The sequence below is a fragment of the Caballeronia sp. LZ034LL genome, assembly GCF_031451215.1.
Lineage (GTDB): Bacteria > Pseudomonadota > Gammaproteobacteria > Burkholderiales > Burkholderiaceae > Caballeronia.
On record NZ_JARUXR010000001.1, the window covers coordinates 1,517,481 to 1,574,006 of the forward strand.

At 66.6% G+C, this 56,526-nt stretch carries 52 protein-coding genes (2 of these 52 running past the window's edge); 28 read left to right on the forward strand and 24 right to left on the reverse strand.

What is annotated here, in order from left to right; genetic code table 11:
* From QCE83_RS06995 to QCE83_RS07005, 3 genes are all read right to left on the reverse strand, one after another.
* On the reverse strand, positions 1–1,297 hold the 5' portion of the coding sequence (locus QCE83_RS06995) for an MFS transporter (RefSeq protein ID WP_309808341.1). 11 nt of this gene lie to the left of the window's left edge; 1,297 of the gene's 1,308 nt are visible here — the first part of the coding sequence; the start codon lies at positions 1,295–1,297; its stop codon lies off the left edge, out of view.
* A 62-nt stretch (positions 1,298–1,359) separates the two neighbouring features.
* Entirely contained in the window at positions 1,360–2,589 is a 1,230-nt protein-coding gene (locus QCE83_RS07000) for a CaiB/BaiF CoA-transferase family protein (protein WP_309808342.1), read from the reverse strand.
* Positions 2,586–3,569 (reverse strand): hydroxymethylglutaryl-CoA lyase, encoded by a 984-nt coding sequence (locus QCE83_RS07005; protein WP_404984245.1) that lies wholly within the window; start codon positions 3,567–3,569, stop codon positions 2,586–2,588. The genes QCE83_RS07000 and QCE83_RS07005 overlap by 4 nt, the downstream gene beginning before the upstream one ends.
* A gap of 189 nt (positions 3,570–3,758) precedes the next feature.
* Here QCE83_RS07005 and QCE83_RS07010 point away from each other — a divergent pair, with 189 nt between their 5' ends.
* The 4 genes from QCE83_RS07010 to QCE83_RS07025 all read left to right on the forward strand — a co-directional run bounded on the left by QCE83_RS07010 (position 3,759) and on the right by QCE83_RS07025 (position 8,111).
* Positions 3,759–4,535, forward strand: a complete 777-nt coding sequence (locus QCE83_RS07010) for an IclR family transcriptional regulator (RefSeq protein ID WP_309808343.1) — start codon at positions 3,759–3,761, stop codon at positions 4,533–4,535.
* Positions 4,536–4,702: 167 nt separating this feature from the next.
* Positions 4,703–6,136, forward strand: a complete 1,434-nt coding sequence (locus QCE83_RS07015; protein WP_404984743.1) for an MFS transporter — start codon at positions 4,703–4,705, stop codon at positions 6,134–6,136.
* A 163-nt stretch (positions 6,137–6,299) separates the two neighbouring features.
* Positions 6,300–6,497, forward strand: a complete 198-nt coding sequence (locus tag QCE83_RS07020; protein WP_309808345.1) for a hypothetical protein — start codon at positions 6,300–6,302, stop codon at positions 6,495–6,497.
* Between the two features lie 129 nt (positions 6,498–6,626).
* Positions 6,627–8,111 carry an esterase-like activity of phytase family protein gene (locus QCE83_RS07025; protein ID WP_309808346.1) on the forward strand — a complete coding sequence of 495 codons (1,485 nt, stop codon included), beginning with the start codon at positions 6,627–6,629 and terminating at the stop codon, positions 8,109–8,111.
* A 51-nt stretch (positions 8,112–8,162) separates the two neighbouring features.
* Here the strand turns inward: QCE83_RS07025 and QCE83_RS07030 are convergent, their stop codons facing one another.
* The 3 genes from QCE83_RS07030 to QCE83_RS07040 form a co-directional block, all read right to left on the reverse strand.
* Positions 8,163–8,825 carry a response regulator transcription factor gene (locus QCE83_RS07030; RefSeq protein ID WP_309808347.1) on the reverse strand — a complete coding sequence of 221 codons (663 nt, stop codon included), beginning with the start codon at positions 8,823–8,825 and terminating at the stop codon, positions 8,163–8,165.
* Positions 8,826–8,991: 166 nt separating this feature from the next.
* Complete coding sequence (locus QCE83_RS07035) at positions 8,992–10,377, reverse strand: ATP-binding protein (protein ID WP_309808348.1); 1,386 nt, start codon at positions 10,375–10,377, stop codon at positions 8,992–8,994.
* Positions 10,374–11,036, reverse strand: coding sequence for a response regulator (locus QCE83_RS07040; RefSeq protein ID WP_309808349.1), 663 nt, complete (start codon positions 11,034–11,036; stop codon positions 10,374–10,376). Before QCE83_RS07040 ends, QCE83_RS07035 begins: the two co-directional genes overlap by 4 nt.
* Before the next feature lie 240 nt (positions 11,037–11,276).
* Here QCE83_RS07040 and QCE83_RS07045 point away from each other — a divergent pair, with 240 nt between their 5' ends.
* A complete protein-coding gene (locus tag QCE83_RS07045; RefSeq protein WP_309808350.1) occupies positions 11,277–11,936 on the forward strand; it encodes a hypothetical protein in 660 nt (219 codons plus the stop codon).
* Positions 11,937–11,979: 43 nt separating this feature from the next.
* On the opposite strand, the gene QCE83_RS07050 is transcribed toward QCE83_RS07045, so the two are convergent.
* A complete protein-coding gene (locus QCE83_RS07050) occupies positions 11,980–12,102 on the reverse strand; it encodes a hypothetical protein (RefSeq protein WP_404984249.1) in 123 nt (40 codons plus the stop codon).
* A 136-nt stretch (positions 12,103–12,238) separates the two neighbouring features.
* Positions 12,239–12,601: a hypothetical protein gene (locus QCE83_RS07055; RefSeq protein WP_309808351.1), complete on the reverse strand. Its 363-nt coding sequence runs from the start codon at positions 12,599–12,601 to the stop codon at positions 12,239–12,241.
* Between the two features lie 299 nt (positions 12,602–12,900).
* On the opposite strand from QCE83_RS07055, the gene QCE83_RS07060 reads away from it, so the two are divergent.
* The 3 genes from QCE83_RS07060 (at position 12,901) to bfr (ending at position 16,961) form a co-directional block, all read left to right on the forward strand.
* Entirely contained in the window at positions 12,901–13,656 is a 756-nt protein-coding gene (locus QCE83_RS07060; protein WP_309808352.1) for a hypothetical protein, read from the forward strand.
* A gap of 320 nt (positions 13,657–13,976) precedes the next feature.
* Complete coding sequence (locus QCE83_RS07065; protein ID WP_309808353.1) at positions 13,977–16,364, forward strand: phosphocholine-specific phospholipase C; 2,388 nt, start codon at positions 13,977–13,979, stop codon at positions 16,362–16,364.
* 120 nt (positions 16,365–16,484) lie between these two features.
* On the forward strand, positions 16,485–16,961 hold the full coding sequence (bfr, locus tag QCE83_RS07070; protein ID WP_309808354.1) for a bacterioferritin: 477 nt from the start codon (positions 16,485–16,487) through the stop codon (positions 16,959–16,961).
* Positions 16,962–16,980: 19 nt separating this feature from the next.
* Here the strand turns inward: bfr and QCE83_RS07075 are convergent, their stop codons facing one another.
* Both QCE83_RS07075 and QCE83_RS07080 read right to left on the reverse strand, forming a co-directional pair.
* Entirely contained in the window at positions 16,981–17,451 is a 471-nt protein-coding gene (locus tag QCE83_RS07075) for a ribonuclease (RefSeq protein WP_309808355.1), read from the reverse strand.
* 146 nt (positions 17,452–17,597) lie between these two features.
* Positions 17,598–18,428 carry a sulfite exporter TauE/SafE family protein gene (locus tag QCE83_RS07080; protein WP_309808356.1) on the reverse strand — a complete coding sequence of 277 codons (831 nt, stop codon included), beginning with the start codon at positions 18,426–18,428 and terminating at the stop codon, positions 17,598–17,600.
* A gap of 587 nt (positions 18,429–19,015) precedes the next feature.
* On the opposite strand from QCE83_RS07080, the gene QCE83_RS07085 reads away from it, so the two are divergent.
* Entirely contained in the window at positions 19,016–20,842 is a 1,827-nt protein-coding gene (locus tag QCE83_RS07085) for an alkaline phosphatase family protein (protein WP_309808357.1), read from the forward strand.
* A gap of 145 nt (positions 20,843–20,987) precedes the next feature.
* The gene (locus QCE83_RS07090) at positions 20,988–22,412 is read left to right on the forward strand and encodes a cytochrome c peroxidase (RefSeq protein WP_309808358.1); all 1,425 of its coding nucleotides are present in this window, start codon (positions 20,988–20,990) and stop codon (positions 22,410–22,412) included.
* A 135-nt stretch (positions 22,413–22,547) separates the two neighbouring features.
* Here QCE83_RS07090 and QCE83_RS07095 read toward each other — a convergent pair whose 3' ends face one another.
* The 3 genes from QCE83_RS07095 to QCE83_RS07105 all read right to left on the reverse strand — a co-directional run bounded on the left by QCE83_RS07095 (position 22,548) and on the right by QCE83_RS07105 (position 27,805).
* The gene (locus QCE83_RS07095) at positions 22,548–24,893 is read right to left on the reverse strand and encodes a polysaccharide biosynthesis tyrosine autokinase (RefSeq protein ID WP_309808359.1); all 2,346 of its coding nucleotides are present in this window, start codon (positions 24,891–24,893) and stop codon (positions 22,548–22,550) included.
* Between the two features lie 246 nt (positions 24,894–25,139).
* Entirely contained in the window at positions 25,140–26,459 is a 1,320-nt protein-coding gene (locus tag QCE83_RS07100; protein ID WP_309808360.1) for a cellulase family glycosylhydrolase, read from the reverse strand.
* Positions 26,456–27,805: a hypothetical protein gene (locus QCE83_RS07105; protein WP_309808361.1), complete on the reverse strand. Its 1,350-nt coding sequence runs from the start codon at positions 27,803–27,805 to the stop codon at positions 26,456–26,458. Before QCE83_RS07105 ends, QCE83_RS07100 begins: the two co-directional genes overlap by 4 nt.
* A 751-nt stretch (positions 27,806–28,556) precedes the next feature.
* On the opposite strand from QCE83_RS07105, the gene QCE83_RS07110 reads away from it, so the two are divergent.
* Positions 28,557–29,330: a hypothetical protein gene (locus tag QCE83_RS07110; RefSeq protein ID WP_309808362.1), complete on the forward strand. Its 774-nt coding sequence runs from the start codon at positions 28,557–28,559 to the stop codon at positions 29,328–29,330.
* Positions 29,331–29,351: 21 nt separating this feature from the next.
* Here QCE83_RS07110 and QCE83_RS07115 read toward each other — a convergent pair whose 3' ends face one another.
* Both QCE83_RS07115 and QCE83_RS07120 read right to left on the reverse strand, forming a co-directional pair.
* Positions 29,352–29,858 carry a CBS domain-containing protein gene (locus QCE83_RS07115; protein ID WP_309808363.1) on the reverse strand — a complete coding sequence of 169 codons (507 nt, stop codon included), beginning with the start codon at positions 29,856–29,858 and terminating at the stop codon, positions 29,352–29,354.
* A gap of 55 nt (positions 29,859–29,913) precedes the next feature.
* A complete protein-coding gene (locus tag QCE83_RS07120; RefSeq protein ID WP_309808364.1) occupies positions 29,914–30,240 on the reverse strand; it encodes a zf-TFIIB domain-containing protein in 327 nt (108 codons plus the stop codon).
* Between the two features lie 254 nt (positions 30,241–30,494).
* On the opposite strand from QCE83_RS07120, the gene QCE83_RS07125 reads away from it, so the two are divergent.
* Positions 30,495–31,196 (forward strand): carbonic anhydrase, encoded by a 702-nt coding sequence (locus QCE83_RS07125; RefSeq protein WP_309808365.1) that lies wholly within the window; start codon positions 30,495–30,497, stop codon positions 31,194–31,196.
* Positions 31,197–31,241: 45 nt separating this feature from the next.
* Here the strand turns inward: QCE83_RS07125 and QCE83_RS07130 are convergent, their stop codons facing one another.
* Positions 31,242–31,790 carry a DUF4142 domain-containing protein gene (locus QCE83_RS07130; RefSeq protein WP_309808366.1) on the reverse strand — a complete coding sequence of 183 codons (549 nt, stop codon included), beginning with the start codon at positions 31,788–31,790 and terminating at the stop codon, positions 31,242–31,244.
* Positions 31,791–31,943: 153 nt separating this feature from the next.
* Between QCE83_RS07130 and QCE83_RS07135 the strand changes: the two genes are divergently transcribed.
* Together QCE83_RS07135 and QCE83_RS07140 are read left to right on the forward strand one after the other, a co-directional pair.
* Positions 31,944–32,165, forward strand: coding sequence for a zinc ribbon domain-containing protein (locus QCE83_RS07135; protein WP_309808367.1), 222 nt, complete (start codon positions 31,944–31,946; stop codon positions 32,163–32,165).
* 193 nt (positions 32,166–32,358) lie between these two features.
* Positions 32,359–32,634, forward strand: a complete 276-nt coding sequence (locus tag QCE83_RS07140) for a DUF1488 domain-containing protein (RefSeq protein ID WP_309808368.1) — start codon at positions 32,359–32,361, stop codon at positions 32,632–32,634.
* A gap of 111 nt (positions 32,635–32,745) precedes the next feature.
* Here QCE83_RS07140 and QCE83_RS07145 read toward each other — a convergent pair whose 3' ends face one another.
* Together QCE83_RS07145 and QCE83_RS07150 are read right to left on the reverse strand one after the other, a co-directional pair.
* On the reverse strand, positions 32,746–33,378 hold the full coding sequence (locus QCE83_RS07145; protein WP_309808369.1) for a response regulator: 633 nt from the start codon (positions 33,376–33,378) through the stop codon (positions 32,746–32,748).
* Positions 33,315–33,770 carry a glycine zipper domain-containing protein gene (locus tag QCE83_RS07150; protein ID WP_309808370.1) on the reverse strand — a complete coding sequence of 152 codons (456 nt, stop codon included), beginning with the start codon at positions 33,768–33,770 and terminating at the stop codon, positions 33,315–33,317. Before QCE83_RS07150 ends, QCE83_RS07145 begins: the two co-directional genes overlap by 64 nt.
* Positions 33,771–34,092: 322 nt before the next feature.
* Between QCE83_RS07150 and QCE83_RS07155 the strand changes: the two genes are divergently transcribed.
* A complete protein-coding gene (locus tag QCE83_RS07155; RefSeq protein ID WP_309808371.1) occupies positions 34,093–35,043 on the forward strand; it encodes a DMT family transporter in 951 nt (316 codons plus the stop codon).
* Between the two features lie 13 nt (positions 35,044–35,056).
* On the opposite strand, the gene QCE83_RS07160 is transcribed toward QCE83_RS07155, so the two are convergent.
* The 3 genes from QCE83_RS07160 to QCE83_RS07170 form a co-directional block, all read right to left on the reverse strand.
* Positions 35,057–35,590 (reverse strand): cupin, encoded by a 534-nt coding sequence (locus tag QCE83_RS07160; RefSeq protein ID WP_309808372.1) that lies wholly within the window; start codon positions 35,588–35,590, stop codon positions 35,057–35,059.
* A gap of 91 nt (positions 35,591–35,681) precedes the next feature.
* Positions 35,682–35,882, reverse strand: coding sequence for a hypothetical protein (locus tag QCE83_RS07165; protein ID WP_404984745.1), 201 nt, complete (start codon positions 35,880–35,882; stop codon positions 35,682–35,684).
* Between the two features lie 81 nt (positions 35,883–35,963).
* Positions 35,964–36,311: a hypothetical protein gene (locus QCE83_RS07170; protein WP_309808374.1), complete on the reverse strand. Its 348-nt coding sequence runs from the start codon at positions 36,309–36,311 to the stop codon at positions 35,964–35,966.
* A gap of 208 nt (positions 36,312–36,519) precedes the next feature.
* Between QCE83_RS07170 and QCE83_RS07175 the strand changes: the two genes are divergently transcribed.
* From QCE83_RS07175 to QCE83_RS07205, 7 genes are all read left to right on the forward strand, one after another.
* On the forward strand, positions 36,520–37,437 hold the full coding sequence (locus QCE83_RS07175) for a LysR family transcriptional regulator (RefSeq protein ID WP_309808375.1): 918 nt from the start codon (positions 36,520–36,522) through the stop codon (positions 37,435–37,437).
* Between the two features lie 189 nt (positions 37,438–37,626).
* Positions 37,627–39,948, forward strand: coding sequence for a filamentous hemagglutinin N-terminal domain-containing protein (locus QCE83_RS07180; protein ID WP_309808376.1), 2,322 nt, complete (start codon positions 37,627–37,629; stop codon positions 39,946–39,948).
* On the forward strand, positions 39,921–41,687 hold the full coding sequence (locus QCE83_RS07185; RefSeq protein ID WP_309808377.1) for a ShlB/FhaC/HecB family hemolysin secretion/activation protein: 1,767 nt from the start codon (positions 39,921–39,923) through the stop codon (positions 41,685–41,687). The genes QCE83_RS07180 and QCE83_RS07185 overlap by 28 nt, the downstream gene beginning before the upstream one ends.
* Positions 41,688–41,695: 8 nt before the next feature.
* The gene (locus tag QCE83_RS07190; RefSeq protein ID WP_309808378.1) at positions 41,696–42,343 is read left to right on the forward strand and encodes a FecR family protein; all 648 of its coding nucleotides are present in this window, start codon (positions 41,696–41,698) and stop codon (positions 42,341–42,343) included.
* A gap of 11 nt (positions 42,344–42,354) precedes the next feature.
* Positions 42,355–44,631: a SulP family inorganic anion transporter gene (locus QCE83_RS07195; RefSeq protein WP_309808379.1), complete on the forward strand. Its 2,277-nt coding sequence runs from the start codon at positions 42,355–42,357 to the stop codon at positions 44,629–44,631.
* Positions 44,628–46,871, forward strand: coding sequence for an adenylate/guanylate cyclase domain-containing protein (locus QCE83_RS07200; protein WP_309808380.1), 2,244 nt, complete (start codon positions 44,628–44,630; stop codon positions 46,869–46,871). The genes QCE83_RS07195 and QCE83_RS07200 overlap by 4 nt, the downstream gene beginning before the upstream one ends.
* Before the next feature lie 29 nt (positions 46,872–46,900).
* Positions 46,901–47,704 carry a 3',5'-cyclic-nucleotide phosphodiesterase gene (locus QCE83_RS07205; RefSeq protein WP_309808381.1) on the forward strand — a complete coding sequence of 268 codons (804 nt, stop codon included), beginning with the start codon at positions 46,901–46,903 and terminating at the stop codon, positions 47,702–47,704.
* A gap of 15 nt (positions 47,705–47,719) precedes the next feature.
* On the opposite strand, the gene tehA is transcribed toward QCE83_RS07205, so the two are convergent.
* Together tehA and QCE83_RS07215 are read right to left on the reverse strand one after the other, a co-directional pair.
* Positions 47,720–48,757, reverse strand: coding sequence for a dicarboxylate transporter/tellurite-resistance protein TehA (gene tehA, locus QCE83_RS07210; RefSeq protein WP_309808382.1), 1,038 nt, complete (start codon positions 48,755–48,757; stop codon positions 47,720–47,722).
* 116 nt (positions 48,758–48,873) lie between these two features.
* Complete coding sequence (locus tag QCE83_RS07215; RefSeq protein ID WP_309808383.1) at positions 48,874–49,851, reverse strand: alpha/beta hydrolase; 978 nt, start codon at positions 49,849–49,851, stop codon at positions 48,874–48,876.
* Positions 49,852–49,995: 144 nt separating this feature from the next.
* On the opposite strand from QCE83_RS07215, the gene QCE83_RS07220 reads away from it, so the two are divergent.
* The gene (locus QCE83_RS07220) at positions 49,996–50,322 is read left to right on the forward strand and encodes a hypothetical protein (RefSeq protein ID WP_309808384.1); all 327 of its coding nucleotides are present in this window, start codon (positions 49,996–49,998) and stop codon (positions 50,320–50,322) included.
* Between the two features lie 16 nt (positions 50,323–50,338).
* Here the strand turns inward: QCE83_RS07220 and QCE83_RS07225 are convergent, their stop codons facing one another.
* Positions 50,339–51,817 carry an NCS1 family nucleobase:cation symporter-1 gene (locus QCE83_RS07225; RefSeq protein ID WP_309808385.1) on the reverse strand — a complete coding sequence of 493 codons (1,479 nt, stop codon included), beginning with the start codon at positions 51,815–51,817 and terminating at the stop codon, positions 50,339–50,341.
* Between the two features lie 218 nt (positions 51,818–52,035).
* Here QCE83_RS07225 and QCE83_RS07230 point away from each other — a divergent pair, with 218 nt between their 5' ends.
* The 5 genes from QCE83_RS07230 to QCE83_RS07250 all read left to right on the forward strand — a co-directional run.
* Positions 52,036–52,206, forward strand: a complete 171-nt coding sequence (locus QCE83_RS07230; protein ID WP_309808387.1) for a hypothetical protein — start codon at positions 52,036–52,038, stop codon at positions 52,204–52,206.
* A 78-nt stretch (positions 52,207–52,284) separates the two neighbouring features.
* Entirely contained in the window at positions 52,285–53,196 is a 912-nt protein-coding gene (locus QCE83_RS07235; RefSeq protein WP_309808388.1) for a YihY/virulence factor BrkB family protein, read from the forward strand.
* Between the two features lie 53 nt (positions 53,197–53,249).
* Positions 53,250–54,173: a DMT family transporter gene (locus tag QCE83_RS07240; protein ID WP_309808389.1), complete on the forward strand. Its 924-nt coding sequence runs from the start codon at positions 53,250–53,252 to the stop codon at positions 54,171–54,173.
* Between the two features lie 578 nt (positions 54,174–54,751).
* Positions 54,752–55,528: a hypothetical protein gene (locus QCE83_RS07245; RefSeq protein ID WP_309808390.1), complete on the forward strand. Its 777-nt coding sequence runs from the start codon at positions 54,752–54,754 to the stop codon at positions 55,526–55,528.
* 13 nt (positions 55,529–55,541) lie between these two features.
* Positions 55,542–56,526: the 5' portion of a GGDEF domain-containing protein gene (locus QCE83_RS07250; protein WP_309808391.1), read on the forward strand. 122 nt of this gene lie beyond the right edge of the window; 985 of the gene's 1,107 nt are visible here — the first part of the coding sequence; it begins with the start codon at positions 55,542–55,544; its stop codon lies off the right edge, out of view.

Genomic DNA, 56,526 nt, shown 5'->3' on the forward strand with positions numbered 1-56,526 from the left:
ATTTGAAGGCGTAGAGCGAGAGCGTCAGCAAGGTCGTGACGAGCAGCACCGCCGACAAGCCGATCATGCCCGCTGTAAACGTGCCGAAGCTGTCCTTGAGATAGCCGACGAGATAAGGTCCGGCAAAGCCGCCGAGTGCGCCGATCGAATTGATCAGCGCCAGGCCGCCGGCCGCCGCCTGGCCAGAGAGAAAGCGATTCGGCAGCGTATAGAAGATCGTGCGGCCCGCGATGGTGCCGATCAGCGCCAGCGTGATCCCGGTCATCGCGGGCAGCAGTTGATGAAAGTGCGTCGATACGCCGAGCGTCACGGCGCCGATCAACAAACCCGCCGCCAGATTCGCGACGGGCGCGCCGCGCCGGTCGACCCGCCTCGCCCACCAGAGCAGCGCGATGGTGGCAAAGAAATACGGCACGGCTGACAGCAGCCCCGTCTCCGTCATGCTCATGCCATGGGCCTTGAGCATCTGCGGCAGCCAGATGCCGATACCATACGAACCCATCGTGAAACCGAACGAGATCAGCGCGAGGATGTACGTGCGCGCGTCCTTCAGCGCCGCACCGAAGTCCTTCTTTTTGGTACTGGCCGCGCCTTCTCGATCGAACGCGTTCTGCAACGCCTGGCGCTCCTGCGGAGAGAGCCACTTCGCATCGGCGGGCCGGTCCACGAGCATCCGGAGCACGAGAAAGCCGAGCACGCATGCGGGCAAGCCTTCCGCGATGAACATCCACTTCCAGCCCGCCAGTCCCATTACGCCGTCCATCGAGAGCAGCCACGTCGACAGCGGCGCCCCGACCAGCGACGAAAGCGGCGTGGACACCGTGAACCAGGCGAGCACGCGCGTGCGATAGCTGGCCGGAAACCACACGGCGAGGAAGAAGATCACGCCCGGAAAGAAGCCTGCCTCGCCGATGCCGAGCAGCAGCCGGATCGCATAAAAGCTGGCGGGACCGGTGGCGAGCGCGGTGGCGGCCGCGAAGAAGCCCCACGTGATCATGATGCGCGCAAGCCAGCGGCGGGCACCGAAGCGGTACAGCGCAAGATTGCTCGGCACCTCGCAGACGCAATAGCCCGCGAACATGATGCCGGCGCCCCAGCCGAACTGCGTGGCCGTCAGGCCGAGGTCATGATTCATCGTCAGCGCGGCAAAGCCCACGCTGGTGCGGTCCAGATAGTTGAAGAAGTAGGCAAGCGCGAGCAGCGGGATGAAGCGCCACGCGGCTTTTTTCACGGCCTGTTGTTCGAGCGTGGCATCGACGGGACGGTCGGCGACCACGTTGGAGGAAAGGGATGGCATGGGTCGTCTCCTGTCGGTCGCGCTGTTCGTGCAGCGCAATGAGATGTCGTGCTTCGGCCCGTTCAGGCCGATTCCTGGCACTTGACGACGCCCGCTTCGGTCAACTGCCTAAGCGCCTCGGACGTATAGCCGAGCTGCGTGAGCAGTGCGCGCGTGTCCTGGCCCAGCGACGGCGGCGCCGCACGCAAGCTCAGCCGTTCACCATCGAGCGTCAGGGGCAGCAGCGCGGTCCGCGTGGACACGGCCTGGCCGGCACCGCTGGCGTCGGCGGGCAAGGTCACGTCGGCGAGTCCGCCGGTCGCGAGCAGATGCGGATCGTCGAACAGGTCCTGGGGCTTCGTGATCGGCGCATAGGGCAAGCCGCAGCGCTCGAACACCGCGCTGATCTCCGCCGCCGTGAACGCCGCCATATGCTCGCGAAGTTGCGGCAACAGCCAGTCGCGCGCCTGCACGCGCTGATTGTTCGTCGCGATGCGCTCGTCCGACTTGAGCGCCGACAGCCCGAACGCGTCGCAGAAGATCGCCCATTGCGTATCGGACACGACCGCCAGGAAAATCTGTTCGCCATCCCTGACCGAGAACACGTCATACACGGCCCACGCGGAGATGCGGCTGGGCATCGGCGAGGCGGCGTGACCGGTCACCGCGTACTGCATCATGTGCTGCGCGACCAGGAACACGTTGTTCTCGAACAGCGCGCTCTGCACTTCCTGTCCGCGCCCCGTGCGTTCGCGTTGCGCCAGCGCCGCCATCGCGCCGATCGCACCGAACATGCCGCCCATGATGTCGTTGACGCTCGTGCCCGCGCGCAGCGGACGCCCTTCCGGTCCTGTCATGTACGCGAGGCCGCCCATCATCTGCACGACCTCGTCGAGCGCGGTGCGATGATCGTACGGTCCCGGCAGGAAGCCCTTGTGCGACACATAGACGAGACGCGGATTCAGCTTGCCCAGCGCCGCATATCCGAGACCCAGCTTGTCCATCGTGCCGCTCTTGAAGTTCTCGCTGAACACGTCCGCGCTGCCGACCAGCTTGTGCATGATCTCGATGCCGCGCGCGTCCTTCACATCGACCGCAATGCTCTTCTTGTTGCGATTGAAGGTGCCGAAGAAGCCCGCGCCCGAGCCGCGCAGCGCACGCGTGCTGTCGCCCGCGATCGGTTCGACCTTGATGACTTCCGCGCCCAGATCGGCGAGCACCATGCCGCAGGTCGGTCCCATCACCATGTGCGTCATTTCGACGACGCGCACGCCGCTGTACGGCAGGGCTTGATTCGCTTGCACGTCGTTCATTGCGCGGCTCCCAGCAGACAGCCTTCGGGTTGCGGCGCGCTCGGCGCGCGTCCGTCCGCATAGGCGAAGCCCTTCGGCAGTCCGGCATCCTGAACGTGTCCGTAGAGCGCTTCTCCGGGCAATGCTTCGGCGAGGATCGCGCGCGCGGCGATCAGCTTGTCGATGTCCACGCCGGTGCGGTAGCCCATCGCCTCCAGCAGAAAAGCGAGGTCTTCCGTGACGATGTTGCCGGTCGCGCCCGGCGCATACGGACAGCCGCCGAGACCGGCCTGACTCGAATCGATCGTGGTGACGCCGGCGTCGAGCGCGGCGACCACGTTGGCGAGTCCCTGGCCGCGCGTGTTATGAAAGTGCGCGCCGCCCGCCTTCGCGCCCAGTTCGGACTGCAGCCGGCGGAACAGGCGGCGTACCTGGACCGGGTTCGCGTAGCCGCTGGTATCGGAGAGACCGATCTCGTCCACGCCGCACTCGGCCATCGCGACGCACATGCGCATGGTCTGGTCGTCCGTCACCGTGCCGGCAAGCGTGCAGCCGAAGGCCACCGATACGCCCGCCTCGATCTCCACGCCCGGATACTGCGCGTCGCGCAACGCGACGATCTGGCGCACCTCTTCGATCATCTGCGCCGGCGTCTTGCGGATGTTCGCCATCGAGTGTTCCTCGGTCACCGAGACCGGCAGCGTCAGCTTGTGAACGCCCGCTTCGAAGGCGCCCTGCGCGCCGCGCAGGTTCGGGACGAGCACGGCCACATGCAGCCCCGGCAGCGACAGCGCATGCGCGACCACCTCGCGAATGTCGGCCATCTGCGGGAGCAGCCTGGCGGGAACAAACGAACCCACTTCGATTTCCTGCAAGCCGGCTTCCGCCAGCGCGGAGATCCAGCGCAGCTTGGCTGAGGTCGGCATGACGCTCTTGATGCTTTGCAGACCGTCGCGCGGGCCCACTTCGCTGATCAGGATTTTTGGGGTGGAAGGTTCCAAGATTCGCTCCAAAGTTCTATCTGATAGATCATGGTTCTGTTAGAAAGAACTATAGGAGTGATTTTGATCAGGTTGAAGATGGGTAAACCCGATTAAATCGAGATAAACAGAATTTGAGTTCTGCACGACAGAACTGTAAAGTGGCGGGACAGCCAGGGAGGAACAGAAATGACGACACCCGCGCCCTCAATGGGAGCGCCATCGGAAGACGCGCCGGAAACATCCAGTGGTGTCGCGGTCCTGGATCGCGCGTTCGCGATCCTCAATGCCTACGGGCCGACCGACGAACGGCTGACGCTCACGGAACTCTCGCGCCGTACCGGCTTGTACAAGAGCACGGTGCTGCGTCTGCTCGCCGCACTCGAACACGGCGGCTTCATACGCAAGCTGAGTGACGGGCAGTACGCGATCGGACATCAACCGCTGCGGCTCGCCACGCTTTACCAGCGCTCTTTCCAGGTGGGGCCGGTGGTCGAGCCCATCCTTCAGCAGCTCAGCCGCGATCTCGGCGAGACCGCCTCGCTGTATGTGCGCCAGGGCGACAAGCGCCTGGTCCTGTACCGCGTCGAGCCGACGCGAAGCGTCCGCGTCGCGATCCGGGTGGGCGAAGAATTCGCCATCGACAAAGGCGCGTCCGGCAAGGTGCTGCTGGCGTTCACCGAAGCGTCGGACCCGCGCTGGAATGAGGTGCGCGCGCAACTGTTCGCCGTGTCGTACGGCGAACGCGATCCGGAGACCACGTCGGCATCGGTGCCGGTATTCGATGCCACCGGCCTGATCGCAGGCGCGCTGACGGTGTCCGGACCAAAAGGTCGATTCGGCGACGCCGCCACCATCGACACCGCGCTCAAGGCGCTCCTGCTCAGCGCGAAGCAGGCGACCACCGCGCTGGGCGGCATGGCCGCGCGCTACGACGCGAGCATCGCCAACTTCGACCGCGACGACACGACCGATCGCGGCGGCTAGCCGAATCTCCGCGACGAGGCGTCGCCGCCTCGCTCCTCACGCAAGCTTGCTGGTGTTATCCCTAGTCGCTCGCTGACGAGGCGCACGACTACCATACGCATGCTGCTGTACAGAACACGGTTCTGTCTAACAGAACTAACATCAAAGTTGCAAAGGAGAACATGCAGATGGCCAGCCTGCCCGTCGATGGGGTCAACCCGCCGCACAACCCACCGGAGGCCGGCGGATCGCAGCGCATCAACGCGCGTATCGACCGCCTGCCCGCGACACGCTCGGTATGGGCGCTGGTCTTCATGCTGTCGATCGGCGGCTGGTTCGAGTTCTACGATCTGTTCTTCACCGCGTACGTCGGGCCGGGCCTGGTCAAGAGCGGCCTCTACTCGACGACCACCGCCTCGTTCTTCGGCTTCTCAGGACTGGGCGCCTTCGTCGCGGCCTCGTTCGCGGGCCTGTTCATCGGCACCCTCTGTTTCACGCGCCTCGCCGATCGCTTCGGCCGCAAGACCACCTTCACCGTGTCGCTGCTCTGGTATTCGATCGCCACGTTCGCGATGGCCTGGCAGGACAGCGCAGCCGCCATCAACCTGTGGCGGCTGATCGCGGGCATCGGCGTGGGCGTGGAACTGGTGACGATCGATACCTATGTCAGCGAACTCGTGCCGAAACATCTGCGCGGCCGCGCGTTCGCCTTCGTGCATCTCGTGCAGTACACGGCGGTGCCCGCCGTCGCGCTGTTCTCGTGGTGGCTCGTGCCGCGCGCGCCCTTTGGCATCGACGGATGGCGCTGGGTCGTGATCATCGGCGCACTGGGCGCGCTGATCGTGTGGGCGATTCGCCGCCGCGTGCCGGAAAGCCCGCGCTGGCTTGCGCAACAGGGCCGTCTCGACGAAGCCGACAGCGTCTTGAGTACGCTCGAAGCCAGGGTCGCCCGGCAATACGGCCAGGCACTGCCCGCCCCCGATGACAGCAGCGAACCGGCCGCCGCCTCCGACAAGGCGCGTTTCGGCGAGATCTGGCAACGCCCGTACCGCCGCCGCGCCATCACTTTGCTGGTATTCAACCTGTTCCAGGCGATCGGCTTCTACGGCTTCGCGTCGTGGGTGCCCACGCTGCTGGTGTCGAAGGGCGTGACCATCACCCACAGCCTGATGTATTCGTTCGTCATCGCGGCGTCGAATCCGTTCGGGCCGTTGCTCGCCATGGCCTTCGCGGATCGCATCGAACGCAAGACGCTGATCGTGCTCTCGGCGCTCGGCATTGCGGTCTTCGGCAGCCTGTTCGCGACGCAGTCGTCGCCTGCCATGCTGATGCTGCTCGGTGTGCTCATCACGCTGTCGGGCACCCTGCTCTCGGTCGGCTATCACGCGTACCAGACCGAGCTGTTTCCGACGCGCATCCGCGCCACGGCCGTCGGCTTCGTCTACTCGATGTCGCGCCTCTCCGCGATGTTCTCGGGCTTCATGATCGCCTTCGCGCTGCGGCATGTGGGCGTGGAAGGCGTGTTCGGCCTGATCGGCGGCTCGATGGTGATGGTGATGGGCGCCATCGGCTTCTTCGGCCCGCGCACGAACAATCGCACGCTCGACGAGATTTCCCACTGACGCACTGACGCACCGACAGCAAGCGCACGCCGGACCGACGGGGACCGGAACTTGCTAATCTGCCCGTTTCGCCGCGATCCGCATCACGCTGACTGCGACCCAACTGGCATGAGCCGCGCCCGGGCAATTCAAATTGCATCCGGGCGCCCGGAGGACATCGACTGTGCGCTGGCTGCGGTACTTTCTTCTTTCCGCGGGCATTCTGTTGCCCGCTTACGCGCTGAGCACCGGCGCGTCCGGACGCTTCGGATTCGCGCCCTACGGCGCGGCGGGGGCGTTGCTTTGCGCGCTGGCCTGGCTCGCGAACCGGGCGGCGATGAAGGCCGCGAGCAAGCATCCTCATGAGTTGTTCGACGAATGATGCTCGTCTGAAGAAAGCCGCGCATCCTGCTTCCGATGCCTGACAACGTGACCCGGTCACGAAGCTGCCACTGTGCGTCGCTACCCTGTGCCTTTTCATAAGAACGACACCAGAAAAGGAGCGCAAGGGATGGTCAACAACAAGACGTGCGTGGCGCTGGCAGTGACTTTGGCGCTGGCCGCATGCGGCGGCGACGATTCATCGGCGGACAACAGCCCGGCCGCCCAGGCTAAACAGGCAACTCAGCTCTACACGCAGAACATCGCGCCCTACACGAACTGGGGCAACGTGCCGATCGTCGGCACCGGCTACGGCTCCGCGCTGACGTCCGCGCCCAATCAGCCGGGCTTCTTCTACGGCATGACCGATCGCGGTCCCAACGTCACCGCGCCCGACGGCAGCAACAAGATCGAGCCTGACACAGCGTTTCAGCCAGCTATCGCGCTGTTCCAGCTGGCGGGCGGCAAGGCGAGCGTGGCGAAGGTCATCGGCCTGTCGCTGGCCGACGGCACGCCGATGAACGGCCGCGTGAATCCGGAAGCGAGCACCGCCGAGACCATCTACGACGTGAACGGCAACGTGTTGCCGACGAGCAGCGCCGGCCTCGATCCGGAAGGGCTCGTTGCGATGGCCGACGGCACCTTCTGGGTATCGGACGAATATGGGCCGTACATCGTTCACTTCGATGCCAGCGGCAAGGAACTCCTCCGCCTCAATCCCTATTCCAAGGCCAGCACCGGCAACAATCTGGCGCTGCCCGGCGAGCTCAAGAAGCGCAAGCCCAACAAGGGCATGGAAGGACTGACGCTCAGCGCGGACGGCAAGTATCTGGTCGGCATCATGCAGTCGCCGCTGGACAAGAACGGCGTGTCGGCGGTGGCCTCGGGCAAGGCCGCGATCACGCGGGTCGTGAAGGTGTCGCTCGCGGACCCGGTCAACGACGTGCACGAGTACCTGTATGCCCTGCACACGAATGGCGCGGGCAACCCCGAAGGCCAGGCCGTCAGCGAGATCACGGCGCTGCCGGACGGCACCTTCATCGTGGACGAACGCGACGGCAACTTCGAAGGCACCGTCGACGGCACGGCAAGCGGCAAGGCGCGCGCCGACAAGAACCTGTGGAAGCTCGATCTGAGCCGGGCGACGGACGTCGGTCCGAAATCGCCGCTGATCGGCACGACGATCGCGGGCGGTGCGGTGAGCTACGATCCGGCCAGCGGGCTCGAAGTGGGCGGCAAGACCATCGAGGACCTGGCCGGCACCGTCGACGCCCCCGCCGCCGTGCAGGCGCTGGGCGCCGCGGGGATCACGGTCGGCACGGAGTCGCTGTTCCTCAACTATGCGGCGCTCTTTACCACCATCGATCCGAAGGGCATGTACTTCGGTCACGACAAGGTCGAGGGTATCGCGGTCGATCCTGCCGATCCGACGAAGATCTATATCTCGAACGATTCGGACTTCGGCATCACGGACGAACCCGCCTCAGTGCCGATGGCCACAGCCGCGAATCCGTTCCCGCCGAGCGAGAAGTTCCTGCCGGACGGCAAGACGCAGGACTTCGGCGAGATCGTCATGATCGACCTGAGCAAGGTGCCGGCGAAGTTCAAGCAGTAAGCCGCGAGGGTAGAAGAGGAAGAAGGCGGCGCGCGAGTTGCGCCGCCCGCATCACGCCGGCCGCGACACCATCCAGCCCACGCCGCGCACATTCCGGATGACCTCGGCGCCCAGCTTCTTGCGGACCGTGTGAATCAGGAATTCGACGGCATTGCTCTCGACCTCGTCGGTCCAGCCGTAGATATGGTCTTCCAGATCGGCGCGCGACAGGACGGCGCCGGGCCGCGTCATCAGCGCCTGCAGCAAGGCGAATTCACGGCCGGACAGGCGCATCGCAGCGGCGTCCGAACGCGCTTCCCGCGTCGCCGGATTCAAGGTCAGCACGCCGTTCGTCAACAGCGCGGCAGAGTGCGCGCCAAGGCGCCGCATGAGCGCATGCAGGCGCGCGTCGAGTTCCAGCATGTCGAACGGCTTGCTGACACAGTCATCGGCGCCTTCGTTCAGCGCGCGTATCCGCTCGGCGACCGCTCCTCGCGCCGTCACCACGATGACGGGCACATGGCCGCCCGCGCGTCGCACCATGCGCAGCACGTCCAGCGCGCCCGAGCCGGGACTTCCCGCATCGAGCAGAACGGCGTCGTAGACGTGCGTCGACAGGGACAGCAAGGCCGACTTGTCATCATGGACGAGATCCACGACATAGCCGTAATCCTTCAGCGCCTGGTGGATGGGCTCGGCGACGCTGCGCCCGTCTTCGACCAGCAGGACTCTCATGCCGCGCTCCCGGGCAGCCCTGTCGAATGCAGGCCGCGGGGAGAGCGGGAAGGTGCGCGCTTCATCTGAACACTCGTCGACCGGACAAGGTCACGAGCCTAGTGCGCGCTTGCTTATGAAATGCTTATCAACCAGATGCGCCCAGGGATGGCGACGAAAGCAGTCGTCATTCGGCCGTGTGCGCGGCGGCCCTTGTGGCGAGGTCGGGCGGCGCATCGGCGATCTCGCGCAGCCCCTGCACCGACACCGACAGACCCGTCACGTCGCTGCGATTCGCGACGACCAGCGTCGCATGATGGCGCCGCGCCACGCGTGACGCGATGGCAAGCCCAAGCCCGCTGCCATGCCCTGCCGTCCCTGAAATTCGGTAGAAGCGGTCGCACACGCGGGCGATCTCGTCGGCCGGGATGCCGCTGCCGGTATCGAGCACGGTCAGCGCGAGTCCCCGGGGTTCGCGCCGCAGGATCACGTCGACACGCCCGCCCGCCGGCGTATGGCGCACCGCGTTGTCCAGCAGGTTGTTCAGCAGGACGCCCAGCGCGTGGACATCGCCGTGAATCATGAACTCGTCCCGCTCGCCGCGCGCCTGATCGACTTCGAGCCCGAGATCCAGCGACTTCGCCTCCGCCAGCAGCGAATAGTCGCCCACGCGCTCCTCGCACAGGTTGCGCAGGCTCATCGGGGCCATGGCGGCTTCGCGGGCCGCATCCTCGCGCGCCATGCTGAGCAGTTGCTGGGCGAGATGGATGACCCGGTTCAGGCGCCCTTCGATCTTCTGCCGGGTCACGGGGTCGACCTGCATCGATCCGTCGCTGGTCGCGCCCTGGATCTGGAGCTTGAGCGCGGTCATCGGCGTGCGCAGTTCGTGCGCCGCGTCGGCGATGAACGCGCGCTGCGCTTCCGACGCCTCGTCCACGCGCCCGAGCAGGTCGTTCAATGCCTGCACGAGCGGATGCAGTTCGACGGGCATCGGCTTGTCGAAGCGGATCGGGTCGAGCGATTCGGGCGAGCGCGCCGCCAGCGCCCGCGACACCGCGCCGACCGGCGACAGCCCGCGCGCCACGACGAACAGCACGATGCCGATCAGCACCGGGATCAGCACGGCCAGCGGCATCAGCGTGCGGGACGCGAGCCGGGCGGCGAGTTCCTCGCGTACGCTCGCTGGCTGCGCCACCTGGATGAAGCGGGTGTGCTCGGCGTGACCGAAGGCGCGCCAGCGAATGCCCTCGCGCTGGGTCGAACGAAACCCTTCGCCCATGAACGGCAGCTCGGGTTCGTTCGGCGAGTGATAGACGAGCCTGCCCGAGCCGTCCCAGATGTCGATCACGAGCCGGTCGTCCGCGATGCCGCGCAACTCCGGCGCGCGTCCATGCGCACCGGGCGTGTCATCGACGTTGCTGGGCATCGACAGCGCGATGGTGCGCAATTCGTAGTCGAAGAGTTCGCCCGCCTCCAGCTGCGCCAGGCTGAAAATGCCATAGCCCGCAATGGCGCAGGCCGCGCCGAGACCGCAGATCAGCCAGCCGAGCAGCCAGCGCCGGATCGATGTCATCCGAGCCCCTTAAGACGATAGCCCACGCCGCGCACCGTCACGATCTCGTCCGCGCCGATCTTGCGCCGCAGGCTGTGCACGTGAACCTCGATGGCATTGCTGCCGACCTCCTCGCCCCAGCCGTACAGCTTTTCTTCGAGTTCGCGGCGCTTGAAGACGCGCTTCGGTTCCTCGATCAACGCCTGCAGCAGCGCGAACTCGCGCGGCACCAGGTTGAGCGGCACGCCGCCTTTCGCGGCTTCGTGCGCGGCCGGATCGAGCGACAGTTCGCCGTGCGAGAAAACCGGATGCTTCTGCCCGGTGCGCCGCCGCAACAGCGCGCGGATACGCGCGGCGAGTTCGGCGAGATCGAAGGGCTTGAGCAGATAGTCGTCCGCGCCGGCGTCGAGGCCGCGGATCCGTTCGTCCACGGCTTCGCGCGCCGTGATGATCAGCACCGGCGCGTTGCCGCCCCGGCTCCGATACGCATTGAGGACATCGATGCCGTCGCGGCGCGGCAGCGACAGGTCGAGCAGCACGAGATCGTAGACGTCGTTGGCGAGCGACAGCTCGGCTTCCCGGCCGTCCTGCGCCCAGTCCACCGTGTAGTTGTCGCGGCGCAGCGCGGCCGCCACGGACTCTCCGATCATTTCGTCGTCTTCCACCAGAAGCAAGCGCACGTTGCCCTCCCCAGCCCATTCGTCATGCCGGCCCTGGCACGACCCGGAAGCTTAGCTGCCCGATATCCGCGATGGTAAGTGGGTAAGTGCTCTTTCTTCGGCGCAGTGGCGCCTTAAGCGTCCCATAAGCACCGCGTCCGCACAATGCGCCATTTTGGGTCCGAGGGCCGACATGACGGGCGCGCATCGCTCGCAGCACCAATCAACGCTTGTGGCCGATGTCGCCACGGGAGCGCCGGCATGAAGGCCGCGCGCGTGAAAACGCTCGATATCGGCGCGGACGGCATCGCGTGGCGGCACTACGATTCCACGCAGGCCGACACCCTGGCGCAAGTGCCGCCCGCCCCCGGCGAGCTCTATGTGTGGCTCGTCTCCACCGACTTTCCGTTTGCGTCCGCGTTGAACATCGGCCAGTGGCTGACGATCGCGGAACGCAGGCGCGCGCGCATGCATCCCCGCGCGTCGATCGGACGCCGCTTCAGCATCGCCCGCGCGACACTGCGCCTGTCCCTGTCGCACATGCTTGCGTGTACGCCTGAGGAAGTCGGGCTGACCGAAGGCCCGTTCGAGCGCGTCGCGGTCGCGAGCCCCGACGTGCAGCTGGGCGTGGATGTGGCCTACGCCGGCATCTGGATCGCCATCGTGATCGCGGCGTGCGAAGTGGGCGTGGGCCTGACGGTCGCGCCCGTGGCGGACGATGCATCGCGTGGCGGCCGGGCCTGGGCCGAGGCCGCCGGAATCGCACGCACGCGGCTCGGGCCGGCAAGCGCGTCAATGTCCCACGATCACGCCCTCACCCTGCCGATGCCCGGCGGCTTCCGGGGCGTCGCCTTGACGCGTGAACCCATCACGCGCGTCAGCACGTTCGGATTCAGCCGGACGGTCATGCTGGAAGGGTGATCGCCTGCGCGGCGATCATCCCTTCCCTGTCGCTTACTGAAGCTTACTGAAAGAAGTTGAGCGTGACCACGGCCGAGCGGCCCGGCGCCCACGTCGCGCAGATCGGATACGCGGTCGAGAAGTACTTGCGGTCGAAGATGTTGTTCACGTTCAACTGCAGGTCCACCGAGCTCGCCTCGCTTCTCGCGTCGCGCCGACATCGACGAGGCGAACGGCGAAAAAAGCCCGGCATGCGCCGGGTTGAAAAGACAGTCCGGGAAGGACTGTCCGCGTGGACATGAAGCATGAGGCTGTCACAGGCCTCAGGAATGAATGACGACGTTGTCCGCCCTCTCCTCGGTTCCGCTCGCTTCCCTGTGCAGTTGCACAAGCCAGCCTGTAGGGCACGCTTCGCTGATGCAAAAGCGGCCATGGACGCCGTCGCGCTCCCAGACGACATGACCGCTGTCCCGCGCGTCGTCGAACGCCGTGCGCGCGCGGTGCCTCACGAAGCGCCAGAGCATGCCCGACAGGCACAGGATGACGCTCCGGGTGGCGATGGCCGCCATCCATCCAGGATGACCGATGCACGCCAGCACGATGAGGGCGGCGCTCTCCATGACCATCGCCGAGATCGCGAAGAGGACGAGGTTCGCTCGAATGGCGCCGAACTGAGGCAGGCTCATCTGAAGCTTCCGGTATGACGCAACCTTGGTTGCATGAATGCATGAATGCCTGAACACCGAGTCATCGACAAGCTTGAGGTTGCCGTGCTTAAGAGAAGCTTAGCCATGCGCATCGAAGCGAAAAAACGAACGCATGAAACCGACCTGAAATGCGCCGTGAAGGAAGCTGTCAAGCAACGGCATCGATCAGACCCGCACGCCGCCTAAGCCTTTCATAAGCGATCGCTCACTAAGCTCTCCGCTCCTCCATGCACGATGCGGCCTGCATCGTCACGTCCACGTCCCTGAGCGGAGCCCTCATGCAAAAACACCCTGCGGTCACGGCCAAGGTCCCCGAAGTCACCTTCGGCTTCTGGCTCATCAAGATAGCCGCGACGACGCTCGGCGAAACCGCCGGCGATGCCGTCTCCATGTCCATGAAACTCGGCTATCTGCTGGGCACGTGCATCTTCGCCGCGGTGTTCATCGTCGCCGTCAGCGCGCAGATCAGGGCGCGCCGCTTTCAACCCGCGCTCTACTGGTTCACGATCGTCGCGACGACGACCGTCGGCACGACACTCGCTGATTTCGCCGACCGCTCGCTCGGCATCGGCTACGCCGGCGGCAGCGCGTTGCTGCTGACGCTGCTCGTGATCTCGCTTGCGGTCTGGTATCGCGCGACGGGATCGGTATCGATCGCGACCGTGTCATCGCCGCGTACCGAGATGTTCTACTGGGTGACCATCATGTTCTCGCAGACGCTCGGCACCGCGCTCGGCGACTGGACCGCCGATGACGCCGGCCTCGGCTACACCGGCGCCGCGCTGATCTTCGGCGGACTGCTCGTGGTCATTGCCATTGCCTTCTACGCGACCCGCGTGTCGCGCACCTTCCTGTTCTGGAGCGCGTTCATCCTGACGCGGCCGCTGGGCGCGGTGCTCGGCGACTTCCTCGACAAGCCCGTGGCGCAGGGCGGACTCGAACTGAGCCGCTATGGCGCGTCGCTCGCGCTGATGGGCTTCATGCTCGTCTGTGCGTTCACCTTCAGGCAGCGCCCCGCGCGCGCCATGCATTGAACGGGACGGCCCCGAATTCCGTTATCGACACCATTCCGTCATCCTTGCCCCCTATATTCCTCAGTCACCCGGACCTGACAGTCACCGTACTGACGGTTACGGGCATGCTTTACGTGCATTACGACGTCCTTGGGCTTCCACGAGCGGGGTCTCGGCAGGCAGTCTCCTTCCCGGGCGACATCGAGCATGGAGCGCGGCCGGCTCACGCAGCCTGGCCGTGACAAGCCATGCCGGTGCGTTGGGCGGACAGGCTGCGGTGAACGCTATCGAAGGTTTCGACGCTCATTGCCTCCAGCCAAACGAGAAGGAGCACTTCCCCCGTGAACTCCCGCCGCAAGTTTCTCCAGAGCACGGCCACGGCCGGCCTGTCAGCCGCCGCGCTCAGCGTGTTTCCCCCCAGCATCCGCCGCGCGCTCGCGATTCCCGCGCATCACGAGAGCGGCACGATCAAGGACGTCAAGCACGTCGTGATCCTGATGATGGAAAACCGCGCGTTCGATCATTACTTCGGCACCTATAAAGGCGTGCGCGGCTATGGCGATCGCTTCACGATCCCGCTGCCGGACGGCCGCAACGTATGGCAGCAGATCGACGCGAGCGGCAACGTCGACCTGCCCTACCATCTCGACGAAACGCGCGGCAATGCCCAACGCGTCACCGGCACGCCGCACAGCTGGGTCGACACCCAGGCTGCGTGGGACGGCGGCCGCATGGCGGCGTGGCCGGTGTCGAAGAAGAACCAGACGATGGGTTATTTCGACACCGCTGAAATTCCCTTCCAGCGCGCGCTCGCCGAAGCCTTCACGATCTGCGACGATTACCACTGCGCGTTCCTCGGCGGCACGCATCCGAACCGGATGTTCCACTCCACCGGCACGAATGGCCCGGCCTACGGCAAGACCTTCGTGAACAACTTCACCGGCGACTACACGGTGGCGTCGTCGGCCTCGGCGTACTTCGACTGGAAGACCACCGCCGAGCGCCTCGAAGAAGCCGGCGTGAGCTGGAAGGTGTACCAGAACATCATCAACACCTACGGCTGCAACCCGCTGCTGGGCTTCAAGAAGTTTCGCCAGGCCAACGAAGCGCTGCCGGCGGCACGCCAGGCCAACGCCTCGCTCACCCAGGCCGCCGAGCCGGTCTACAACCCGGCCGATGCCGCGGCCCAGCCCCTCATCAAGGGCTATGCGAACACGCTGCCGACCACGGCCGCCGATCCGAACACCAACGGCACCTTCGTCGAAGCCTTCGCCGACGACGTGAAGAACGGCCGTCTGCCGGAGGTGTCGTGGGTCGTTCCGACCGACGTCTACTCCGAGCACCCCGGTCCGTCGAGCCCGGTGCAGGGCGCGTGGTTCGTGCAGCAATTCCTCGACGCGCTGACCGCCGTGCCCGAGGTGTGGAGCAAGACCGTGCTGCTCGTCAACTTCGACGAGAACGATGGCTTCTTCGATCACGTCCCGCCCGCGGCGGTGCCGTCGCCGAACGGTGACGGCAGCTATGCCGGCAAGACCACGCTCTCGGGCAGCGAGCTGGGCGTCGAGTACTTCACGCATCCCTATGTCACGCGCGCCGACACCGGCGCCGCGCCCGACAGCCAGCCCGCCGCACCGGACGGCAAGCCGTATGGTCCGGGCCCGCGCGTGCCGCTGTGGGTCATCTCGCCGTGGAGCCGCGGCGGCTGGGTCAACTCGCAGACCTTCGACCATACCTCGGTGCTGCGCTTCCTCGAGGCGCGCTTCGGCATCAAGGAAAGCAACATCTCGTCGTATCGACGCCTGATCAACGGCGACCTCACGACCGCCTTCAATTTCGCGACGCCGAACAGCGAACCGCTGCCGACGCTCGCCGGCGAAAAGAGCAAGGCCGACGCCGATGCGCTGCGCGCCACGCAACAGGCGCTCGGGCAGATCGTGCCGGACGCCGGTCGCGGCATGCCGGCGCAGGCGAACGGCTTCCGTCCGTCGCGCGCGCTGCCGTACGAGCTGCATGCGAGTGCTCACGTCGATGCATCCAGCGGCGGCGTCAAGCTGCTGTTCGCCAACACGGGCCGCCAGGGCGCCGTGTTCCACGTGTACGACAAGCTGCATCTGGACCGCCTGCCGAAGCGCTACGCCGTCGAACCCGGCAGGACGCTGGACGACCTCTGGACCCCGGCCTCCGGCGACCTCGGCAAGTACGACCTCTGGGTGCTGGGTCCGAACGGCTGGCATCGCGAATTCAAGGGCGATCTCTCCGCGCTGAAGGGACGCCGGGGCAGCAACCTGGAGATCCGCGTGGGCTACGGCACGCTGACCGGCAACCTGCATCTGCAACTGCGCAACGACGGCGCAGGACTGGCCCAGTTCACAGTGAAGTCCAATCGGGTCTATGGCGCGCTGCAGGCGTTTCCGGGTCTGCCGTTGCCGGGCTTCGGACGCGGCCCGTCGGGCTTCGACGGCTTCGCGGCCGCCGGCTTCGGCGCCTGGCCCGCACCCGCGCCGTTCCCGCGCACCGACAGCCTCGGCCCCGGCCACACATGGACGGTCAGCACGGGCGGCCTGCTGCCGGTGGCGCTGTTCTGGAATCTCGCGCAGACTGGCTTCTGGTATGACTTCGAGATCACCAGCAACACGGACCGCAGCTTCTATCGGCGAATCGCGGGGCGCATGGAGACCGGCCGTCATTCGGTCTCCGATCCGGCGATGGGCATGACGGACGCGTTCTGAGCGTAGCGCGAGGCATCGGGCGGCGGCCCGGTGCTTCGCGTCTTGCGTCCCGCTGCGGCTGAATTCGCCGGGTCGCGAATGCGTATATGCTTTCCGCATCAGTCACCGGCGAGCGAAATCATGCAGAGCGATCCGAAAGTTATCGAGCTTCTGAACGCGGAACTGAAGAACGAACTGACTGCGGTGCATCAATACCTGCACCATGGGCGCCTGTACAAACACTGGGGACTGATAGAACTCGGCGCGCATGAATACGCGGAGTCGATGGACGAGCTGACGCATGCGGACCGCTTGATCGAACGGATCCTCATGCTCGACGGCGAGCCGAATCTGCAGGATCTGCATCCGCTCAGCATCGGCAGGACGACGCCCGATGCCTTGAAAAACGATCTCGCGCTCGAACGGGCGGCGCAGTCGCAATGCAAGAGCGGAATCGTCTATTGCGAGTCAGTGCGGGATTTTGTGTCGAGGCAACTGCTGGTCGAGTTGCTGGATGCCACCGAAGAGCACATCGACTGGCTGGAGATACAGATCGGGCTGATCGACAAGCTCGGCATCGCGAACTATCAGCAATCGGCCGTGAGCAAGCCGGCATGAAGCAAGCCGGCTCCCTCCCCTAGTCTCCGATGCGCTTGAAACTCGCGTAGTAATCGTCGGTGTAATAGCAGTCGCGAATCTGCTTGCGCGCTCCGCCGCATACGATCCGGCGCAAGCCCCGGTCCGCCGCCCCGGGCGTACGGACGGTATAAGCGTGGTAGTAACCGCGCGCATGCTGCGGCAGCAATGACGCGCTGTTGCGGAACAGGACACCGTCCTCGCCGAACGGAAAGGGCCCGCCCGACTGGACCAGGCGCAAGGTCTCGGCGGCTTCGCCGGGCAATTGCGCCTTCGGGATGGTGGCCGGCGCGCCGTGGTCCTGCGCGCCCGAGGCGGCGGAGACGCCGCTCGCGACCGATCCGAGCTGGACCGGCGCCTGACTCGCGGATGCGCCTGCGTTCTGCGTCGCATCCTGCGATCCGCCCTTGCCGCATCCGGCAAGCGCCGCGCTCAGGGCGACGGCGAATGAGAAAGCCCATGCTCGCTTCACGAAACGGTTGCCTCCGGGTTGAACCGCGTTCGACGTTCAGGACCGGATCGAGAGTAGCGCTTATGACGGGGTGAAGCAACGCAAAGGCGCACATCGCCGGGACAAAGTCCGGCCTGACCATTCCATACGAACTTTGGCTCCGGGCGTCATGAGCCGGCTCGGCCGGTCAGGATCGACGCATACAGGTTGATGGCGGGCATGAGTTCGTCGCTGAACCAGTGCGCCGGTATCGCCAGATGCAGCAGCTCGCCGATGATCACGGTCACCATCAGGCCCACGATCCAGCGCCGCGCATGCTCGGACACCGCGATGCGCGCGCCGATCAGCCCGCCCGCAAGGCTGCCGAGCCCCATGATTCCGCCGACGCCCCAGTCGATGTTGCCGTGCTGCATGAAGACCAGCATGGCGGCGCTGGTGGTGAAGAGCGTCGCGAAGTTCTTGACGATATTGGCTTCGACGAGCGTCAGTCCCGCCGCGAGCACCAGCACCAGAAGCATGTAGGTTCCCGAATCGAGCACGATGAAGCCGGTCCAGATGCCCACGAAGAAGAGCAGCGCCACGGTCCGCGCATGGAAGCGGAACTCGCTGTCTCCGGCGGCGTTCAGCAGTTTCTTGAGCTTGGTGAAGATCAGGATCAACGCGACGATCACCGCGCCCACGATGACCTTGCGCAGGTCGTGTCCAGGCAGATGTTCGCTCGCCAGCGCGCCGACGGCCGCGCCGAGCGCGAGCGGCACCGCGACCTTGAGCGCGCGGCGCCACGGGATGACGCCTTCGCGCGCGACGCCGACCGTCGCCGCGAGCGCGCCGACGAGCACCGGAATGCGGTTGGTGGCATTCGCCGTGGCGGCATGCAGACCGATCGACATCAGGATGGGCAAGGACACGGCGGAGCCCGATGACGCCACGGTATTCAGGAACCCGCACAGCAATCCGGCGACGAGCACCATGGCGATGATTTCGACGCTGAGAGTCATGCTGATTCCTTTCAGGTTGATTGACGGGGATAAATGCGATTTCACGACGAAGTGACACGTCGGGTTTCGCGTTGGGCAAAGGCGGCGAGGCTTTCGTAAGTAATATGAATATTGAATTGCAAGGAACGGTCGAGTGGCTGCCGGGCCTTATTGCTTGTCCGGACGCTGATTGAAAGCCTGGCTTTCAATGCGGTGCCGAATCAATCTGGCCATACGGCTCCCGGAACAGACGCCACGATAAGCCTCGAGACTAAGCCGAGAATTACGCTGGCAAAGCTTCTGTCCGAGCCTCGGCGACTCCCGCCGCAAAGGCAGTGAGACGCCTCGCTGATTCCCCTCAAGCGACGCATTGCACGCCGCAAATCTTTCAAATTCCGTTAGCCAATTCGATTAAAAGAAATCAGAGAGTAATGAAACCGTATGTAAATACCAGTAAGGAATTCGTCCCGGCTTCGCCATATTGAAATGTTTCAATTCCGGTGCTCCAAGTCCCGGCTTGAGCGCGCTTGCAAATCCATTCAAAAATAACCAGCCACTCCAGCCTGTCGGTCCTGGAGCGCTGTGCGGCAATCTGGAGCCCCCAACGAATGTCCTATAAGACTATCCTTCCCTGTGCGATCTCGGTCGCGGCGCTGCTGGCCATGGCGGCCTGCGGCAGTTCGCACGATTCGGGCGGTTCCACCGCGCCCGCCGTCTCGGCGCAAGATGCGCTGAAGACCGCCACCCCGATCAAGCATCTGGTCGTGATCTTCGGCGAGAACGTCTCGTTCGATCACTACTTCGCCACCTACCCGAACGCGAAGAACGTGGCCGGCGAGCCCAGCTTCACCGCCGCCGCCGGCACGCAGACGGACATCGCCACGCTGGCCGCCGCGGGACTCACCGGCGCCGCCAATCCGAACGCGCAACCGGGCTCGCCGAACATCGTCGCCGCCACGGTCAACGGCCAGACGACCACGCCGCCGAGCGTCGGCAACGTCGCGCTGACGACCACCACCGCGCAGCCGTTCCGCCTCGACCGCTCGCAGGCCAACACCAAGAGCCAGAACCACAGCTACGGACCCGAACAGCTCGCCGACGACAACCTGAAGATGGACGCGTTCCCACTCTTCACGTCGGCCAGCTCGATCATCACGGGCAGCACGGGCCAGTTCGGTTCGTCGGCGCAGGTGCTGGGCTATTTCGACGGCAATACCGTCACGGCGTACTGGAATCTCGCGCAGAACTACGCGATGAACGACAACGCGTGGACCGACACCTTCGGCCCGTCGACGCCGGGCGCGATCGAAGTGGTCTCGGGCCAGAACCAGGGCGTGACCGTCACGCCGAATCCGAAGAACCCGTCGGCGACGACCGGCAACGCGATTCCTGACGGCCAGGGCGGCTTCACGATGATCGGCGACCTCGACCCGACCACCGACGTCTGCACGACCGCCGCGCTCGGCGCCACCTCCGGCCCGACCGGCATGATGGGCGGCAAGAACATCGGCGACCTGCTGAACGGCGCGGGCATCACCTGGGGCGGCTTCATGGGCGGCTTCAACCTGCAGACCGTCAACGCGAACGGCACGACGGGCTGCGCGCGTTCGACGTGGTCGGACGTGCTCGGCACCGCGCCCGCCGACTACGTGCAGCATCACGCGTGGTTCCAGTACTACGCATCGACGGCCAATCCGACGCACCAGCGCCCGACGACGACCGCGATGATCGGCTACACCGAGCCGACGCTCGACAACACCGCGACGCCGGTGCATCACCAGTACGACGTCGACGACTTCTTCACGGCGGTGAAGGCGGGCAATTTCCCGTCGGTGAGCTTCCTGAAGGCGCCCGCCGTCAGCGACGGCCATCCGGGCAACTCCGATCCGCTCGACGAACAGGCTTTCGTCGTGAAGGTGACGAACTTCCTGCAGCAGCAGCCGGACTGGAAGGACACGCTCGTCGTGGTGGCCTATGACGACTCGGATGGCTGGTACGACCACGTGGTGCCGACCGTCAAGTTCTCCTCGTTCGACAAGTCCCTCGTCACCAAGGTCGGCACGGCTACCTTCACGGGCGCGGACCAGTTGTCGGGCCAGGGCGAGTGCACCGGCACGGGCGCGACGCAGCCGCTCGGCATCAACGGCGGCCAGGTCAATGGCCGTTGCGGTCCGGGCACGCGCACGCCGTTCCTGATGATCTCGCCGTGGGCCAAGGTCAACTACGTGGACCACACGCCGATCACGCAGGCTTCGGTCGTGCGCTTCATCGAGGACAACTGGCTCGGCGGCGCGCGTCTCGGCGCCGGTTCGTTCGATGCGACGGCCGGCGACATCCGCGGCATGCTCAACCTGACCGGCACGGGCAATGCCTCGACCGTGTTCCTCGATCCGAGCCTCGGCACGAAGCTCGCCGCCGCGCCCGCCGGGAGCTGAAACACGGCCGTGCGCCCTGCCCTCCGCCTTGCGTCATCTCACACGTGAAGGCGGGGCGCCCAGCCCCTTTCGCCACGGCTCGAGCCGGCGCCCCGACGCGCCGGCTCGATGATTTTTTTTCAAGCCTCTCTTCATCTCCATCGTCATGAGCTCTCCGAACCCTGCCCTGCCGCCCTCGCTCTCCGCCGGCGCCGCGCCGCGCCTGTTGCCGCGCGTGCTCGGCTGGTCCGCCGCGATCGCCGCGGCGGCCTGCGCCGCCTTCGCCGCCTATGCGCTCGTCTATCCGGAGCGGGTGCCCTTGTCCGTCGGCACGCTGGTCGAGGATCTCACCGGCGCGAATCCGCAGCCCGTGGCGCTGCACGTTCCGCCGAGCCAGCCGCTGAGCGCGGTGGCCCTGCTCGGCAAGCAGATCTTCAATGACGCGTCGCTGTCGGCATCGGGCAAGCAGTCCTGCGCGTCCTGCCACAACCCGGATCACGCGTATGGCCCGCCCAACAATCTCTCGGTGCAGCTGGGCGGCGAGCACATGACGCAGGCCGGTTACCGGCCGCCGCCGTCGCTGGCTTATCTGTATCGCCAGGCGCCGTTCTCGATCGGCCCCGACCAGAACGACATGGACGCCGCGCCCGTCTCGCTCGACCAGCTCGCCACCGCGGCGGCCGGCACGCAACGCGCCGCGAAAACGGCCGGCGTCGCGCCCGCCGCGCCCGCGCTGGTGCCGCAGGGCGGCCTGTTCTGGGACGGCCGCGCGAGCACGCTGCAGGACCAGGCCCTCGGGCCGATGCTGAACCCCGTCGAGATGGCGAACCACAGCCCCGACGAAGTCGCACGCAAGCTGATGAACACGCCGTACCTCGACCAGTTCAAGCAGCTGTTCGGCGAGCGCATCGTGAACCAGCCCGATCTGCTCGTCGATGAAGCCATGTTCGCGGTGGGTCGCTACCAGTTCGAGGATCCGTCGTTCCATCGCTTCACGAGCAAGTACGACTACTGGCTGCAAGGCAAGACGCGGCTCACGCAGGCGGAGCTGCATGGCCTGCGCCTGTTCAACGATCCGGACAAGGCCAACTGCGCCGGCTGCCATCTGAGCAAGCCGACCGCCGATCATTTGCCGCCGCTCTTCACCGACACGCAATACGAAGCGCTCGGCGTGCCGCGCAACCGCGACCTGCCGATCAACCGCGACCCGAAGTTCTACGACATGGGCGTGTGCGGGCCCTTCCGCTCCGACGCCGCCACGCTGACGCAATACTGCGGCATGTTCCTCACGCCGACGCTGCGCAATGTCGCGACGCGCCACGCGTTCTTCCACAACGGCGTGTATCACGACCTGAAGCAGGTGATGAACTTCTACAACCTGCGCAGCGCGGACCCGGCGAAGATTTATCCGCTCGACGCAGCGGGCAAGCCGCAGCAGTACGACGACTTGCCGCCGCAGTATCACGCGAACATCGACGTCACCGATGCGCCGTTCGACCGCAAAGCAGGCGACAAGCCCGCGATGACCGATGACGACATCCACGACATCATCGCGTTCATGAACACGCTGACGGACGGTTATACGCCCTGATTTGATCCCTGAAGCGCGCTTGAAAACCGCCGCCCATGAAAAAGCCGGAGGCTGGCAACCCAGCACTCCGGCTCAAGAAACGGCGGCGGCTTTTATTAACGGCTTCTTGCTTGCACGCCCGCCCCGAACAACGTATTACCGCGTGGACGTCCGGATGCCGTATTCTTCGCGCGCACCGTAGCGTCCCGGTGCGAAGCCGTTGAATACGTGCCCGCCCACCTTCGCGCCGACATTCTCCAGACGGCGCAGCGTCTCCTCCAGTTGCCTTGCCCCCGTACGATCCGCGCGCGAGACCAGCAGCACGAGGTCGCAGTTCTGCATCGCGATCGACAGTGCGTCGGCGACCGGCAGCACCGGCGGCGAATCGATCACGATGTAGTCGTAGATGTCGCGCAGCATCGTCATCATTTCCTGGAAAGCCGGACGGGTCAGCAGCTCCGCCGGGTTTTCCGGGAATTCGGCGCCCGCGTCCATCAGCGAGAGTCCGCCGTCGCCGATCGGCTTGATCGCGTCTTCCACCTTCGCCGTGCCGGCCAGCACTTCAGCCAGGCCCGGATGCTCGCGGTCGTCGGTCAGATGACGCAGGCGGCCCTGGCGCATGTCGGCGTCGATCAGCAGCACCGAAGCGCGCGTCTCGGCCAGCAGGTAAGCGAAGTTCGACGACACGAAGCTCTTGCCCACACCCTGCGTCGGACCCGTGAAAAGGATCACGCGGCCGCCGTTGTCGTGCGCGCCCGGCGCCTCGATCACATAGCCCGGGTTCATCACCGCCGTCGTGTGGCCCGTATGGCCGACCGCGTGGCTCAGCGCCATCGGGTTCATCGGGTTGAGCGGGTTCATCGGATGCAGGCCATGGAAGCCCGGATGATTCGCCAGCGGCACGCCGGAGAGCATGGCCCGCACGCTGCTGCGCAGCGAACGCAGGGCTTCGACGCTCGGATCGGTCGGATTCGTCATCGCGAGCAGGCGGGCCGGCGCCGCGTTATGCGTGAGCGCACGGACATCCTGACGCAACTGCGCGGTCGAACGGGCGATCACGGCGAGACGCGGCACTTGCGAGAAGTGATCGATCTCTTCCGGGCTGCGCAGTTCACGGCGATGCAGCGCGATCGCGTAGATCGACACCGTGCTCAGGAACAGGCCGCCGAAGATCGAGCCGAGCAGCACGATCCACGCGCGCGGCCACGACTGCTTCTCGGGCGCGATGGCCCAGTCCACCACGGCCATGCCCGGCGGCGTGCTGGCCGCGGCCACTTCGAGCTGCTGCGCGTTGGTGAGCACGCTGGTGTAGAGCTGCGTCGTCACGGCGACATCGCGCGACAGTTCGACGTATTGCCGCTGGATGCTCGGCAGCGTTGCCGCGGTCTTGGTCGCATCGCCGATCTCGCGCTTCACCTGGTTCAGCTGCGTGAGCGCGCTCTGATACGGCTCGGAATCCGGACGATAGCGATGCTGCGCGGCGTCGAGCGCGAGCTGCAGCGTCGTCTGGCGTTCCTCGAGGGCGCTCATGCGCGTGATCAGCGCGACGTTCTGCTGCTGCATGTCGACCGTGCCGGTCTGCGTGCGGAACGTGTTGAGACGGCTTTCGGCGCGTTCGAGATCGGCCTTCAGCGCGGGCAGGCGCTGCTTCAGGAAGTCGAGGCTGGTCTGCGCCTGCGCGGCGCGGCGCTCGACGTCGCGTTCCTGATAGTTCTTGACGATCGCGTTGACCATCGCCTGCGCCTCGAACGGCGATTCGGCCTGATAGGTCAGGTGGATCAGCGCCGGATCGCGCAGTGCCGAGTCACGCGGCGGAATCGCCGTGCGCAGGCGTTGCAGCACGTTGTCGAACGTGGTCTGCTGCGAGTACTTCGTGATCTGGAATTCGACGCCGGGACGGGCACGCAGCGTGTCGATGCGCAGTTCGCCGGGCGCCGAGCCTTCGGGCGTCGTCACCTGGAACGGCACGGTCTCGCCGACCTTGCCTTCGGCCAGACGGGCATCGTCCTTGTCATAGAGCGTCCAGCGGCCGCCTTCGCCTGCGATGATATGAAACTTCATCTGCAGCGCGGCCTTCGGCACGTTGAACACGCCCGGCGTCAGGCGCTCACCGCCCCACGCGTATTGATCGAGGCCGAACGGCGCGGGCACGAGTTCGCGGTCGGTCGCGTGACGCATCGCGAACCAGCGGCCGATCAGCGGAAAATGGCTTTCGGTCTGCACGACCGTCTCGGCGCCCGTCTGCGCGATCGCCGCGCTCACGACCGAGCGCGAGGTCAGCACGTCGCTTTCGTCGTTGGCGGAACCTTCGGCCGCGATCGAGCCGGACACGTCCGACAGCGAGCTGATCGCCACACCGGCCTTGCTCTGCACGCGCAGCAGCGCTTCCGCGCGATACTGCGGCGTCGCCAGCAGGATGTACAGCACGCCCGCCGCGCAGCAGGTGCCGGTGACCGCGCCGAGCAAGGTCTTGTGACGTACGACGCTGCGCCAGAGATCCACGATTCCGTCACCACGGTGCGGAACTGGCGTCATGGTGGGGCGCATGTTGTATGAAAGCATGTTATATCCCTAACAAAGAAGTAAAGACCAAGGACGTCAGTTACGACTGGCCATCGTCGGTAAATCCATTACGGCATCCAAATCGATTCAACTGGGCAGGGGTGCGTTTTCCCCGTCCGCACCCCGCCCTCCCCGCACACCACCGCAAACCTCAGCTCAATCTCGTTGCCCGAGTCGTTGCCCGGGTCACGATCCCGCCGTGACGAACACCGGACCCTGCGCTTCGGTCACCGCCAGCACGCCGCGACTCGTGATCGGCTTGCCGTACATGTCCGTGATGACCGCGTTGGCCGGCAGGCGCGAGACATCGACATTCATCACGTTGCCTGCGCCGTAGCACCACACCACGTACTTCGTCGCGCCGCCCGTCTCGAACTTGAGCACCGCGATCTTCTCGGCGTCATCCATGAAGTAGCGCGCGTTCTTCACGCCCGCCGTGAAACCGAACAGATGCTTCACCGCGTGGTACGCCGGCAGCTTCGCGTTGTCCGCGTCGAGCAAGCCGAAGTTGTGTTCCATCTCCTTCGGATCGCGACCGTCGTTGCGCATGTCGTAATACGAGGTCAGGCCGACCTGCGCCATCCAGTTCATCAGGAACAGCCGCACCGCATACTTCGCCTGGCGAGCGCGCGCTTCCGGCGAATGCCCGTTGCCGATGTCCTTCACATAGTCGTACGCATAGGTCGGGTATGACCATTCGGTGGCCCACACTTGCGGACGCTTCTGATACGTCGAGAGGTCTTCGCGCAGCGCGGCGTAGTCGTCGAGCACCGTCTCCGGATACTGCTGCCGGTAGGGATGCACGCTCACCGCGTCCGGGCCGCTCTTGGACTTCGACGCGCTCATGTCGCCCACCGCGCGGATGAAGTCGCGATCCACTTGCTGCACGCCGCCGGTCGCGATCGTCACGTCCGGATTCGCCTGATGCGCGGCGCTCACCGCCGTCTCCAGCAACGCGCGATACGCGCGCGGCGAAGGCGGCGCGAGCCAGTAATCCTTGTGGTCCTGCTCGTTCCACACTTCGAAGCGCACCGGCGCGTTGCGATAGCGGTACACCGACTGGACCACATACGTGCGGAAGGCGGCGAGCTGCGGCGCGGTGGTCGGCGGCTGGTCCGGGCTGAACATGTAGTGCTTGTAACCGAGGATGAAGAGCGCGCCCAGGCCGCGTGCCTGGAGGTTCGACACCAGGCCGTCAAACTCGCCGAAGTGCCAGCCGTCGCGCGCCTGCACTTCTTCCCAGAAGAGATCGGTGCGCACGAACGAGAAGCCGACGTCCTTCACGGCATCGAGCAGACGCGGATCGCTGATCTGGTGGATCGCCACGCCGGTGTTCGCCCGCGACGCGCCGAAGCGCGGCGCCGCGACATAGTGCTCTTCGGCGGAGCCGGCCGCGCCGTCGAGCGTGACCGTCGGTGCGGGCGATGCCGCCAGCAAGGCGCCGCAGCACGCAAGAAGGCCGGCCAGCGTCACGCGCCGGACCAGGCGAGGACCGAGGCTTCTCACGTCAGATGCCTCCCGTAGCCCGTCACCGGCGCATTCAGGCGCGGGTCGAGATGCTGGTGCTCGTCGATCACCACACCGGAAGCGGGCGTCTGTCCCGGCACCGTGATACGGCTCAGCGGGTTCATCGGGCTCAGGCGGCTGTAGGTCTCGGGCACGCTCACATGCAGATAGCGGATCGTCACGCCGAGGAACAGCAGACAGCCGATCGATTCGCAGATGTCCGTGCTGGCGCAGGCGAACAGCAGGTACAGCAGCATGACCCAGGAGGTGCGCACGGCGTTGTCGTCGGCGCGCAGCATCAGGCGCACGAGGGCCCAGACGAGCACCACCGTGCCGATCAGGCCGAAGCTCGCGACCGCATACAGCACGGTGTTGTCCGCGTAGGCGACCTGGAAGCCGAAGGCGCTTTCATAGTAGGTCGATGCCGAACCGAAACCGCCCGGGCCGAGACCCAGCCAGATGCGATTGTCCTTGAGCAGCCCTTCGATCAGCCGCGGCCACGTGTTCCACATGCGGTCCTGGAACGAGGCCAGCGTCACGTAGCTGGAACCCGCGAGGTTGATCGCGGCAGTGGCGAGGAAGGTCACGATGGGGAAGCCGACCGCCACGCCGATCGCCCACAGGCAGGCGCGCTTGATGGTCGGGGTCGCGAAGAAGCAGTGTGCGCAGACCACCAGCACCATCGCCACCGGCGCGGTCTTGTTGGTGGTGGCGTACACGGCGGCGCCCGCGCAGCCGAGCAGCGCCAGTTGCAGCAGGCTGGAACGCGTGCGCGTCAGGAGCCACGTGGTCAGCAGGCCGACCATAAGACCGGTGGAGGCGCTGTCGCGGCCGAAGCCGGTCAGCCGCGAGGCGACGCCGACATACGAGTTCATCGCCACGGCAACATTGTGCCCGCCCACCGATACGCTCTGCCCGACCCACGGCATCGGCGCGAAGCTGTTCAGCAGCAGGCCAGTGAAGCAGGCCGCGGCCAGCAGGAAGAAGGCGATCCGCGCCGCGCCGCTGTTGAGGAGCTGCAGCGCCTGTGGCGACGCCGTCAGCGCGAACAGCATCGGCATCACGGTCCATACCCAGAAGCCGACCGCTTCGGGCGCCACGCCGTGCGCCAGCGACACGAAGGATTGCGCGAGCAGATACAGCGCGATGAGCGCGTGATTGGCCTTCGGCCGCTTGATGATGATGAGAAGCACCCAGGCGAGCATCAGCGCCTTGGGCAGATAGGTCGCGGGCGCCAGGTGGATCATCGAGGTCGCATAGCGGATCACGCCCGAAAGCACGTCGCTCGACACCGCGATGATGAAGGTCGCCACCCAGAGTTTGTCTTCGAGCGTTGCCCTGTTCATTGATACCCCGTCATATGTCCGTGTTCGGATCGTCGTTTGCCGCAGGCACCGGTGATAACGCGTTGTGATTCTGTTCAAGCGTCGCGGTGTGCGTATCGAGCCTGGCCGGGCCCGTTTTGTTGAGATCGAAAATTACCCGGATGCTTAATCGTCATCCGTGCGCGGACGCACGTAGCGCCGGGCGGCCCCTCCTCGCCAACGTTTGCTGTGTCGGCTGGCGCTCATAACGCGGGGCGCGGAGAACGTTTGCCGGGGCAATTCCGGCCGGGACGCGGGATCGATTGGTCGTACCGCTCGGGGTAAGTCCGACGTGCGCGCCGCCGCAGAGCGCGTGCGCCGTCGTACATTCCCGCTGACACCCTGCCGTTAGGATTGCCGCACAAAGTCCGGAAATGTACTCACTGGTTAGTCGTGGCGGGGACGTAAGACGGACAGCGCTACGGATCGGCAAGGATCCGGGCACGACACAACAAGACAAGCAAGAACAAGAAACCGCCATGAGCGAGACCAGCCGGCGTCACCTTCCCGCGCAGCCGTTACGCGCGCCGCTGCATGGACAGACCACCCTGCAGCGCGCCGCCCATGCGCCGGCACGCGCCGTCATGTCATGTCACGGCGATCGGCCGCAACGGTCCGCGCCGGACGGGCGGACTCACGTGTCGACAGGCGGGCCGTCAGGCACGCAGGCGACGCCGACGCATCCACGTCCACCACGCATCGCAGTCAACCAGTCGTCATCTTCGGGAAAGCCATGAAAAAACAGGACCACGCGGCGCTGCTGCGGGCATGCCGGGGAGAGCTCGCCGTCTTCGAGTCGGTCGTGCCGAAGCCCTTGCTCGCCGAAATCAAGGGGAAGCTCGACGCCGCCCATGCGGCGACGCCGGATCACAAGCAGTTCTTCAACAGCGCCAAGGACATCCTGCACACGCTGCGCGAGATCCCGAAGTTCAAGGAACTGGAGAGCGAATCGGTGCGGCTTGCTTCCGATTGGGTCGACAACACCTTGCAGGCGAAGGCTGCGATGGGTCCGTGGTTCGGCCTGCGCGTGGGCAGCGTCGCGCAGGAGGCGAACAGCCATTGCCGTCACTATGATTCGCACGTGCTGACGTTGGTGATCCTGCTCCAGTCCGCGAACGACGACGAGCGCGCCGGCGATCTCATCGCCTATACGAAGCCGCGCCGCCTGCCGGGCCGCGTGAGCAACCTCTTCACCAAGAGCCTGCAATGGACCGAGCGTCACCTGCCGCTGCCGGTGCGCACCGCGCGCACGCAACGGCATCTGAAGCAAGGCATCTGCACGCGCGTCAAGGGCAAGCCGGGCAGCATGTTCATCTTCAACGGCTTTCTGATGCAGCACTGCAACCTCGACGTGCTGAACGGCGAGCGCCGCAGTCTCATCGTCCATTACCTGGATCCGGGCCTGTCGATGGGACTCTCGGCGCTCAACCGTTTCCGCCGCGACTTCGCGCCGCCGACGGATCCGGCGCGTCCGGTCGAGCCGATTGCCGGCATGGATGCAACCTGAGTTGCAGGCCGATCAGGCGAATCAGGAGAAGCGCGTCTCGAGCGTCTGCGGGATCGTGCTGCGGCGCGTGAGCGCGCAGGTCGGGGCATCGTCGTGCGGGCCGCGCACATAGCGTTCGAGCTGGTCGATGGCGAACTGCTGCTCGTCGATCAGCTGGCGCACCATGTCGCCGATCGACACCATGCCCACGAGCCTGCCCGCCTCCATCACCGGCAGATGCCGGATCCGGTGCTGCGTCATGAGCGCCATGCAGTCTTCGGTGCTCGTGCCGAGGCGCACGGACAGCACGGGCGCGGTCATGATCTCGCAGACCGTGGTCGTGCGCGACGCCCGGTCCATCAGGATCACCTTGCGCGCGTAGTCGCGCTCGGTGACGACGCCGCAGACCGCATCGCCCACCAGAACCACCAGCGCGCCGACCTGCGCCTTCGACATCAACAAGACTGCTTCATGGACGCTTGCTTCGGCATCGATCGTGTGAACCGTTGCGTCGCGTTTGCTTTCGAGGACCTGCTTGACCGTCGCCATTGACGTTCTCCGTGGTGCTGCGTGGATGAAAGTGCCTGGATGGAATGCAGCGGGTTCAATCGAAGTCGAACAATTCGCCGAGGAAGGACTTCTTGCGCCGCGGATATTCGCGCCCATTGCGTGGATCGACGGTGCGATGGTCGCCGTGAGGGTAGTCGTCGCCGCGTATCGGGCGACGCTCGCGCCCGTGATTCTGCTCGCGCTGCCATTCGTCACGTTCGGTCTTCATTTCGGCAAGCGACGTCTGTTCGGCGCGCCGGATCAGCTGATCGAGTTCGCCGCGGTCGAGCCACACGCCGCGGCACTGCGGGCAATAGTCGATTTCGATGCCGTCACGGACGGTCATCAGGAGGTCGCTTGCGGGACAGACGGGGCATTTCATTTCGCTTCCTTACTTTTTGCTTTCGATGAAAGCAATTTAGCGAAACGATAGCGGTCGAAAAATACGTGTTTTCGGATCTTTTGCTTCGGATTAACCGAACTAAGCGGACATTTACGTGCCGAAGGGAGCGTTTTTTCAGTCTGGATGCGCGCTGGCCGAATGGACGACTTGCAGCCGCTGCCGAAAGTCCGCAAGCTCTCGTCCTGAGGCGACGCGCGTGATGCGTCGCACACGCACCGCTAAAAGGTTTTCCCATGCCCGACACATCCGCGAAGAACGACGAACGCGAAGGCGCCGAGACGCCCGACCTTCTGTATCTGCTGCAAGGCGTCGACGATTTCGGCCGTCACGTGTTTCCCGACAGCGAAGCGCTCTTCAAGAGCCTCGCGCGCCGCCAGACGCCGCATACGCTGTTCATCACCTGCGCGGACTCGCGCGTGTCGCCGGAGATGATCACGCAGACGCGTCCCGGCGAGCTGTTCGTGTGTCGCAACATCGGCAATATCGTGCCGGCTTATGGCGAGATGCTGGGAGGCGTGTCGGCCGTGGTGGAATACGCGGTGCTCGCGCTCAACGTGCGGCAGATCGTGATCTGCGGCCACTCGGATTGCGGCGCGATGAAGGGACTGGCTTCGGGCGCGACCATCGCCGAAGAGATGCCAACGGTGCACGCCTGGCTGCGCAACGCGGAAGCGGCCCGCAGCGTGGTAATGGCGCGCAAGCTCGAGCAAGAGCGCATCGTCCAGGCCATGGTGGAAGAGAACATCCGCCTGCAACTGACCCATCTGCGCACGCATCCGGCCGTGGCCGGACAACTCGCGCTGGGCAAGATCCAGGTTCAGGGCTGGGTGTACGACATCGGCCGCGGCAAGGTGTCGGTGTACGACGAAGCCGACAGCAAGTTCGAAACGCTCGAACAGGCGCGCCTGCGCATGCTGCGCAAGGCCGCGCGCTAGGACAGCGGCGCGCGGCGTCATGCATTCGAGGCTGGCTGCGGCGCGTTACGGCTGCACGCCCTTCCTGGCGGCCAGATCCTGCGCCATCTTCAGGTGCGACTGAATCGTCGGCAGGGCCTTCTGGGCGGCCTGCTTCAGCTTGGGGTTCTGACCTTCGGCGGCTTCCTTCTGGAAAACCTGCACCGCTTCCTGATGCCCCTGGATGCCGAGCTTCTGGATGTAGGCGGTGTCGAACTCCTTGCCGTGCAGCGCCTTCAGTGAATCGAGCGCGGACGGGTCGGAGTTGTTCATCGGGACCGTCACGCCGTGCGGCGCGGCCATCTTGAGCTGCCTGGCCAGCTTCATGTGATCCACCATCATGTGATGGGCGAAACTCTTGACGTCCTTGTCCTGCGACTGCTTCGTCGCAAGCTTCGCGGCATCGATTTCCGTGGATCCCGCGGATGACGCGGCCTGCACAAAAGCCTTGTCGACAGGCGGCAGGTCGTTGGCGACCGTGGTGCTGGCCGCTTCTGTCTGGGCGGGCGCGCCGAGCGGAACCGCCGCGATGACCGCAGCGGCCAGTGCCGCGCGCAGCGTTGTAGTGCGTTTCACTGAGTCTCCTTGAGCGGAACGTTCGTCTCCTGGCAGCAATGGCGATGCCATGCCATGTCGCATCAGCACGGGCACGCGGCGGACCGAAGATGAACGCTTCGCGCCAGCTTGCTAAACTGGACTGGTAAGCCACCCTTCCCGAACGGAACACCCATGCCTGTCTATGATTACGAATGCGCATCCTGCGGCGCATTCGAAGCCGTCCGCCGCATCGCCGAGCGCGACGATCCCGCCGTCTGTCCCGAATGCGGCGTGATCGCCGCGCGCGTGACCATCGGTGCGCCGAGCGTCGGCGGTTCCGGCGCGCAGGCTTCCGGCGCGGAGCATGCCGGCAGCTACGGCATGCGCCATCGCGGCGGTTGCGCGTGTTGCTAAAAGGCCCGGCGTCGGGCGCATGCGGGCACGGCCATTGCAAAGGGTGGTTGAAATGCCGGGCCGCGAGGCCGGGCGTATGATGCCTTCAGACGGTGCGCATCGCGTGCCGTCGGGAGCATCGTCGTAGCGGAGCGCTTGCGTCGCCTGCGATGAGCGCGTTCTGCGTATTCCCAACGAATGTCAGGAGGTGAGGATGACGATTGAGTTCAGCGGACGACGTCATGTCGTGGCGGCAGCGCGTGTCGCATTCGAGGCCAATGTGGACGATCGCGAAGTCTGGTGCAGTGTCTCCCTCGATGCGCTCAACGATCACTTCGGCAACAGCGGCACGTCTTCGCATGACCTTCTTTCCGCCTTCGAAGGAGGACGCGTACAGATCGAGGACGCCGCTCGGCGTGCGCTCGAGCGTAATCACGGTCAATCGGTCGAACTGGAAACCAACGACTTCAAGACGTCCAAGAGCATGTGACGCAGCCGTTTCCAGCTGTTTTCAAGCGGCGCATTCCGTACTTGCCGGAATGCGCCGGCCGCCCGCGTCAGCGGGTTCCGGCTCATTCCCCAGTGCTTGCTCAGTGCTAGCTCAATGAGCGTAGAAACACTTCAGCACGTCGTACATCCACCAGACCGGACATGGCGTCCGGCAGAAGCCGTCATAGCCTGCGCCGAACAGACTGTCACGCGGATCGCGCAACGCGTCTGCCGCCAGCGCGATCATCAACGGAAGCTCGGCGGCATTGCCGGTCTCGGCCAGCGCGGCACGCATCATCCGTGCGACGGCGTGGTCATGTTGCTCGCCCACTTGCGTATCGACGAACAGCACCTGCGGGCGCCACTTCCGGGCCAGCACGAGCGCATTCTGCGTCTGGCCGGCCTGTACGGCTTCGAAGCCGCGCATGGCCAGCAGCAACGCGAACGAGTCGCCGACATTCGATTCCGAATGCACGATTAGCACACGCCGCGGGCCAGCCAGCGCTGAGGTCCGTTGGTTCCAGATTTCGCACCGCTCGGTGCAGATGTCGTACGAACGTTCTTCCATGGTGGCGTGCGCGCGATGAATTGCATCGCGCGTATCCACGATCCAGCAAGGTTGAGGCCCGCTTTGGTCACGCAAATGCGATCCGGCGCGGCCATTCGGGCCATTCCGGTATTTCAGCGCGCCGCCAGCAAGCCGATGATCAGACCACCCGCCGCCGCAAGCGCAATCGACTTCCACGGATTGTCGTGTACGTAATCGTCGGTGCCGTCGCTGACTTGACGGTAGTGCTTCGCCAACCGCTGCTGTGCGTCCGCGAGCACATCGCGCGCGCGGCGGGCTGCCGGCGGCGACGGATGGAACCGGCTGCCCTGCCGCTCCGCCGCGGTGGCGGCCGGTTGTGCGAGCACTGCCGGGCTGTCGCCGCCTTCGAGCACGCTGCCATGCACGTGATACGGCGCGTGATGACTGGGCTTGTGCGCTTCACCCGGCGCAAGCGGCATCACGGCGGCTTCCTTGCCCTGCGCCGCACCGGGCGCGAGCGCGGCTTCCATCGCAGTGGTCACCGAGCGGCGTATCAGCGGCGGTTCGCCGGGCTGCAGCGGGGATGCGCTGCCGTTTGCATTGTCCATGGTTCTCTCCTGAGAGGGCGGCGTGCACGGCGCCGCAAGAAACGTACTTTCTGCCCTATGCGGCAAGGTTCGCACCGTTTCCCGATGACGGCAATCGGCTGATGCGCCTGCCCGGCAGCGCGCCCCGCCCTTGGCAATTTTTCTCACATATCGGTGAGAATTGCTCGTTTGCCGCCCCGCCCGCACACGCCTACGATGCGGGCGTGGAACGAAGCCCCGCGCGCCCTCCGCTGCATGTTTCGTTTCACGCCGCGCCGAAACGTCAGCCCCGTTGCAGTGGCTACGATGGCTTCACGATCGACTCTTATAACAACGCCCAGCCATGAATCCCGCCAATCTTGCTCAACTGTTCGTGCTTGCCGCGCTGTGGGGCGGCTCGTTCCTGTTCATTCGCGTCGGCGTCGCCGATTTCGGCGTGGCGCCGCTGATGGCGCTGCGCGTCGGCATCGGCGCGGCGTTCCTGCTCCTGATGCTGGTGCTGCGCGGCACGCTCCGTCCGGCGCTCGTCACCATGCGCCAGCGCGCGTGGCCCCTGCTCGTGGTCGGCATTCTCAATTCAGCGCTGCCGTTCTGCCTGTTCGCGTATGCCGAGCTGACCCTGTCGGCGGGCGTGACCTCGGTCATCAACGCGACCACGCCGCTGTGGGGCGCCCTGGTCGCGTTCCTGTGGCTCGGCGACCGGCTCACGCGCATGCGCATCGCGGGCCTGGCGCTCGGCTTCGCGGGCGTGCTCGCGCTGGTGTGGGACCAGATGTTCACGCACGACGCCAGTGTCGCCGCCGTATCACCGCTCGCCACCGCCCTCGCCGCCGTGGCCGCGCTCGCCGCGACGCTGTGCTACGGCATCGCCGCGAGTTACACCAAGCGGCATCTGATGGGTGTCGATTCGCTGACGGTCGCCGCCGGAACGATGAGCGCCGCCACGATCGTCCTGCTGCCGTTCGCGCTGATCTGGTGGCCCGCCGGCGCCGTATCGATGCACGCCTGGGGCGCGGTGCTGGCACTGGGCGTCGCGTGCACCGGCATCGCGTACATGATGTTCTTCCACCTGATCGCCGTCGCCGGACCGGCCCGCGCCATCACGGTCACCTTCGTCATTCCGATTTTCGGGATCCTGTGGGGCGCGTGGTTTCTCGCCGAACACGTGTCGGCCGGCATGGTTGCGGCCTGCGCCGTCGTGCTCGTCGGGACGGCGCTCGCGACCGGCGTCATGACGCGCGTGCCGTTCATCGGCAGCCGCCGCGTCGACACGCCGAAGCAGAGCAAGGCCTGAGCGCCACTGTCGTTCAGTGCCAGTGTTGGCGCAGCGGCCCGTCCTCGCCCGCGACGGGATCGCTGGCCGGAAACGGCAGCGCTTCCATGGCGGCGCGTTCCCGCTCGTCAAGGGCATCGCGCCGGATGTCCCACTGCTGCCCCGGCGGATAGGCGCCCACCACCTGGAAACGGCGCCCCGAGGTAAGCAGGCAATGGCCCGTGCCGGCGGGCAGCACCAGCACATCGCCCGCGCTGACCGCGATCACACGGCCATGCGGACCGCCGAGGATCAGCTCGGCATCGCCGGACGCAATGCCCAGCGCCTCGTGCGCGGTGGAGTGGTAGTGGTGATAGTCGAAGACGCTGTCGCGCCATTGCGGCGGCCAGCCGTTCTGCGAAAACAAGGCTTCGAAGCGGCCGGCGCCGTCAGGCGCGAGCGGCCCGATCGCGCCGCGCCAGAGCATGACCGGCAGACGCCGGTTGTTCGGCACCCAGCCGTTCTCAGGCAACATGAAATGCTCGCAATGCGCGTGTTGCGCCAGCAAGCGGGCGGTGTGCTCGGTCATGATGCGCAGTCTCCGGAACGATGAAGACCGGCGCAGCAACGGGCGTTCCTATAAATAAAAAGCAGCCGGAACGCCCTGCAATGCAGCGGCATCAGTGTCCGTGCCAGTGACCTCCGCCTCCGCCGAAACCAATCCCCAGCGACACCGAAGGCGCCGCGTAATAACCAGGACCGTAGGCGTATCCATACGCCGGCGCATAGCCATAACCGTAAGCCGGTGCGGGCGCGTATCCATAAGGCGGCGCATAGACGCAGCCGCCGAGGCCGGCCGCCAGCAGCAGCGCGGCGCTCACAGCCAGCGTGCGCACGCGGCGCGCCGGGCTTCGGGTTCGTGACGAGTTATCCATGATGTGTGCTCCCCGGGAAATTCGCCCTTACCAGTGACGGTAGCCATAGCCGCCGTGATGCGCGTACCAGTCGCGCCGCGCCCAGTAGCGGTTGCCGTCCCAATAGCGGTCGCCATGCCAGCCCACATAGATGGCCGGTCCGGGCGCCATGACCACCGGCGCCGGCTGGTACATGACCGGCGCGGGCGGCGCGGCATACACGGGCGGCGGCGGCGCGACGTACACCGGCGGCGGCGGCGCCACATAGACCGGCGCGGGCGCCGCATACACCGGGACCCCGAGATTGATGCCGACGCTCACCCGCGCCATCGCCGCTTCGCATGCCAGTCCCGCCGACAGTGCGATGCCCACTCCGATCAAGCCCTTGACGTTCATTTTTATCCCCCTCGTGGCTGCGGCCGCAGACCGGCCATGTATCCAGAGTAGCGAGGCGCCTGCCCCGCCGGGTTACAAGCCCTGTAACAGATGTGAACACTGAAACGAATGTGCGGAAACGCGCGCCGCGCGTTTCCGTTCGGGTCGGGTTGCGCGCCGGACCGCCGCCATGGGATAGTTCCGGCTTCGTCAAAAAACCGGCAGCACGATGGACCTATTGCGGAGCATGAGAATCTTCGCGCGCGTGGCGGAAGCGGCCAGCTTCACCGCTGCGGCGCAGCAAATGGATATCACCACGGCGCAGGCGTCGCGCGCGGTGACCGAACTCGAAACTCATCTGCGCACACGCCTGCTGAACCGGACGACGCGCCGCGTCGCGCTCACCGACGCCGGCAATCGCTATCTCGCCCGCTGCAAGGAAGTGCTGGAACTGGTGGACCTGTCCGAGGCCGAAGCCAGCGACGCACAGGTTCTGCCGAGCGGCGTGCTGCGCATGCATGCACCGATCACCTTCGGCCAGCATTACGTCGTGCCTGCGCTTACCAACTATCTCGAGGCACATCCGCAGGTGCGGGTGGAACTGACGCTGTCGCAGCACGTGCCGGACATGCTCGACGAAGGCTTCGACGTGTTCCTCCAGGTCACCACATCGACGCTGCCGGATTCCGCCTTCGTCTCCACCAAGATCTGCTCGATGCCGAGTGTGCTGTGCGCATCGCCCGGTTATCTGAAGAAAGCGGGCGCGCCGCGCAATCCGGAAGACTTGCCGAAGCACGCGTGCCTGCAAATGGTGACGACCGTGTTCCCGCTCGACCGCTGGCTGTTCGATGGCCCGCGCGGCCGGGTCGAAGTGGATCTGGAGCCGGGCCGGCTGCGCGTGAATTCCGCCGATGCGCTGGCTGTCGCGCTGTCAAACGGCCTGGGCATCGCGCCGCTGCCGATGCTGGCCGCCCTGCCGTGGCTGGAAAGCGGTGCGCTGGTGCGCGTGCTGCCCGAATGGGAACTCCAGTCGATGACGATCTACGCGATGTATGCATCGCGCCAGTATCTGGACGCGAAGATCCGAACCTGGATCGCGTTCCTGAAGGAATTCGTGCAGGGCACGCTTGCGAGCGAACACGCCTGAATTTCGGCGCGGATCGCGCTGAGTACGTTAAGTGCGTTGCGTGCGTTAAGTGCGCAAGCGCACACAGCCCGCTCCGGCGCAGGTTCACTAAACGCGTAGTTGCAAGCATGATTCGGAACACTAAACTGCTTGATGATGCGGTCGCAGCGCCCCGGCGCGATGCACCGCAACAGAGAGGAGTCGGCCGACATGTTCAGCACGCTGCTCGCGGGCACCGCATCCCTCACCTTGCGGTTCTGTATTGCCACGTTGCTGGGCGCGGCATGCGCGCCCGTCGATGCCGGGCCGAGCGGCGGACGCATCGTCGCGGGCTCGGGGGCGATCGGCGGCGGCGGTTCGGCTACCGTCATCCAGCAGGACAGCAGCCGGCTCGCCATCGACTGGAATGCGTTCAGCACCCGCCCCGGCGAATCCGTCACCTTCAACCAGCCGGGCGCGAATGCGATCGCGCTGAACCGCGTCGTCGGGCCGCGCCCTTCGCTGCTGTTCGGCAAGCTGAACGCCAACGGCCAGGTGTTCATCGTCAATCCCAATGGCGTGATCTTCGGGCCGGGCGCGCAGGTGAACGTCGGCGGGCTGCTCGCCTCGACGCTCGGTCTCTCCACCCAGGATTTCATGAGCGGCCACTACGCCTTCGCAGTGAGCGGCCAGCGGCATGGCTGGGAGCATTGGCATCATCGTCACGGCGATGACGGCGACGGCGCACCCGTCGTCAATCTCGGCACCCTCACCAGCGCACCCGGCGGCTATGTCGCGCTGGTCGGCGCCCGCGTGATCAACGCCGGCACCATCACGACCCCGGAAGGCGTCACGGCGCTCGCGGCAGGCAGCCGCGTGGCCGTCACACTCGGCGATCACAGCCTGATCGGGCTGTCAGTCGATCAGGGGACGCTGCACGCGCTCGCCGCCAATCACGGACTCATCCAGGCCGACGGCGGCCAGGCCTGGCTCACCGCCCGCGCTGAAGATGCGCTGTTCGGCAGCGTCGTGAACAACAGCGGCGTCATCCAGGCGCGCAGCGCGGTGAACGAGAACGGCGTGATCCGGCTGGTCGCGGAAGGCGGCGTGGCGCGCGTCGGCGGCACGCTCGACGCCTCCGCTCCCGGCGGCGGCAACGGCGGCTCGATACAGACAGCGGGCACCCAGGTCCGCGTGGCCGACGACGCGCATATCACGACGGCATCCGCCTCGGGCCAGACCGGCACGTGGCGCATCGACAGCGGCTTGTCGGCGCGGGTCGGGCCGAATGGCGGCTCCGCCTTCGCCCGTCGCTTCGAGACGATGCAAGGCAGCACGCTGGCACGCGCGCTCGAATCGAATAATGTCAGCATCGATGCGGACGGCGGCGTGCTGATCGACGGGCCGGTCGCATGGAGCGGCGCGAATACGCTGTCGCTGGCCGCGCCACGCGGGATTACGCTGGACGCGGCCATTACTGCACCGCAGGGCACGCTGGCGATGTCGACGGCCGGTGTCGCCGCGCAGCGCGCCGCCATCGCGGTGGACGGACTCGCGTTGCAAGGGGCCACCGGCGCCTACACGTTCACGAATGCATCGAACCACATCGGCACGCTTACCGCCAATGCCAACACGCTCTCCGTCACCAGCGCCACGCCGATGACGGTGGGCAGCGTCGCCGGATTGACGGGCGTTGCAGCGAGCGGCGCGGTGACGCTGGCGGCGCCGTCGCTGACGCTTGCTGCTCCGGTATCGAGCCGCGCGCCGGGCACGGCGATCACGCTGGCGTCGGCGTCCTTCGACAACCGTGCCGGCGCCCAGGCGCTCTCGACGCCCAATGGCCGCTGGATCGTCTATTCCGATTCCCCGGATGCCGACCGCTTCGGCGGCCTGCAAAGCGGCAATCTCGCGCTCTGGGGCGACGCCTACGACGCCGGCGCCGGCCACTCGGATCCACGCGCCGCGTCGTCCGCGGGCAACCGCTTCGCGTTCGATGCGCTGCAGCAGGTCACGCTGACGGCGGTGAACCTCGACGTGCCGTTCGACACGCCGCGCACGCTCGGCCCGAACGACGTGACGATCGCACTGCGCTACGACGGCACGAACTACGGCCACGCGTTCGCGGACAGCCCGACGGTGCACGAGCCGTTCGTGTTCACGGTGACGAGCACGGGCGCCGCGCCCGGTGCGGCGAGCGGCGAATACGCGATCACGGTCACCACGGCCGGCGGCCCGACGGGTTACCGGATCACGACGCAGGGCGGCACGCTGCGGATCGCGGCGGGACCGCCGCCGGAACCGCCACCGCCGCCGCAACCTCCGCCGTCAACGCCCGATCAGCCGCCCGACGAACCCGCGATCGCGACGGCGGCGACGCTCCCCGGCATCCTCGACTCGGTGCGCACGGACGCCGCGAATCCCACGCCGCTGTCGGACGCGACGCCGGGTCTCGAACCGCAGTCGGCGCCGCTGGTGCAGCAGCGGTCGGATTCGTCGAGCGACGGCAGCCGTCTGCCGGACGACGCATGGCCCGGTCACGTCTGCCGCATGTGAGGCCCGCGCGCATCCGGCGCCTCGAGCCCGCCGCCCGCAACCGCAGCCGCGCCGGGCGGCGGCGCTTCGCGGCATTGCTGGCCGCGCTGGTCGCCGCGGGCTCCCGCGACATCCGCGATGCGCGCGCCCAGACGCTGCCGAACGCCGGCACGATCCTGCGGGAACAGCAGCAGCAGACCCCCGCCCCGCCGCCGCCGTCCGATCTGCGCCTGAACGTGACGCCCGCGCCCGCCGCGCCGCAGGAACCGGCGCCGGGCGGCATCCGCTTCGAGGTCAAGGGCTTCGAGTTCAGCGGCAATACGGTCTTCTCGTCGGCGCAACTGCTCGACGCGGTGCGTCCGCTGATCGGCCCGAACCGTTCGCTCGACGATCTCGACAACGCCGCCGACCGCATCAGCGCGTTCTACCGCCAGCACGGCTATCTGGTGGCGCGCGGCACTGTGCCGCCGCAGCAGATCGACCATGGCATCGTGCGCATCGCGGTGAGCGAGGGGCATTACGGACGCATCGGCATCGACAATCGTTCGCGGACCCGGGACGCGGTGCTCGAACGCTTCCTCACGCCCTTGCACAGCGGCGACGTGATCGACGAACACGCGCTCACCCGTGCGACGCTGCTCGCGCAGGACGCCGCCGGCGCCACCGGCGCTAACGCGACGATTGCGCCGGGCCTCCTGCCGGGCACCTCCGACCTGACCTTGCAGATGCCGCCGGCGCCGGCGCTGTCGGGCAGCGTGCAGGCCGACAACTTCGGCCAGACGACGACCGGCACCGCGCGGCTGATCAGCGCGCTGCAGTGGAACAATCCGCTCGGCATCGGCGATCAGCTGGGCGCGCGGCTGCTCGGCTCGATCACCGGGCAGTTCTACGGCAATCTCGGCTATACGGTGCCGCTCGGCGGCAGCGGGCTCAGCTGGGGCGCCGGCTATACGCGCTCGACCTATTCGGTGGGCGGCCAGTTCGACGATCTCGACGCCTACGGCAGCGCCAATGTGTGGTCCACCTTCCTGAGCTACGCGCTGCTGCGCGCGCCCGCGGCGAACGTGTGCGCGACGCTCGGCTACGATCACAAGCTGCTGTCGGATCACCTGGGCGCGTTCGATTCCGTCGATGACAAGAACAGCGACGTCGCGCGCCTGGCGCTGTCGGGCAACCTGACGCTCGAAAAGAGCATCACGACCTTCGACCTCGGCGCCCAGCACGGCAACCTGCGTTTCAAGTCGCCGCAGCCGGGACAGGCCGCCGCGCAGATCGCGGGTTCGTTCTCGAAGTTCGTGTTCGCGCTGACGCACACGCAGGTCCTGGGCGCACAGGCCAACGGGACTCAGCTGTACTTCTCGCTGAACGGCCAGGCGAGCTCGCGCAACCTCGACTCGTCCGAGCAGATCTCGCTCGGCGGGCCGTACGCGGTGCGCGCCTACGCCACCGGCGACGCGCCCGTCGACGAGGCCTACATCGCGAGCCTGGAACTTCGCCAGGCCGTGCCGCAGACGCTCGTGCCGGTGCGGGTCACGCTGAGCGCATTCGTCGATACCGCCGACGGCAAGGTCGTCGCCCATCCGGTCGTGCCGGGCAGCAATCACGTGCGACTCTCGGGCCTGGGCGTCGGCGCGAGCGTGGCCGCCCCGCACGATCTCCTGCTGTCGATGTCCTGGGCGCACACGCTCGGCTACGTGCCGGCGACGCTCGGCACTGGCCACGCGAACCGCTTCTGGGTCGCGCTCACCAAATCGTTCTGAGACCGGCCATGGCGCGCGTCCTCATTTTTCTGCTGTGTCTCCTCTTCGCGCTGAGCGCGCGTGCGGAGGAAAGCCGCACGGTCGCGACCATCAAGGCGCTGGTCGGCAACGTCGCGATCCAGTCGTCGAACGGCGCGCAACGCGTGGCGGCCGTGGGCGGCGAAATCGACAACGGCGACACGGTCCAGACCGGTGTCGGCGCCGAGATCGTGATGATCTTCACCGACGGCCAGCGCGTGTACCTGAAGCCGGGCTCCGTCTTCCGGGTCGACGACTTCAACTATGCCGCCGACGCGCCGCAGCAGGACCGCAGCTTCCTGTCGCTGGTGAAGGGCGGCCTGCGCGCGGTGGACGGGCTGGTCGCGAAACAGGGCAAGCCGGAGAACTATCGCGTGAAGACGCCGACCTCGACCATCGGCATTCGCGGCACCGAATATTCCGTCACCGATTGCGCCGATGTCGAACCCGGCAGCAACGCGAACTGCAAGGGCGAGCAGATCGTCGTGTACGACGGCCAGATCGTGGTGCTCAACCAGGTCGACAGGCAGATCGTGCGCGCGGGCGAAGGCGCGATCGTCGTCAGTCCGCGACTGCCCTTCGGCGTGCTGCCCGCCTCGCGCGTGACGCCGGTGGTGCCGTCGGCGGCCTGCCGCTAGCGGGAGGCGCGATGAGCGAGCACCCGGGCTCCGATCCCGCATTGCTGCGGCCCGCGCGCGGCGCGCGGCCGGCGGCGGCGTTGACGTTGGCGGCGCTCGGCATCGACACGCTCGCCGCGCTGCTTACGGCGCTGATCGCGCTGTCGTATGCCGCCGGCTACGGCGCGATGATCTTCTCCGCCGGCCTCTCGCCATGGCTGCCGGCCGGCATGCCCACCGCGTTGCTGAGCTGCGTGCTCGTCGCGCTGGTGGTGTCGCTGACGAGCTCGGTGCCGTTCGTGATCGCCGGGCCCGATTCCAACGCCACCGCTTTACTGGCGCCGCTCGCCGCGGGCATCGCGCTGTCGGTGCATGCGGCGGGCGGCGACGACGAAGCCGTGCTCGCCACGGTGCTGATGCTGATCGCGGTGTCGTCGCTCGCGACCGGCGCGCTGCTGTTCGCGCTGGCGCACTGGAAACGCGGCAATGCGATCCAGTACATTCCGTTTCCGGTGATCGGCGGCTTTCTGGCGGGCACCGGCCTGCTGCTGCTCGAAGGCGCGCTGCGCGTGCTGACCGATATGCCCGTCGGGCTCGCGACGCCGCGCATCGTCATGCAGTTGCCATGGCTCGCGAGCGTGCCGGCGCTCGTGGTCGGCCTGGGCCTGCTGGTGCTGACGCGCATCACGCGGCCGTCGCGCTACGCCATCGTCCTGCCCTCGATGATGGCGCTCGGCATCGCGCTCTTCTATGTCGGCCTGGCCGCGTCGGGCAAGCATCTGGAAGACGCGCGGCGCATGGGCCTGTTGTTCCGCTACGAACCGCTGTCCGGCATGCGCCTGCCGGTCGCGCTGATCCACGTCGCCTGGCTGCCGATGCTGTGGTCGCGCGCACTCGACATCGTCGCCATCGCGGCGGTCTCGTCGATGACCGTCCTGCTCAACGCGACGAGCATCGGCGTCACCACGTCGCGCGATATCGACTTCAATCGCGAGATGCGCGCGGCCGGTCTCGCAAATCTCTTGACCGGGCTGGCGGGCGGGCTGGTCGGCGCGCAATCGATGACGCGCACCATGACCAACTGGCGGCTCGGCGTACGCGACCGGCGCGCGGGCGTGCTGGCCGCGCTGCTCTCGCTCGCCGTGATCGCGTTCTTTCCGAGCATGATGACGCTCCTGCCGAAGCCGGTGCTGGTCGGGCTGCAACTGTTCATCGGCGCGGCGATGCTGATCGAATGGCTCGTCATGTCCGTCCGGCGCCTGCCGTGGCACGACTATCTGCTGATTCCCGCGATCATGGTCTGCATCGCGGTCTACGGCATCGCGGCGGGCGTCCTGCTGGGCATCGTCGCGGCGTGTCTGCTGTTCGTGGTGCGCTACGGGCGCGTCAACTGCCTGCGCCGCGAATTCGACGGCCGCGGACGGCGTTCGAACGTCGAGCGTGGCGTCGATGACACCCGGCTGCTCGATGCCCACGCGCACACGCTGTATGGCGTCGCGCTGCAGGGCTTCCTGTTCTTCGGCACCGCGCACTCGATCCTCGCGCATATCCGCGGGCGCATCGAAGCGCCGGAAGGCACGTCGAAGGAGCCGGGCGTGCGCTTCGTGCTGGTGGATTTCGCGCGCGTGCATGGCGTCGATGCATCGAGCGCCGCGAGCTTCGTGCGGCTCCGTCAGGCTTGTGGGCGCGTGCGCGCGCAGATCGTGCTGACGGGGCTGTCTCCCGCGCTGCGCAGCTGGCTGGCGCGTGATGCCACGCATGCCAACGATTCGAACGGCCCCGGCAGCCTGCATGTCTTCGACGATCTGGACGGCGGCCTCGAATGGATCGAGACACAGATCCTGCGTGGCGCGCGCGGCGCGGCGTCTGCTCGCGCGACGCCTGCCGGCAGCGACGCCTTCGTCTCGACGCTGCCCGCCACGCTCGACGCATTGCGCCCGCATCTCGACACGCTGCGGCTCGCGCCCGGCGATTATCTGTTCCGCCAGGCCGATCCCGGCGATTCCATCTACTTCGTCGAGACCGGACGCGTGACCGTGGCGCTCGCGCTCGGCGACGGACACACGCTGCGGCTGAGGAGCTTCGGCGCGGGGACCATCGTCGGGGAAATGGCGGTGTACACGGGCGCGCAGCGCAGCGCGGATGTCGTCGCCGACGAACCCACGGTCGTCTCGCGCCTGGCGCTGGCGACGCTCCGGCGTCTCGAGGACGAGGACCCCGCGCTCGCGGCGCGCATGCACAAGTTCGCCGCGCGCGTGCTGGCGGCGCGGCTCGGCGCGGCCAACGAGCAGTTGCGGGCGGCGCAATGAGGCGCGGCCGGCGCGCGGACCGCGAGCCCTTCGCGTTCGTGCTGAAACGCGCGGCCGGGCGCTGGGCACTGGGCGTGGCGATCGTCATCGGGTTCGCGGCGCACGCGCTGTCGCTCTACCCGCTGCGTTTCGTCGATACCTTCGACGCGCTGATCTACGACACCCAGTTGCGTCTCTTCATGCCGCGCACGACGGACGCGCGCATCGCCATTCTCGACATCGACGAGAAGAGCCTCGCGGAACTCGGCCGCTGGCCGTGGAGCCGCGCGCGCATGGCGGAACTGGTGGAGACGCTGTTCGAACGAGAGCATGTCGCGGTGCTCGGCTTCGACATGGTGTTCGCCGAGCCCGATGCCAGTTCAGGCCTCGCCGTGCTCGACGGCCTCGCGCACGGCGCGCTCGCCGGCGACGCGGACTATCGCGCGGCGCTTGCGACACTGGCCCCGCAACTCGACTACGACCAGCGCTTCGCGGCCACGCTCGCGCGCCATCCTGTCGTGCTCGGCTATTACTTCGCGAACCAGGAGGCGTCGAGCGGCGCGATCCCGGCGCCGCTGCTGCATGCGGGCGCTTTCGGGGCGCACCCGTTCACGCTGTTCGACTGGACCAGCTACGGCGGCAACCTGCCCGCGCTGCAAACGGCGGCGCGGCGCGCGGGTTACTTCAATCCGGTGATCGACTTCGATGGCGCCGTGCGGCGCGTGCCGCTCGTCACCGCTTATCGCGACGGCGTGTATGGCGCGCTGTCGCTCGAAGTACTGCGGGCGCTGTACGGCGACGCCGCCGTGCGCCCGCTGTTCGATGACCCCGCCGACGCGAGCGCGCCGCTGTCCGGCCTTGCATTGACGACGCCGCGCGGCACCCGCGCGATACCGCTCGATGAAAACGGCGCGGCGCTCGTGCCGTATCGCGGCGGCGCGGGCAGTTTCCCGTATTACTCGATCGCCGACGTGCTCGCGCGGCGCATTCCGCCGGGCGCGCTGGCGGGCCGCATCGTGCTGGTTGGCACCACCGCGCCGGGCCTGATGGATCAGCGCACGACGCCGGTGGGCGAGGTGTATCCGGGCGTCGAGGTCAATGCCAGCCTGATCAGCGGCATGCTCGACGGCACCATCCGCTTTCAGCCGCCCTTCGCCGCCGCGTTGCAGGCGTTTGCACTGGTCGTTTCAGGACTCGCGATGATCTTCGTGTGGCCCTGGCATGGTCCCGCGCGCGCGACGCTCTGCACCGTGCTGTTGCTCGCGGCGTTCGTCGCCGCCGATCTCTATGCGTTCGCGCGCCTCAACTGGTTCATTCCGATGGGCTCGCTGCTGCTCGCCATCGTCGCGCTCCATGCGCTCAACATGTCGTATGGCTATTTTGTGGAGGCGCGCGCGAAACGCCGCTTCGCCGCGCTGTTCGGCCAGTACGTGCCGCCCGAACTGGTCGAGGAAATGAGCAGGCATCCGGAGGACTACAGCATGGCGGGACGCCGCGCCGAACTGACGGTGCTGTTCTGCGACGTGCTGGGCTTCACGGCCATCGCCGAGACGCTGGAGCCGGAAGCGCTCGCGCGCCTGATGAACGAGTATCTCGGCACCATGACCGAGGTGATCCGCGCGCATCGCGGCACGCTCGACAAGTACATGGGCGATGCGATCATGAGCTTCTGGGGCGCGCCCGTCGACGACCCGGCGCACGCGCGTCACGCGGTGGCGGCGGCGCTCGGCATGCGTGCGGCGCTGGTGGAACTGAACCGCACGCTGAGCGCGCGCGGCTGGCCGACGCTGTGGATCGGCATCGGCATCAATACCGGGCCGATGACGGTCGGCGACATGGGCTCGCCGGTGCGCAAGGCCTATACGGTGATGGGCGATGCGGTGAACGTCGCGGCGCGGCTCGAGGGCCTGACGCGGCGTTTCGACATCGACATCATCGTCGGCGAGGCGACGCGCGCGCAGGTGCCCGATGTCGTGTTCCGCGAGCTGGACCGCGTGCGCGTGCGGGGCCGCGTGGCACCGATCGCCGTGTTCGAGCCGCAGCCGCCGCAGCATGGCGCCGAAGCGCTCGCGCGCTGGCACGCGGCGCTGTCGCATTACCGCGCGCGCGAGTGGGACGCGGCGCAGGCGCGGCTCGATGCGCTGGCGGCGCAGTATCCCGGGCAGCAGCTGTATGCGCTGTATCGCAAGCGGGTCGAGACGCTGCGGGGCGCCGAGCTGCCTGCTGACTGGGACTGCGTCAGCGCATTCGATACGAAGTGATTTCCTGCAGTCTTCAACTGGGCCGCATCATGAAAGTTCGGGTACTCGGCTGTAGCGGTGCGATCAATGGCGGCGGTGGCGGTGGCGGTGGTATTGGCTCCGACCACGATCCGGGTGGCACCACGGCGCTGCTCGTGGACGACGATCTGCTGATCGATGCGGGCACCGGCGTCGCCGTGCTCGCCGACGACGCTCTCGCACGCATCGATCACGTGTTCCTCACGCATTCGCATCTGGATCACATCGCGTATCTGCCGCTGATGATCGATGCCGTCGGCGAAGCGCGCAGCGCGCCCGTCACCGTGCATGCGAGCCGCGCGACGCTCGACATCCTGCACGCCCACATCTTCAACAATCTTATCTGGCCGGACTTCACGCGGATTCCATCGGCGGCGGCGCCCGCGGTGCGTTTCGAAGCGCTGGAAGCGGGCGGGCGCGTGGTGCTCGACGGGCGCACCGTGACCGCCCTGCCCGCCTGCCATACGGTGCCGTCCACCGGCTTCGCGTTGACGGGCGCCGCTGCGAGCCTCGCCTTCAGCGGCGACACGACGACGCATACCGCGTTCTGGTCCGCCGTGCGCATGCTTCCGGGCTTGCGTTACGTGATCGTCGAGACGGCGTTTTCCGATGCGCAGATCGACTTGGCGCGCATCGCGCATCACTATTGCCCGAGCCTGCTCGCCGACGATCTGCGCGGCATTGGTCTCCGAGCCGAACTGCTGATTTCGCATCTGAAACCGCCGCACGGCGCGCAGATTCTCGATGAACTGCGCGCCGCGTTGCCGGACCTCGCATTGCGTGCGCTGCGCGCGGGCGAGGTGCTGGAACTGTGATGCGCGTCGCCGCGTTCAGTGCGGGAGAGCGGCGGCACGGTTGTTGATCGGCCGGGCCGGGCTGCTGACGCCAGCGGGCACGGGCAACAGTTCGCCGCGCACGATGGCCCGCACCGTCCCCGCAATCAGCAGTCCGATCACCACATTCGACAGCACGAAGGCGACCGGCGCGAGCCATTCGAGCGGTCCCGTGGCGCCGCGTTCGAGCATGCGCAGCATGAGGGTCGGCAAGGCGGCGGCGCCGAAGCTCACGGCCCAGTAGGCGGGCGTGAAGCCGCGCTGACGGATCCACGGAACCAGCCGGATCAGCAGCAAGGCCTGATAGAGCCCGTAGCCGAGCAGCATCCAGGCGAACACATCGGGTACGCCGTGCGTGATCGCGAGATAACTCACACCGCCGACGACGGGCGGCGCCAACTGGATTCCCAGACTCGGGCGCATTGCTTCCGGCAAGGGTTCATGCACGGCGGCGCGATGCAGCACGATGGATTCGATCGCTATCCAGGAAAACACGCCTGCGCCGAAGAACAGCGCGCCGAGTTGCGTGAAGCCGAGTCTCGCGGCAGCCGTGCCGGCGACGAAGCTCGGCGCGACGGTCGGCAGGTAGATGGCGGGCGTGCTCAGTTCGGGCTTGCGGCCGCCTTGCCAGAATCGTCCGTGCAGCCAGACCCCGAGCGCGAGCTGCGCGATCACGCCCAGCGTGAAGAGCGCGATGGCGAGATCGCGTGAATAGACCTGCACCGCTTGCGCGGCAAGCAGCGCGGACACCGGCACGAGCGCCGCGAACGAGGACTGCACCGGATGCTGCAATTCGGCGAGCGCCGCCGCGCGCGCGACGCGCCAGGTGCGGGCGTAGGCGACCAGAACCACCAGCAGGACGGCAAGCGCGGCGGCGGTGAGGAATGCCGGGATGACATCGGGAATCGTCCAGACGCGTGCGGCCGCGCGCCACGCGCCCGCGAAGGCCAGCGCGCCGACCGGGATACCGAAGAACGCTACCGGCATCGGCGCGGGCCGGGGTGTTGCGATGTTGATGTTGCTGTTGCTGTTCATTGCTCTTCTCCTGGAAGTCGATGGAGAGAGCTTAGGAGCGCGGCGCTCCGGGTTGAATGTCGCGGAGGATCGTTGGTCTGCTCGGGCGTCTCAATTCGTCGCCCGACCCGCGCCCTTCACCGTCCGACGAACGCATCCACATGCCGCGCCAGCTCCAGCGGATACTGGAACATCAGCGCGTGCCCGGCATCCGCCACGACGTCGAGCCGCGAACGCGGAATCAACTGCTCGAGCGCCCGGCCATTGGCGTCGGGCAGCACCGCGTCGTCCGCGCCCTCGATGATCAGCGTGCGCACCGGCGAACGCCGCAACGCCGCGGCGGCGGTGTGATCGGCGAACCAGCCCTGCATCGCCCGGTCCTGCTGCACCGCGACCGCGTCTGGCACCGGCCGGCCCTTGTACCCCGTCGGCGCGAACATGTCGCCGACGAAGCAGCGCGACGCATCCGCCACCGCGTCGGCGGGAAACAGCACGCCCATGATGCGCGCAAAGGCGTCCTTGCCCCCGCCCGACAGGACCGAGAGCACTTCGGGCGGCGTCGGCACCGCGTCGGGCCCGGGCGGCGCGGTGGCAATCAGCGTGAGCGAGGCGACCCTGTCGCGCGCATCGAGTGCGAGCTGCTGCGCGATCATGCCGCCCATCGACCAGCCGACCACATCGACCTGCGACAGCTTCAGGCCCGCGATGACATCGGCGGCATCGGCGGCCATGTCGCGGATCGAGTAATCGGCGCCGTAGTGTCCGGCGACGATCGTCGAACCGCCGATGCCGCGATTGTCGAAGACGATCACGTCGCGATGCTTCGCCAGTTCGCCGAGAAAATACGCGTTCCATTCGCCGAGCGTCGCGCGATAGCCGGTGATCAGGAGCAGCGGCCTGCCGTGTCCGAACCGCGCATAGCCGATCGGCCCGTTGCGGCCCTGCACCGTGCCCTGTTTCGCTGCGGGCGGCTGGTCGGGACGCGCGCTGTGCAGCCCGCACAACTGGTCGGGGCCGAACGAGACATTCTCGGCGGACGCGGACGGCGCGAACGCCGCGCAGGCGGCAATGACCAGGCACGACGACAGGACACGGGCAAGCAGCACGGCTTTCATCCAATGCTCCAGAGTGAGGTGAACAGGCCAATGGCTCACGCGCGCAGCGGCTCGAACAAAAAGCCGACGCACGTCGCGACAGCGGGGAATAATAGGCGGCGGATCACGCGCCTTCAACAAGAGCTTAAAACCGGAGTTCCAACGATGATGAACCGACTCGTCCACTCGTGCCTTCTCCCCGCCGCTGCCGCGCTGCTGCTCGCCGCGTGCAGCACGCCGGTCGAATTCTCGGCGACGGCCAGCCCGCCGCCCTGGAACGACAGCGGCGACGCCGATTTCACCGGCATGGACAGCGCGATGTCCGCCTGCAAGGCCGCCGCGAAGCAGGCCGGCGCAGGCCGCTGCACGCAGATCCGCGCCTATGAGGCGTGCATGAAGACGAAGAGCTATATCACCGTGCTCGGGCCGGAAAACCCGCCGAACTGCGGCCAGCCCGACTGGGAGCAGGACGTGCGCAAATGGATCAAGTGAGACGGATCAGGTGCGCTCATGTGCGATGGGCGAGGCGCATGAACAGCACATAGAGCAGCGCGCCCGCCGCCGCGCCGATCAGCCAGCCGAGATTGTTGGGCGGCAGGAGCTTGAGCATCTGCGTCGAGAGCTCCCAGCCGACCGACACGATCCCCGACAACACCAGCGCCGCCAGCCCGACCTTGTTCCAGCCGCCGTCATAGTGGAAGCGTCCGCCGGGCTGCATCGTGTAGAGATCGGCGGTCTGCACCTGCTGGCGCTTGATGAGGTAATAGTCGGACATCATGACGCCGTACATCGGCGCAAGCACCGCGCCGAACACCGACACGAAGATGGTGATGGCCTTGGGGCTGTCGACGAAGATCCACGGACACACCATCACCGCGAGCACCGACGCGATCAGCCCGCCCTTCTTGAAGTCCACGTGCTTCGGAAACAGATTGGCGATGTCGTAGGCCGGCGAGACGAAGTTGGCGACGATGTTGATGCCCATCGTCGCGATGATGAAAGTGATGCTGCCGATCGCGACCCACACCTTGTTCTCGATGCGCGAGACGATCTCGACCGGGTCCATGATCATCGTGCCGAAGACCTTCTCGCTGCCCGCGGTGACGATCACCGTGATGATGGCGAACGCGACGAAGTTGAACGGCAGGCCCAGGAAATTGCCGACCTTCATCTGCCGCTCGCTCTTGGCGAAGCGCGAGAAGTCGCCGAAGTTCAGCAGCAGCGCCGCGAAGTAGCTCACCACGAGCAGGGTGGCGTTGATCATCGCGTGGAGTTGTTCGTCGCCGGACAGGACCTTGCCCGACAGCGTGAGATTGAGACTGCCGAGACCGGCGTGATAGAGGATCCAGCCCATCAGCACGAACATCACGACATACACCGCCGGCCCGCAGAAGTCGATGAACTTGCGGATGATCTCCATGCCGCGCTGGAAGATGATGAGCTGCAGGAGCCACATGAAGAGGAAGCTCACCCAGCCGAGCATGTCGAGCCTGAGAAAGCTGGTGTCGCGCCACGCGGCCACCGACGGCACGAACAACAGCAGCAGCGTGGCCACGGCCTTCGAAGCGAAGTAGGTCTGCACGCCATACCACACGATGCCCACCACGCCGCGAATCAGCGCCGCGAGATTGGCGCCCATCACGCCCATCGAGACGCGGGCCATCACGGGGAACGGTATGCCGTGGACGAGGCTCGGCTTGCCGACCCAGTTCATCAGCACATACACGACCAGGATGCCGATGGTCAGCGCGAGCAGCACTTGCCAGCCGGAGATGCCGAGCAGGAACAGGCTTGCGGCAAACGTATAGCCGCCGACGCTGTGCACGTCCGACATCCACATCGCGAAGATGCTGTAGCCGTTCCAGGTGCGCTTCGAGCGCGGCACGGGCGCGAGGTCGTGGTTGTAGAGCCGCTCGTCGGGATTGACGATCTCGGTGTCGGCGCCGGGCAGCGCGGCATGGGCGGAGCTTGCAGGGGTGGCTGACATGGCGTCCTCCTGGACCGATACGGAAGCGGACTGTCGAACTGCTCGGGGCAACAATCGGGACATAAATCGGGGCACGGCTCAAGGGCAAGAGTAGTTCATCCACTGGCGAAGGTGAACGGACATCGACGGTGCTTACCATAGCTTTCACCGCGTTAAAGTCCGATCGTGCCCTTGCCGTTATGCACACCATGAGAAAAAGACGCCTCCCCTCCCGCGACATGAACAACGCCTTCTCCGCCGCCGCCGAAGCGCTGGCGCTGTTCTGCCGCCTGCGTAATATCGACGCCACCGAACTGCCCGCTGAAGACGTCGATACCCTCCTCGATCTCGCTTTCGAAGAAGCCGCGCAGCAGGCCGCGGCACGCAGCGAAGCACGCCGGACAAGCTGAACGCGCTTAAGCCTTTGCCATAGGCGTGGAACTTGCTCTTTCGCCAAGGATGCGCAGTGCGCGCCGCGCGGAGGTGGCATGTCCCGGATTCTCGGCCCGGTACTGGGCCCGCAAGTACGTAGTGTCGCGCGTCATCCGTTTGGTTTCGCGCTGCGTACGCTGAAGGCCTTCCGCGCTAACCAGGGCGTTCTGCTGGCGGGCGCGGTGGCGTATTACGCGCTGCTCTCCATCGTCCCGCTGCTGATCCTGATCGTCATCGTGCTGTCGCGTTTCGTCGGACAGCAGGAATTGCTCGACACCCTCGCTCATCTGCTCGAATGGCTCGTGCCGGGACAGGCGCGTGCAATCGTGCGCGAACTGGCCAATTTCCTCGCACATCGCGCGGTGCTCGGCTGGGTGCTGCTCGTCACGATGATCTTCTTCAGCTCCCTCGCCTTCACCGTGCTGGAAAACGCGATGTCGGTGATCTTCGTGCATCGCGTCGCCATCCGCCGGCGCCACTTCCTGCTCTCCGCCCTGCTGCCGTATTGCTACATCCTGTTCCTGGGCGTCGGCATGCTGATTGTCACGTTCGTCTCCAACGGACTCCAGGCGATGGGCAGCAACTCCATCGATCTGCTCGGCATCGAGGTGTCGCTCAAGGGCGTGTCGCGGCTGCTGCTCTATCTGCTCGGCTTCGCGGGCGAAGTCTTCGTGCTCACGTCGATCTATCTCGTGATGCCGGTCGGACGCCCTTCGCTGCGGCTGGCGCTGCTCGGCAGCGTCGTCGCGGCCGTGTTGTGGGAAATCACACGGCACGTGCTGGTGTGGTACTTCGCGACGCTCTCGCAGGTCAGCGTGGTCTACGGCTCGCTGACGACGTCGATCGTCGTGCTGTTCAGTCTCGAAGCGCTGGCGACGCTGCTGCTGTTCGGCGCCCAGGTCATCTCCGAATTCGAGCGCTTCGGCCACGAAGCCGATACCCCGCCGCAAGGCTTCACGACGGACTGAACGGATTGAGCATGCGTGCGCTACAGTGAAGCGCCCCGTCCTCCGTGCCGCCGATGTCCAAGCCCCGTTCCGATGCCGCCTCCCGCGCGCGCTCGTCACGCTCGTCACCGAACGCGCGCGTGGCCCTCTTGACGTGCAGCGCGATGCTCGCCTTTGCCGGCAACTCGCTGCTGTGCCGGCTCGCGCTGAAGGGCACGCAGATCGACGCGGCCACCTTCACGCTGGTGCGCATCGCGTCGGCGGCGCTGTTGCTCGCGGCGCTCCTGTTGGCGCGCGGCCGTGACCGGCACGCCGAAGCGCCAGCCGCCGGCAGCTGGATGTCCGCGCTCGCGCTGATCGTCTATGCCGCGATGTTTTCCTATGCGTATGTGCGGCTGCCGGCCGGCACCGGCGCGCTGCTCTTGTTCGGCGCCGTGCAGGCGACGATGATCGGCTACGGCCTAGCGACGGGAGAGCGGCTCGCACCCGCGCAATGGCTCGGGCTATTGCTCGCGCTCGCCGGGCTCGTCTGGCTCGTGCTGCCGGGACTGACGGCGCCGGACCCGCTGTCATCGGCGCTCATGATCGCGGCGGGTGTCGGCTGGGGCGTGTACTCGCTGCGCGGGCGCGGCCTCGCCGATCCGGTCGCGGCCACCGCCGGCAACTTCCTGCGCGCGCTGCCGTTCGCGGCGGCGGTTTCCATCGCAGCGTTCGCGGCCCAGCAGGCCCGCTTCGATGCCGCCGGCTTCGGCTATGCCGCGGCCTCCGGTGCGCTGACCTCCGGCCTTGGCTATGTCGTCTGGTATGCCGCGCTGAAAGGCCTCAAGCCCGCGACGGCCGCCACCGTGCAACTGAGCGTACCGGTCATCACGGCGGTCGGCGGCGTGCTGCTGCTCGGCGAAACGCTCGGCGCGCGGCTCGTGACGAGTTCGATTGCCACACTCGGCGGCATCGCGCTCGTCGTGATGACTCGACGAAAGCTGAAAGCTGACCGTTAAGGTCATCCCGAATGGTGAAACTTCGAGAATCCATGTGAACTTTTAACAATTCCAGGCCACGAATGCCCATGCGTTCCGTGAAGCCCGCGAGCCGCACGATTCGTATGTGCGCCAGCTCACATACGCCCGGCTTGGTCCTCTGAAGAATGAGGTATGCGGAGCACTCCATTTTTGGGGCTGGAACGAAGCCTGCTATGTAGATTGTTGGAGATACTTCGTTGTCGTGTCGCGCGATGCGGGACGCCCCTGCGCAAGGGGCTTGCCGGGGATGTCGAATTCGTCGGTCCGCTCACGCGCGACACCTTCCGCCACATGTTCGACTGTCCGATGCCGCCGGATTCATGGTGACATCGGACGGCAGTTGTATTGATCGGCCCAAAGAGCGCCGGCCGGAGCGGCCGGCCCGGCGATGCCGCGTTCCGCGCATGAGTCATCTGCGCTGAACCGGGCGATGGCCGCACCGTTCCTGCTTCGGCTGATTCCGGTGCGAGTGCCCGTCGTCCCGTGCGGCTGCCTGACCGGGCGTGCGCGCTGCCATGCGCCCGCCGTCCGACCCATACGTTCTGGAGAGTGCTGACATGCCTCACCATGCTGAGCTACCCCCCGAGGAGCGTTTCGAGGCCCATCCCGGCCCGGCGAACGATCCAAGCGTCATCAACCTGCCGCCGCCGGAGCCCGACTTCGGCGATGAACCTGCGCCCGTGCGCGCGCCGTTGCGCTTCGGGCGGCTGGCGCTGTGGATGGCATCCGCGAGTGCGCTCGGCATCGGCGTGCTGGGCACCGTGGGCTACGGCATGTGGTTCAACCACGATCAGCGCGTTTATGCCGAAGCGATGGCGAGCGCGCGCAAGACGCTCGGCATCGAGCAGCCGGTGATCGCCGCGCAAACGCAGTCGGCGGGTGTCGTGGAGGCGCCCGGAGCCGCGCCCGCGGTGTATGTGGGCAACACGAGCGGCGATGCCTCGGCGAACGTGACGGCGACGCCGCTCGACACGGCCTCGCCGTCCACGGATGCGCCGACGACCGTCGCTGCAGCCGCCGACGACGACCATTCACAGGATGCGGTCGGCACCACGGAACTCGCGACGGCCACCGCGCTTGCCGCGACACCCCGAGGCACCGCGCCCGCACAGACCGCCGCGACGACGCGCCGCGCCAACGGCGCCGCGGTCCAGCAGACGGCCCAGACCAGCAATCGCACGCCGCAGGCCAATCAGGCCGGCGCGGCGCGCCGGCACACCGCGCATGCCAAGCCCGAGGGTGGATTGTTTGCCCGCGTCGGCGCGTTCTTTCATCGAGTGAGCTATCGACACAATGTTCCGACCCGTCAGCGAGAGGAGTATTCCCGTCCCTGATGAGACCCTCGCGATGCGTTCGCGGCGCGTGCTCGAACACGCGTTCCGGCGGGCGCGTGCGCGAGGCCCGGCGCCGCTCGCGGGCGCCGCGCTGCTGTGTCTTCTGATGGGTCTGCTGTTCCTGGCGTTTCAGGTGCGCGCGATCTTCTCCGCGCAGCTTCAGCAGGAATACGTGGGGCTCGTGCTCGAGGCAGTCGAACGCGCGGGCGCGGCCCGTGCGACCGCATTGTCCCTGCAGGATGCGCCCGTCGGCGACCCGCATCGCACGGCTTATCGCGAAGCACGCATCGAACTCGCCGCGCGGCTGGCGGCGCTGCATGCGCTGATCTCATCGAGTCCGGAGCCGGCGCCGGCGCTGCCCGCGTCCGTGCTGGCGCCGTCGGCAGCGCTCGGCGAAGCCAGCAGCGCGCTCGATTCCACCTACGCCTACTGGCGCACCGAACGCGACCGCACGAGCGCGGACGTGCGCGCGCGCATCCTGAGCGTGTCGCATACGCTGATCGCGCTCTCGGCCATCGTGTTTGGCGTGCTGATCACCGCGCTCGGCATGTATGCCAAGCGCAACCGGCAACTGGTCGGCCTCTCGAACGAATTCGAGCAGGCCTCGCTGCACGATCCGATGACCGGCCTGCCGAACCGCCGCAAGCTGTTTGCCGCGCTGGAGGAAGCGGCCAGCGAACGCGCGGCCGGCAATGGACGCATTGCGGTGCTGTATATCGACCTGGACGGGTTCAAGCGGGTCAACGACACGCGCGGCCACCGTATCGGCGATGAATTCCTGATCGCGGTATCGCGCCGCTTTCGCCAGACGGTGCGTGGCAGCGACATGGTGGCGCGTATTGGCGGCGACGAGTTCGCGCTGCTGGTGCAGTCGTTTTCGAGCGACAGCGAACTGGCCGCCATCGCACAGCGCATCATCGCGTGCGTGCACGAGACCGATACGCAGATGGGCTTGTCGCTCGTGCGCGCGAGCATCGGCATCGCCAGCTATCCGGACC

Excerpts from the sequence above, each read along its gene's own strand:
- QCE83_RS07000 (WP_309808342.1), bottom strand. The coding sequence starts at position 2,589 with ATGAACGACGTGCAAGCGAATCAAGCCCTGCCGTACAGCGGCGTGCGC.
- QCE83_RS07010 (WP_309808343.1), top strand. The coding sequence starts at position 3,759 with ATGGGAGCGCCATCGGAAGACGCGCCGGAAACATCCAGTGGTGTCGCG.
- QCE83_RS07015 (WP_404984743.1), top strand. The coding sequence starts at position 4,703 with ATGGCCAGCCTGCCCGTCGATGGGGTCAACCCGCCGCACAACCCACCG.
- QCE83_RS07025 (WP_309808346.1), top strand. The coding sequence starts at position 6,627 with ATGGTCAACAACAAGACGTGCGTGGCGCTGGCAGTGACTTTGGCGCTG.
- QCE83_RS07030 (WP_309808347.1), bottom strand. The coding sequence starts at position 8,825 with ATGAGAGTCCTGCTGGTCGAAGACGGGCGCAGCGTCGCCGAGCCCATC.
- QCE83_RS07035 (WP_309808348.1), bottom strand. The coding sequence starts at position 10,377 with ATGACATCGATCCGGCGCTGGCTGCTCGGCTGGCTGATCTGCGGTCTC.
- QCE83_RS07045 (WP_309808350.1), top strand. The coding sequence starts at position 11,277 with ATGAAGGCCGCGCGCGTGAAAACGCTCGATATCGGCGCGGACGGCATC.
- QCE83_RS07055 (WP_309808351.1), bottom strand. The coding sequence starts at position 12,601 with ATGAGCCTGCCTCAGTTCGGCGCCATTCGAGCGAACCTCGTCCTCTTC.
- QCE83_RS07060 (WP_309808352.1), top strand. The coding sequence starts at position 12,901 with ATGCAAAAACACCCTGCGGTCACGGCCAAGGTCCCCGAAGTCACCTTC.
- bfr (WP_309808354.1), top strand. The coding sequence starts at position 16,485 with ATGCAGAGCGATCCGAAAGTTATCGAGCTTCTGAACGCGGAACTGAAG.
- QCE83_RS07080 (WP_309808356.1), bottom strand. The coding sequence starts at position 18,428 with ATGACTCTCAGCGTCGAAATCATCGCCATGGTGCTCGTCGCCGGATTG.
- QCE83_RS07085 (WP_309808357.1), top strand. The coding sequence starts at position 19,016 with ATGTCCTATAAGACTATCCTTCCCTGTGCGATCTCGGTCGCGGCGCTG.
- QCE83_RS07090 (WP_309808358.1), top strand. The coding sequence starts at position 20,988 with ATGAGCTCTCCGAACCCTGCCCTGCCGCCCTCGCTCTCCGCCGGCGCC.
- QCE83_RS07105 (WP_309808361.1), bottom strand. The coding sequence starts at position 27,805 with ATGAACAGGGCAACGCTCGAAGACAAACTCTGGGTGGCGACCTTCATC.
- QCE83_RS07110 (WP_309808362.1), top strand. The coding sequence starts at position 28,557 with ATGAAAAAACAGGACCACGCGGCGCTGCTGCGGGCATGCCGGGGAGAG.
- QCE83_RS07115 (WP_309808363.1), bottom strand. The coding sequence starts at position 29,858 with ATGGCGACGGTCAAGCAGGTCCTCGAAAGCAAACGCGACGCAACGGTT.
- QCE83_RS07120 (WP_309808364.1), bottom strand. The coding sequence starts at position 30,240 with ATGAAATGCCCCGTCTGTCCCGCAAGCGACCTCCTGATGACCGTCCGT.
- QCE83_RS07125 (WP_309808365.1), top strand. The coding sequence starts at position 30,495 with ATGCCCGACACATCCGCGAAGAACGACGAACGCGAAGGCGCCGAGACG.
- QCE83_RS07135 (WP_309808367.1), top strand. The coding sequence starts at position 31,944 with ATGCCTGTCTATGATTACGAATGCGCATCCTGCGGCGCATTCGAAGCC.
- QCE83_RS07140 (WP_309808368.1), top strand. The coding sequence starts at position 32,359 with ATGACGATTGAGTTCAGCGGACGACGTCATGTCGTGGCGGCAGCGCGT.
- QCE83_RS07150 (WP_309808370.1), bottom strand. The coding sequence starts at position 33,770 with ATGGACAATGCAAACGGCAGCGCATCCCCGCTGCAGCCCGGCGAACCG.
- QCE83_RS07155 (WP_309808371.1), top strand. The coding sequence starts at position 34,093 with ATGAATCCCGCCAATCTTGCTCAACTGTTCGTGCTTGCCGCGCTGTGG.
- QCE83_RS07160 (WP_309808372.1), bottom strand. The coding sequence starts at position 35,590 with ATGACCGAGCACACCGCCCGCTTGCTGGCGCAACACGCGCATTGCGAG.
- QCE83_RS07170 (WP_309808374.1), bottom strand. The coding sequence starts at position 36,311 with ATGAACGTCAAGGGCTTGATCGGAGTGGGCATCGCACTGTCGGCGGGA.
- QCE83_RS07175 (WP_309808375.1), top strand. The coding sequence starts at position 36,520 with ATGGACCTATTGCGGAGCATGAGAATCTTCGCGCGCGTGGCGGAAGCG.
- QCE83_RS07180 (WP_309808376.1), top strand. The coding sequence starts at position 37,627 with ATGTTCAGCACGCTGCTCGCGGGCACCGCATCCCTCACCTTGCGGTTC.
- QCE83_RS07185 (WP_309808377.1), top strand. The coding sequence starts at position 39,921 with ATGGCCCGGTCACGTCTGCCGCATGTGAGGCCCGCGCGCATCCGGCGC.
- QCE83_RS07190 (WP_309808378.1), top strand. The coding sequence starts at position 41,696 with ATGGCGCGCGTCCTCATTTTTCTGCTGTGTCTCCTCTTCGCGCTGAGC.
- QCE83_RS07195 (WP_309808379.1), top strand. The coding sequence starts at position 42,355 with ATGAGCGAGCACCCGGGCTCCGATCCCGCATTGCTGCGGCCCGCGCGC.
- QCE83_RS07200 (WP_309808380.1), top strand. The coding sequence starts at position 44,628 with ATGAGGCGCGGCCGGCGCGCGGACCGCGAGCCCTTCGCGTTCGTGCTG.
- QCE83_RS07205 (WP_309808381.1), top strand. The coding sequence starts at position 46,901 with ATGAAAGTTCGGGTACTCGGCTGTAGCGGTGCGATCAATGGCGGCGGT.
- tehA (WP_309808382.1), bottom strand. The coding sequence starts at position 48,757 with ATGAACAGCAACAGCAACATCAACATCGCAACACCCCGGCCCGCGCCG.
- QCE83_RS07215 (WP_309808383.1), bottom strand. The coding sequence starts at position 49,851 with ATGAAAGCCGTGCTGCTTGCCCGTGTCCTGTCGTCGTGCCTGGTCATT.
- QCE83_RS07220 (WP_309808384.1), top strand. The coding sequence starts at position 49,996 with ATGATGAACCGACTCGTCCACTCGTGCCTTCTCCCCGCCGCTGCCGCG.
- QCE83_RS07225 (WP_309808385.1), bottom strand. The coding sequence starts at position 51,817 with ATGTCAGCCACCCCTGCAAGCTCCGCCCATGCCGCGCTGCCCGGCGCC.
- QCE83_RS07230 (WP_309808387.1), top strand. The coding sequence starts at position 52,036 with ATGAACAACGCCTTCTCCGCCGCCGCCGAAGCGCTGGCGCTGTTCTGC.
- QCE83_RS07235 (WP_309808388.1), top strand. The coding sequence starts at position 52,285 with ATGTCCCGGATTCTCGGCCCGGTACTGGGCCCGCAAGTACGTAGTGTC.
- QCE83_RS07240 (WP_309808389.1), top strand. The coding sequence starts at position 53,250 with ATGTCCAAGCCCCGTTCCGATGCCGCCTCCCGCGCGCGCTCGTCACGC.
- QCE83_RS07245 (WP_309808390.1), top strand. The coding sequence starts at position 54,752 with ATGCCTCACCATGCTGAGCTACCCCCCGAGGAGCGTTTCGAGGCCCAT.